Annotated in this window: 43 protein-coding genes, 1 tRNA gene and 1 pseudogene (2 of these 45 running past the window's edge); 26 read left to right on the top strand and 19 right to left on the bottom strand. The window is 62.2% G+C overall.

Features of this window, described 5'->3' with window-relative positions; genetic code table 11:
- From ASE71_RS31210 to ASE71_RS31235, 7 genes and pseudogenes are all read left to right on the top strand, one after another.
- Positions 1 to 1,395, top strand: partial view of an SNF2-related protein gene (locus tag ASE71_RS31210; RefSeq protein WP_244496985.1) — the 3' portion only. It extends 1,509 nt beyond the left edge of the window; only the last 1,395 of its 2,904 coding nucleotides appear in the window; the start codon falls outside the window, past its left edge; it ends in the stop codon at positions 1,393 to 1,395.
- An 11-nt stretch (positions 1,396 to 1,406) separates the two neighbouring features.
- Positions 1,407 to 3,308 carry a site-specific DNA-methyltransferase gene (locus ASE71_RS31215; RefSeq protein ID WP_060522313.1) on the top strand — a complete coding sequence of 634 codons (1,902 nt, stop codon included), beginning with the start codon at positions 1,407 to 1,409 and terminating at the stop codon, positions 3,306 to 3,308.
- A gap of 11 nt (positions 3,309 to 3,319) precedes the next feature.
- Positions 3,320 to 4,591 carry an HNH endonuclease family protein gene (locus tag ASE71_RS31220; protein ID WP_082566605.1) on the top strand — a complete coding sequence of 424 codons (1,272 nt, stop codon included), beginning with the start codon at positions 3,320 to 3,322 and terminating at the stop codon, positions 4,589 to 4,591.
- Positions 4,588 to 7,536, top strand: coding sequence for a type III restriction-modification system endonuclease (locus ASE71_RS31225; RefSeq protein ID WP_060522315.1), 2,949 nt, complete (start codon positions 4,588 to 4,590; stop codon positions 7,534 to 7,536). The genes ASE71_RS31220 and ASE71_RS31225 overlap by 4 nt, the downstream gene beginning before the upstream one ends.
- A 193-nt stretch (positions 7,537 to 7,729) precedes the next feature.
- Positions 7,730 to 8,285: pseudogene (locus ASE71_RS31230) on the top strand (transposase); the annotation flags it as partial.
- A 47-nt stretch (positions 8,286 to 8,332) separates the two neighbouring features.
- Positions 8,333 to 8,451: transfer RNA gene (locus tag ASE71_RS36105), tRNA-OTHER, on the top strand.
- A gap of 325 nt (positions 8,452 to 8,776) precedes the next feature.
- Positions 8,777 to 9,490, top strand: coding sequence for a DNA helicase (locus ASE71_RS31235; RefSeq protein WP_060522316.1), 714 nt, complete (start codon positions 8,777 to 8,779; stop codon positions 9,488 to 9,490).
- 346 nt (positions 9,491 to 9,836) lie between these two features.
- Here the strand turns inward: ASE71_RS31235 and pncB are convergent, their stop codons facing one another.
- The 3 genes from pncB to ASE71_RS31250 form a co-directional block, all read right to left on the bottom strand.
- Complete coding sequence (pncB, locus tag ASE71_RS31240; RefSeq protein WP_034797014.1) at positions 9,837 to 11,141, bottom strand: nicotinate phosphoribosyltransferase; 1,305 nt, start codon at positions 11,139 to 11,141, stop codon at positions 9,837 to 9,839.
- A 45-nt stretch (positions 11,142 to 11,186) separates the two neighbouring features.
- The gene (gene pncA, locus ASE71_RS31245; RefSeq protein WP_060522367.1) at positions 11,187 to 11,786 is read right to left on the bottom strand and encodes a bifunctional nicotinamidase/pyrazinamidase; all 600 of its coding nucleotides are present in this window, start codon (positions 11,784 to 11,786) and stop codon (positions 11,187 to 11,189) included.
- Positions 11,787 to 11,965: 179 nt separating this feature from the next.
- Positions 11,966 to 13,153, bottom strand: a complete 1,188-nt coding sequence (locus tag ASE71_RS31250; protein ID WP_034797015.1) for a polysaccharide biosynthesis/export family protein — start codon at positions 13,151 to 13,153, stop codon at positions 11,966 to 11,968.
- A 408-nt stretch (positions 13,154 to 13,561) separates the two neighbouring features.
- Between ASE71_RS31250 and ASE71_RS31255 the strand changes: the two genes are divergently transcribed.
- The 5 genes from ASE71_RS31255 (at position 13,562) to ASE71_RS31275 (ending at position 26,441) form a co-directional block, all read left to right on the top strand.
- Positions 13,562 to 21,073: a type I polyketide synthase gene (locus tag ASE71_RS31255; RefSeq protein ID WP_060522317.1), complete on the top strand. Its 7,512-nt coding sequence runs from the start codon at positions 13,562 to 13,564 to the stop codon at positions 21,071 to 21,073.
- Entirely contained in the window at positions 21,070 to 22,485 is a 1,416-nt protein-coding gene (locus ASE71_RS31260; RefSeq protein ID WP_060522318.1) for an aminotransferase class I/II-fold pyridoxal phosphate-dependent enzyme, read from the top strand. Before ASE71_RS31255 ends, ASE71_RS31260 begins: the two co-directional genes overlap by 4 nt.
- Before the next feature lie 84 nt (positions 22,486 to 22,569).
- Positions 22,570 to 23,409, top strand: a complete 840-nt coding sequence (locus ASE71_RS31265; RefSeq protein ID WP_060522319.1) for an SDR family oxidoreductase — start codon at positions 22,570 to 22,572, stop codon at positions 23,407 to 23,409.
- Between the two features lie 97 nt (positions 23,410 to 23,506).
- Positions 23,507 to 25,099: an LTA synthase family protein gene (locus tag ASE71_RS31270; protein WP_034797021.1), complete on the top strand. Its 1,593-nt coding sequence runs from the start codon at positions 23,507 to 23,509 to the stop codon at positions 25,097 to 25,099.
- A gap of 13 nt (positions 25,100 to 25,112) precedes the next feature.
- Positions 25,113 to 26,441: a capsule biosynthesis protein gene (locus ASE71_RS31275; RefSeq protein ID WP_060522320.1), complete on the top strand. Its 1,329-nt coding sequence runs from the start codon at positions 25,113 to 25,115 to the stop codon at positions 26,439 to 26,441.
- A 21-nt stretch (positions 26,442 to 26,462) separates the two neighbouring features.
- Here ASE71_RS31275 and ASE71_RS31280 read toward each other — a convergent pair whose 3' ends face one another.
- Complete coding sequence (locus tag ASE71_RS31280; RefSeq protein ID WP_060522321.1) at positions 26,463 to 27,650, bottom strand: MFS transporter; 1,188 nt, start codon at positions 27,648 to 27,650, stop codon at positions 26,463 to 26,465.
- Between ASE71_RS31280 and ASE71_RS31285 the strand changes: the two genes are divergently transcribed.
- Complete coding sequence (locus ASE71_RS31285) at positions 27,640 to 28,077, top strand: Lrp/AsnC family transcriptional regulator (protein ID WP_060522322.1); 438 nt, start codon at positions 27,640 to 27,642, stop codon at positions 28,075 to 28,077. The two genes, ASE71_RS31280 and ASE71_RS31285, sit on opposite strands and share 11 nt — an antisense overlap.
- Positions 28,078 to 28,113: 36 nt before the next feature.
- On the opposite strand, the gene ASE71_RS31290 is transcribed toward ASE71_RS31285, so the two are convergent.
- The 8 genes from ASE71_RS31290 to ASE71_RS31325 all read right to left on the bottom strand — a co-directional run bounded on the left by ASE71_RS31290 (position 28,114) and on the right by ASE71_RS31325 (position 37,341).
- The gene (locus tag ASE71_RS31290; RefSeq protein WP_060522323.1) at positions 28,114 to 29,124 is read right to left on the bottom strand and encodes a KpsF/GutQ family sugar-phosphate isomerase; all 1,011 of its coding nucleotides are present in this window, start codon (positions 29,122 to 29,124) and stop codon (positions 28,114 to 28,116) included.
- A gap of 144 nt (positions 29,125 to 29,268) precedes the next feature.
- Positions 29,269 to 29,721, bottom strand: coding sequence for an RrF2 family transcriptional regulator (locus ASE71_RS31295; RefSeq protein ID WP_034797035.1), 453 nt, complete (start codon positions 29,719 to 29,721; stop codon positions 29,269 to 29,271).
- A 233-nt stretch (positions 29,722 to 29,954) separates the two neighbouring features.
- Positions 29,955 to 30,167: a hypothetical protein gene (locus tag ASE71_RS31300; RefSeq protein WP_034797039.1), complete on the bottom strand. Its 213-nt coding sequence runs from the start codon at positions 30,165 to 30,167 to the stop codon at positions 29,955 to 29,957.
- Positions 30,168 to 30,680: 513 nt separating this feature from the next.
- Positions 30,681 to 33,221, bottom strand: coding sequence for a protein translocase subunit SecD (gene secD, locus ASE71_RS31305; protein ID WP_034797042.1), 2,541 nt, complete (start codon positions 33,219 to 33,221; stop codon positions 30,681 to 30,683).
- Between the two features lie 111 nt (positions 33,222 to 33,332).
- Positions 33,333 to 33,740 (bottom strand): hypothetical protein, encoded by a 408-nt coding sequence (locus ASE71_RS37235; protein WP_034797046.1) that lies wholly within the window; start codon positions 33,738 to 33,740, stop codon positions 33,333 to 33,335.
- 165 nt (positions 33,741 to 33,905) lie between these two features.
- On the bottom strand, positions 33,906 to 35,513 hold the full coding sequence (locus tag ASE71_RS31315; protein WP_034797049.1) for a 5-guanidino-2-oxopentanoate decarboxylase: 1,608 nt from the start codon (positions 35,511 to 35,513) through the stop codon (positions 33,906 to 33,908).
- Positions 35,510 to 36,700, bottom strand: coding sequence for a pyridoxal phosphate-dependent aminotransferase (locus tag ASE71_RS31320; protein WP_060522324.1), 1,191 nt, complete (start codon positions 36,698 to 36,700; stop codon positions 35,510 to 35,512). The genes ASE71_RS31315 and ASE71_RS31320 overlap by 4 nt, the downstream gene beginning before the upstream one ends.
- A 17-nt stretch (positions 36,701 to 36,717) precedes the next feature.
- Positions 36,718 to 37,341, bottom strand: coding sequence for a TetR/AcrR family transcriptional regulator (locus ASE71_RS31325; protein ID WP_060522325.1), 624 nt, complete (start codon positions 37,339 to 37,341; stop codon positions 36,718 to 36,720).
- 285 nt (positions 37,342 to 37,626) lie between these two features.
- Here ASE71_RS31325 and ASE71_RS31330 point away from each other — a divergent pair, with 285 nt between their 5' ends.
- From ASE71_RS31330 to ASE71_RS31365, 8 genes are all read left to right on the top strand, one after another.
- Positions 37,627 to 38,400, top strand: a complete 774-nt coding sequence (locus ASE71_RS31330) for an ABC transporter ATP-binding protein (RefSeq protein ID WP_034797059.1) — start codon at positions 37,627 to 37,629, stop codon at positions 38,398 to 38,400.
- Between the two features lie 36 nt (positions 38,401 to 38,436).
- Positions 38,437 to 39,219, top strand: coding sequence for a transporter substrate-binding domain-containing protein (locus ASE71_RS31335; RefSeq protein ID WP_034797062.1), 783 nt, complete (start codon positions 38,437 to 38,439; stop codon positions 39,217 to 39,219).
- A 104-nt stretch (positions 39,220 to 39,323) separates the two neighbouring features.
- Positions 39,324 to 40,049 carry an ABC transporter permease gene (locus ASE71_RS31340; RefSeq protein ID WP_060522368.1) on the top strand — a complete coding sequence of 242 codons (726 nt, stop codon included), beginning with the start codon at positions 39,324 to 39,326 and terminating at the stop codon, positions 40,047 to 40,049.
- Entirely contained in the window at positions 40,046 to 40,870 is an 825-nt protein-coding gene (locus tag ASE71_RS31345; protein WP_060522326.1) for an ABC transporter permease, read from the top strand. The genes ASE71_RS31340 and ASE71_RS31345 overlap by 4 nt, the downstream gene beginning before the upstream one ends.
- Before the next feature lies 1 nt (position 40,871).
- Positions 40,872 to 42,041: a M20 aminoacylase family protein gene (locus ASE71_RS31350; protein WP_034797071.1), complete on the top strand. Its 1,170-nt coding sequence runs from the start codon at positions 40,872 to 40,874 to the stop codon at positions 42,039 to 42,041.
- A gap of 271 nt (positions 42,042 to 42,312) precedes the next feature.
- Complete coding sequence (locus tag ASE71_RS31355) at positions 42,313 to 43,740, top strand: cytochrome ubiquinol oxidase subunit I (protein WP_060522327.1); 1,428 nt, start codon at positions 42,313 to 42,315, stop codon at positions 43,738 to 43,740.
- On the top strand, positions 43,730 to 44,734 hold the full coding sequence (gene cydB, locus ASE71_RS31360; protein WP_034797073.1) for a cytochrome d ubiquinol oxidase subunit II: 1,005 nt from the start codon (positions 43,730 to 43,732) through the stop codon (positions 44,732 to 44,734). The genes ASE71_RS31355 and cydB overlap by 11 nt, the downstream gene beginning before the upstream one ends.
- Positions 44,735 to 45,185: 451 nt before the next feature.
- Positions 45,186 to 45,494 carry a chorismate mutase family protein gene (locus ASE71_RS31365; protein WP_034797078.1) on the top strand — a complete coding sequence of 103 codons (309 nt, stop codon included), beginning with the start codon at positions 45,186 to 45,188 and terminating at the stop codon, positions 45,492 to 45,494.
- Between the two features lie 32 nt (positions 45,495 to 45,526).
- Here the strand turns inward: ASE71_RS31365 and ASE71_RS31370 are convergent, their stop codons facing one another.
- The gene (locus ASE71_RS31370) at positions 45,527 to 46,693 is read right to left on the bottom strand and encodes a pyridoxal phosphate-dependent aminotransferase (RefSeq protein WP_060522328.1); all 1,167 of its coding nucleotides are present in this window, start codon (positions 46,691 to 46,693) and stop codon (positions 45,527 to 45,529) included.
- 206 nt (positions 46,694 to 46,899) lie between these two features.
- A complete protein-coding gene (mscL, locus tag ASE71_RS31375) occupies positions 46,900 to 47,328 on the bottom strand; it encodes a large conductance mechanosensitive channel protein MscL (protein ID WP_034797082.1) in 429 nt (142 codons plus the stop codon).
- A gap of 261 nt (positions 47,329 to 47,589) precedes the next feature.
- Between mscL and ASE71_RS31380 the strand changes: the two genes are divergently transcribed.
- Positions 47,590 to 51,090 (top strand): PAS domain-containing hybrid sensor histidine kinase/response regulator, encoded by a 3,501-nt coding sequence (locus tag ASE71_RS31380; protein ID WP_060522329.1) that lies wholly within the window; start codon positions 47,590 to 47,592, stop codon positions 51,088 to 51,090.
- Positions 51,091 to 51,153: 63 nt separating this feature from the next.
- Here ASE71_RS31380 and ASE71_RS31385 read toward each other — a convergent pair whose 3' ends face one another.
- Together ASE71_RS31385 and ASE71_RS31390 are read right to left on the bottom strand one after the other, a co-directional pair.
- On the bottom strand, positions 51,154 to 51,804 hold the full coding sequence (locus ASE71_RS31385) for a response regulator (protein ID WP_034797087.1): 651 nt from the start codon (positions 51,802 to 51,804) through the stop codon (positions 51,154 to 51,156).
- Between the two features lie 81 nt (positions 51,805 to 51,885).
- The gene (locus tag ASE71_RS31390; RefSeq protein ID WP_034797089.1) at positions 51,886 to 52,305 is read right to left on the bottom strand and encodes a hypothetical protein; all 420 of its coding nucleotides are present in this window, start codon (positions 52,303 to 52,305) and stop codon (positions 51,886 to 51,888) included.
- 169 nt (positions 52,306 to 52,474) lie between these two features.
- Here ASE71_RS31390 and ASE71_RS31395 point away from each other — a divergent pair, with 169 nt between their 5' ends.
- Positions 52,475 to 52,822: a DUF952 domain-containing protein gene (locus ASE71_RS31395; RefSeq protein WP_034797103.1), complete on the top strand. Its 348-nt coding sequence runs from the start codon at positions 52,475 to 52,477 to the stop codon at positions 52,820 to 52,822.
- Positions 52,819 to 53,904: a quinone-dependent dihydroorotate dehydrogenase gene (locus tag ASE71_RS31400; RefSeq protein WP_060522330.1), complete on the top strand. Its 1,086-nt coding sequence runs from the start codon at positions 52,819 to 52,821 to the stop codon at positions 53,902 to 53,904. The genes ASE71_RS31395 and ASE71_RS31400 overlap by 4 nt, the downstream gene beginning before the upstream one ends.
- Here the strand turns inward: ASE71_RS31400 and ASE71_RS31405 are convergent.
- From ASE71_RS31405 to ASE71_RS31415, 3 genes are all read right to left on the bottom strand, one after another.
- Positions 53,880 to 55,235, bottom strand: a complete 1,356-nt coding sequence (locus ASE71_RS31405) for an MATE family efflux transporter (protein ID WP_060522331.1) — start codon at positions 55,233 to 55,235, stop codon at positions 53,880 to 53,882. The two genes, ASE71_RS31400 and ASE71_RS31405, sit on opposite strands and share 25 nt — an antisense overlap.
- 308 nt (positions 55,236 to 55,543) lie before the next feature.
- Complete coding sequence (locus ASE71_RS31410; RefSeq protein WP_034797109.1) at positions 55,544 to 56,047, bottom strand: CAP domain-containing protein; 504 nt, start codon at positions 56,045 to 56,047, stop codon at positions 55,544 to 55,546.
- A gap of 2 nt (positions 56,048 to 56,049) precedes the next feature.
- Complete coding sequence (locus ASE71_RS31415) at positions 56,050 to 56,316, bottom strand: DUF6460 domain-containing protein (protein WP_034797119.1); 267 nt, start codon at positions 56,314 to 56,316, stop codon at positions 56,050 to 56,052.
- A gap of 162 nt (positions 56,317 to 56,478) precedes the next feature.
- Here ASE71_RS31415 and ASE71_RS31420 point away from each other — a divergent pair, with 162 nt between their 5' ends.
- Both ASE71_RS31420 and ASE71_RS31425 read left to right on the top strand, forming a co-directional pair.
- Positions 56,479 to 57,432: a methyltransferase gene (locus ASE71_RS31420; protein WP_060522332.1), complete on the top strand. Its 954-nt coding sequence runs from the start codon at positions 56,479 to 56,481 to the stop codon at positions 57,430 to 57,432.
- Between the two features lie 106 nt (positions 57,433 to 57,538).
- Positions 57,539 to 57,671, top strand: partial view of a YitT family protein gene (locus tag ASE71_RS31425; protein ID WP_034797123.1) — the beginning only. Its footprint extends 503 nt past the window's final position; the window shows 133 of its 636 coding nt (coding positions 1-133); the start codon lies at positions 57,539 to 57,541; its stop codon lies off the right edge, out of view.

Raw genomic sequence — 57,671 nt, forward strand, 5'->3', positions numbered from 1 at the left:
GCCGATATGCGGGCGGCACTTGTCGATTATTTCCGCGAGAAGGCTTCGATCATGATCGCGACCGAGGCCGCCGCCGAGGGTATCAATCTCCAATTCTGCTCAATGGTGGTCAATTACGACCTGCCCTGGAATCCGCAACGTATCGAGCAGCGCATCGGGCGCTGCCATCGTTACGGCCAGCGCTATGATGTAGTCGTGGTCAACTTCCTCAACAAGAACAACGCCGCCGACCAGCGGGTGTACGAGTTGCTCGCCGAGAAGTTCAAACTCTTCTCCGGCGTGTTCGGAGCATCCGATGAAGTGCTTGGCGCGATTGAGTCGGGCGTCGAGTTCGAAAAACGCATCGTGTCCATCTATCAGAACTGCCGCTCGACCGACGAGATCGAGGAGCAGTTCGAGCGGCTGCGCGAGGAAATGGAAACCAACATCTCCGTCACGATGGAGGACACGCGCCGCAAGCTCCTTGAGAACTTCGACGCCGAGGTGCACGACCGCCTCAAGGTCAACATGTCCCAGAGCAAGGAATATCTCGACCGCTACGCGCGGATGCTTTGGGCGGTCACGAAGCACGAACTCGGCAAGCAGGCGAAGTTCGACGACGATTATTTCACGTTCATGCTCAATGGCGCGCCTCCCGGCATCAATGTCCCGCCCGGCAGCTACTACATGTCTCGTCACGGCATTGACGGGCACCGCTATCGCCTTGGGCATCCGCTGGCACAGCACCTCCTATCGATGGCCGGCTCGCGCAAGCTGAACGGCGCGTCGATCGTATTCGACTACACAGCATGGCCGCAGAAGGCAGTGGCTATCGAGCCGCTTGTCGGCAGGGCCGGAACGCTTGTCGCGCACAAGCTTTCGGTGCGCGGTTCCGATGATCAGGATCACATTATCCTCGCCGCCATGACGGATGACGGCGCGCGCCTCGATCCCAAAGCCGCAATGCGCCTTTTCGAGCTTCCTGCCAGTCTGGACGGGGTGACACAGCTGACGCTGCCCGACCCCCTCAAACAGACCGTGGAGAAGCAGCGCAAGTCCATCCTCGACGACATGGCCGTGCGGCAGTCCGCATGGTTCGATGAGGAAATGGAAAAGCTCGACAACTGGGCCGAGGACAAGCGCGCTGGCCTCAAGGCGGATTTGAAGGAGCTGGACGAGCAGATCAAGGCGCTCAAGAAAGAAATCCGCCAGACCGGCAACTTGCCGGACAAGCTCGCGCTACAGCGGCAGGCGCGGTCGGTGGAGACCAAGCGGGATGAAGCGTGGCGCGCCTATGACGCCGCCGCGAAAGAGATTGAGGTTCAGAAGGACGGCCTTCTGGATCAGGTGGAAGAGCGCCTCGGGCAAAGCGTGTCCGACGAAGAGCTGTTCGCAATCAGGTTTGAAATTCAGTGAAGGGGCAGGAAATGAACAAGCCGGAAGCCAAACCGGAGAAGTTTGATCTCGCGTCCATGGATGTGGCGCAGGAGAAGCGGGACGAATTGAAGCGCCGTCTTGGAGAAGCGTTCCCGGAGGTGTTCGCCGAAGGGGCGATCGACTTCGATCAGCTCAAACGCGTACTCGGCGAATGGGTCGATCCCGGCAAGGAACGATTCGGTCTGAATTGGCCCGGCAAGGCCGAATGCATGAAAATCATTCAGCAGCCGAGCGTGGCGACGCTCAAGCCGATGCGGGGGGAGTCGGTTGATTTCGACACGACCGAGAACCTGTTTATCGAAGGAGACAATCTGGAGGTTTTAAAACTTCTCCAGAAGGCATATTTTGGGAAAGTTAAGGTCGTCTATATCGATCCTCCTTACAATACTGGCAAAGAGTTCATTTATCCCGACAAGTATCAGGAGAGCCTGGATACGTACCTCTTGTATACGGGACAAATAGACGGTGAAGGAAAGCGGTTTGCAACAAATACAGATGCAGGCGGGCGTTTCCACACAAGATGGCTGAACATGATGTTCCCGCGTCTTTATCTCGCCCGTAACCTGCTCGCCGAAGATGGAGTGATGTTCATAAGCATCGACGATAATGAGCAGGCCAATCTCAAGGCCCTTTGCGACATCGTCTTCGGGGAGGAGTGCTTTATTGCCGACGCAGTCTGGCGTTCAAAAGATAACAGCAACAACGATGCGAAGAAATTTTCGCTGGATCATAATCACACGCTTATCTACGCAAAGAGTGCTGAGTGGCTTCCGGTTAGAATCTCGGATGAAAAAAAGCAGACGCACTTCAAGAATCCCGACAATGATCCAAATGGCCCGTACTTTGATGGAAATCCTCTCAACTCTCCCAATTTCAGAGAGAACCTTGTCTACACCCTCACCTCGCCACAGGGCATCAAAATAGAGCCGCCGAAGAATGGCTGGCGGTGGTCGCCGGAAGTTATGCAGGAAAAAATTGAATCCGGTGAGATACGCTTCACTCCAGACGGCACCGGCATAAGGAGGCGAACCTATCTCAAGGATATGGGTGGATTACCACCATCGACTTTGTGGATTGATCTAGAGCAGACCGGCCACAATCGACAGGCAAAATATGAACTGGTGAAACTCATTCCGGAGGATGTATTTGACACGCCGAAGCCTGTAAAACTCCTGAAGTATATATTGCGATTGGCGACCGCCGAATCCGGCGCAATTGTTCTTGATTTCTTCTCTGGCTCGGCGACGACGGCCCACGCCGTTATGGATTTGAATATCGATGAGGGTCGCGACTTAAAGTATATTATGGTTCAGTTACCTGAACCTTGTGAAAAAGGATCGGATGCCGATAAGGCCGGGTACAAAACAATTGCGGATATAGCACGAGAGCGGATTAGACGGGCGGGACGTTCAATAGCAACCCAACGAGATGCAGCATTGAATCTTGAAGGAAGCGCGCGTGTAGATACCGGCTTTCGCTCCTTTAAGCTGACTAGCTCCAATTTCAAGGTGTGGAATGGCGAATTGGAGGACGTAGAAAAGGTTGGCGATCAAATCGAGATGCATGTGGATCACGTATCCGCCGCTGCTACTGCGGAGGATGTTCTCTTCGAGTTGCTCCTGAAAGCAGGCTTTCCACTGACCACCAAGGTCAACGCAATCAACCTTTCTGGCAAGGATGTGTTCTCCATTGAGGACGGCGCGCTGCTCATCTGCCTCGAGAAAGAGATCACCCCTGAGTTGATCGATGCGCTGGCGGATGCCAATCCGTTGCAAGTCATCTGCCTCGACGAAGGGTTCAAGGGCAACGACCAGTTGAAGGCGAATGCGGTTCAGACGTTCCGGGCACGGGCCGAGGCCGAGGAGTCCGAAATCGTCTTCAAGACGGTTTGAGGGGGCTGATCATGAGAATGAGTAAGAAGCCCCTTCCGATTTCTACGATTTGCGCCTGGCAGAGGAAGGTCGATCCGACCCCTGATTATCAGCGTCCGCCCGCCTGGTCGCGGAAGCAGAAGCAGCTTTTGATCGATTCCATTCTTCGCGAATACGACATTCCGAAGATGTACTGGCGCGCCGTCAGTCGTGACGACGGTGTGAAATACGAGGTTATCGACGGGCAGCAGCGTCTGCGGACGATCTGGGAATTCCGGTCGGGCGAGTTTGCCCTACCCCGCGATACCGATCCGGTGAATGGCTTCTCCTGCGCCGGAAAGACTTACGACCAGCTCGACCTCGATGTCAGCACGATCTTCGATGCGTATCCGGTGGACGTGGTTATCGTCGAAGACGCCGTACAGAACGACGAGGAGGATGAAGTCCGCGACATGTTCCTGCGGCTTCAGAACGGGACGACGCTTAAAGCGCAGGAAAAACGCAATGCCATGCCGGGGCAGATGCGTGACTTTGTGAAGGAACTCGCCCGGCATAAGTTTTTCGAGAACTGCAAGTTTAGCAATAAGCGCTTCACGTTCGACCAGGTTGCGGCGCAGGCTGTTTGCCTTGAGATGGCCGGCGGCCCGACAAGCGTTCGGGATGCCGATCTCAACCGCATGTATAACGAGAATGTTGTCTTTGACGGCAGCGGCAAGGTGGCAAAAAAGGTTCGCCGCGTCCTCGACTACCTGCTGCGGGCGTTCCCCGAGAAAACCCCCGAGCTTGAGCGTTACAACGTCATCACCCTCTATTGCCTCGCCTCGACGCTGCTGGAGAAATACGTCCATGCGGGGACGGAAAGCGCGCTCGCGGCTTGGTTCGTCGGCTTTGAAACCGAGCGGCGGGCGCAGGAAGACCTCGATGAGGAGCATCGGGACGCGACACTGGTCGAATATCGCCGCCTCACGAGCTATTCGACGGACGGCGAAGATTCGATCAGGGGACGGCTTGAGTATCTGGAAAAACGCTTCTTCCTCGCTTGCCCCGACATTCCGACGATCGATGTGATCCGTGTATTCACGCCGGAGCAGAGGCTCGCGATCTACCGCAAGGATGACGGACGCTGCCAAATCCATACACATTGCGGCGGGGAGAAGCTCGGCTGGGCCGACTGGCATGCCGACCACAAGGTACCGCACTCCAAAGGTGGGCAGACCACCGTGTCGAACGGACAGGTCGCTTGCCCGACCTGCAATCTGATTAAAAACAACACGCATCCTGATCTTGCCGAGGTAACCGGATGAAGCTCAAGTTCGATCCCTCCCTTCAGTATCAGCAGGATGCGATCAATGCCGTAGTTGGGGTCTTCGACGGCCAGCCGTTCGCGCAGACCGGGGCGATGGCGTTTCAGAACATCCAGATTGGCGGGCTGTTCCAGACCGAGTTTGGCATGGGCAACCGGCTTAATCTGCCGGATGACCAGATTCTGAAGAACGTCCACCGGGTTCAGGAAGCCAACGAGATTGAGAAGGTTGTGGCGCTTGAGGGCCGCGAGTTCTCCGTCGAAATGGAGACCGGCACGGGCAAGACGTATGTCTATCTGCGCTCGATATTCGAGCTAAACAAGACCTATGGCTTCAAGAAATTCATCATCGTCGTGCCGAGCGTCGCCATCCGCGAGGGCGTGCTCAAGAGCATCGAAACGATGAAGGAGCACTTCCAGACACTCTACGATAAGGCGCCGTTCGATCACTTCGTTTATGACAGCAAGCGCCTGGGCAAGGTGCGGCAGTTCGCGACCAGCAACCAGATTCAGATCATGGTCATCAATATCCAGTCCTTCCAGAAGGACGTGGCCGACAAGGATTTGTCGGAGATGACCGAGGACGAGCTGAAGAAGCTCAACGTCATCAACCGCGAGAACGATCGCATGTCGGGGCGACGGCCCATCGAGTTCATCCAGGCCGCCAATCCCATCGTCATCATCGACGAGCCGCAGAGCGTCGATACGACCGAGAAATCGCGCCGAGCTATCGGCAATCTCAATCCCATGGTGACGCTGCGCTACAGCGCCACCCATAAGAACCCGTACAACCTCGTCTACAAGCTCGATCCGATCAGGGCTTACGATTTGCGGCTAGTGAAGCGGATCGAGGTCGCGTCCGTGAGCTCGGACGAGAATTTCAACGATGCCTATGTGAAGCTGATCGCGACCGACAACACCAACGGCATCCGCGCCCGCGTAGAGATTCACAAGGAGGGCAAGGCTGGGCCGAAGGCCACGAAGATGTGGGTCAAGCAGGGCGACGATTTGTTCGTGAAGTCGGACGAGCGCGAGGCGTACCGCAACGGCTACATCGTTCAGAACATCGACTGCACACCCGGCTCCGAATATGTCGAGTTCAATCAGGGGCGGTTTCTGGAGCTCGGGCAGGAGACCGGGGGGCTCGCCGAAGACATCATGAAGGCGCAGGTCTACGAGACCGTCGAGCAGCATCTCAAGAAGGAGCGCGCGCTTAAGGGCAAGGGCATCAAGGTGCTCTCGCTCTTCTTCATCGACCGCGTCGCCAATTACCGCGTCTACAACGAAGACGGCACGACCAGCCTTGGCAAGATCGGCCAGTGGTTCGAGCAGGCGTACAAGGAGCTGACCGCCAAGCCGATCTACAAGGACCTGATCCCGTTCGACATTGTCGACGTTCATAACGGCTACTTCTCGCAGGACAAGCAGGGTCATGCGAAGGACACGCGCGGCAACACCGCCGATGACGAGGGCACCTACAATCTCATCATGCGGGAGAAGGAGCGACTGCTCGACCCCAATGTCGCGCTGCGCTTCATCTTTTCGCACTCCGCCCTGCGCGAGGGGTGGGACAATCCCAACGTCTTCCAGATTTGCACCCTCAACGAAACGCAGTCAGCCGACAAGAAGCGGCAGGAAATAGGGCGCGGGCTGCGTCTGCCCGTCAACGAGTCGGGTGAGCGGGTGCATGATGAATCGGTCAATCGCCTGACCGTCATCGCCAACGAGTCCTATGAGGACTTCGCGCGGACGCTCCAGACCGAATTCGAGGAGGATTTCGGCATCCGCTTCGGCAAGGTTGAGAAGATCGCTTTTGCCAAGCTCATGCGGCGGGCGGAAAACGGCACGGAAAGCGAAATCGGTCAGGACGAGTCGGCGAAGATATGGGCCGAGCTGGTGGCAGGTGGCTATCTCAATGCCGCGGGCGACATTTTGGACAAGTTCGATCCCAAAAACCCGCATTTCGAGCTAAAAGTGTCGGAGGCATTCGCCGACCTCCGCGCCGAAATCGTCGATGAGGTCAACCGCAAGGTCTTCAAGAACCGCATCGTCAACGCCCGCGACCGTCGCGAGCTGAAATTCCGCAAGGAAGTCCATCTGAGCGAGGATTTCCAGAAACTTTGGGACAAGATCAAGCACCGCACCCGCTACCGCGTGACCTTTGCTACGTCCGACCTCATCGAGAGGGCGCTCGCCCGCATCAAGCAGATCGAGCCAATCAAGGCTCCGCGCGTTGCCACGACCGTCGTGGAACTGGACATTGCCGATGCGGGTGTGTCGGCGGACAGGCAGATCGCGACCCGAGTTCGCGAAGCCGAGCCGGTGAAAGTGCTGCCGGACATCCTCGCCTTCCTGCAAAAGGAGACGGAGCTGACCCGGCACACCCTTGCGGAGATATTGAAACGCTCGGGCAGGCTTGGCGAGTTCAAGGTGAACCCCCAGGCTTTTATGGCGGCGGTCGCCAAGGAAACCTCACACGCGCTTCACGACCTGATGCTTGAGGGCATCCAATACGAGAAGATCGCCGGGGCTCATTGGGAGCAAAGCCGCATCGAGCAGGACGCCGAGGAAGGGATCGTTCGTTACCTGAGCAATCTCTACGAGGTGCAGAACCGCGAGAAATCGCTGTTTGATGCGATTGAGTACGAATCCGAGGTCGAGAAGAAGTTCGCCCGCGACCTCGATAGCAACGAGAACGTCAAGCTGTTCATCAAGCTGCCGTCCTGGTTCAAGATCGATACTCCCATCGGGACCTACAATCCCGACTGGGCCTTCGTCACCGAGCGGGAGGAAAAGCTCTACTTCGTGCGCGAAACCAAGAGCACCGTGGATTCCGAAGAGCGCCGCACCAAGGAAAACCAGAAGATCACCTGCGGACGCAAGCACTTCGAATCCATCGGCGTCGATTACGCCGTCGTCACCTCGCTGGCGGAGGTGGCCTTTTGACCGACCCGTGCCCGTAGCAGTTGATCTCGCCTGTATCGGCGGGCGAGAGCGAGGACCTGCTGGCCGGAAAGAACAAGGAAGACGGCCTGCGGCGCATTCAGGCGCTGTTCGCCGACTGGAAACCTCGAAATACCTCCCCCTTTCCCGAGTTTTCTGATTCAATCCGGCTTGCGTGATTTGCAGGGAACGGATGATGCGGGGACAGCCTGGTTTTTGGGATTTGGACGAGCGGTACGAGCGGTTGAGTGCGGTAGGTGATCCGCTGGAGAAGCTCAACGCAATCATTCCCTGGCCTGTATTTGAGAAGCCGTTGGCGAAGGCATTGAAACGGTCCGACGGATCGAAGGGCGGGCGTCCGCCGTTCCCGGCGGTGCTGATGTTCAAGATCCTGGTGCTGCAGGCACTGTACAATCTCTCCGACGACCAGGCGGAGTTCGTCATCCAGGACCGGCTCTCGTTCATGCGGTTCCTGGGCCTTTCCCTGTCCGAGAAGGTACCGGACGCCAAGACGATTTGGCTGTTCCGCGATGCGGACCGGTGCCATCGACAATCTGTTCGCCCGTTTCGACAAGCATCTCTCACGGTCCGGCTATCTGGCCAAGGGCGGGCAGATCGTCGACGCGACGATCATCCAGCCCCCCCGGCAGCACAACAGTCAGGACGAAAAAGAGACGATCAAGGCTGGCGAAATCCCCGAGGACTGGAAGGACAAGCCCGCCAAGCTCGCGCAGAAGGATCGCGATGCGCGTTCGCGGATCACCGATTCAGCGGTAATTCGAGGTCTCCGATCGGGGAGGCAGCTCAGAACGGCACCAAAACCTCACAAAGAGCAGGTCGCTACAGCGTTACAAAATTCAACTCAACATATTGATTTTTAAGGATCTGTCGAGAGTTCAAATCTCTCTAGCAGCACCAGTTTTCTCTTAAAGAAATCAAATTGATACTCGCTCGTAGCACCGCGTGCTTTTGCGGTCTGCGAATGTTTTCGCCTGTCCTATCGCCCCAAACGAGCAGGATCTAGGGCGCCCGCGAAAGACGCGCGCCAGGCCGCAGAATTTCTCATCGGATGCAATTTTCGCCTGCTGCCATCTGCGTTATGCTGCGATTCGGGCGCGCCCACGCCTCCCCCCTCCGATCGGGAAAGTAGATTCCATACCGGGCACTCTCATCATCGAACCGACTGTTGGGGCAATGCGCACAAGGAGGGACTGCGACGATCGCTCGTACCAGGAGGTTGCCGATGAAACTGACTGCACCGATCTACCATTTGAAACGCAGGGCGAAACGCCTGTGCCGTGAAGAAGCCATCCCGCTCCATGAAGCGCTTGATCGCATTGCCGTTCAGGAGGGCTACTCCACTTGGAGCCTGCTTGCGGCACGACAAACGACTGCCGGCACCGCGGCGAGTATGCTTGCCCAGCTCGCTCCCGGAGATCTCGTGGTCCTCGGCGCACGCCCCGGCCAGGGCAAGACGCTGAAGAGCCTCGAGCTTGCCGTAGAGGCGATGAGGGCCGGCCATCGCGCCTACTTCTTCACACTGGAATATACCGTGACGGACGTCATCGAGCGTTTTGCGACCATCAGGGCCGACCATGGCCGGTTTGCCCCGCTGTTCGAGATCGATTGCTCCGACACGATCAGCGCCGACCATATCGTCGGTAAGCTGTCCAAGGCCGATCCCGGCACGCTGGTGGTCGTCGATTACCTCCAGCTTCTCGATCAGCGACGTGACAACCCCGCTCTTGGCGATCAGGTGCGCAAATTGAGGGCATTCGCGCGGCAACGCGGGCTGATCATCATCTTCATCTCGCAGATCGATCGATCCTTCGAAGCCGCCGTGAAACCACTTCCGGACCTGGACGATATCCGGATGCCGAACCCCGTCGATCTCCGGCTTTTCGACAAGGCCTACTTCTTGAACAAGGGCGAAGCGAGGCTACTGGCGATAAACTGAAACAAGAGCCTGCCTCGCTGACTCCCGGAACGTATTTCCCGATGCTGCGTTATCGTTTCAAAGGCAGCAACGCGGAGGCTTCTCAATGAAAGGTATCGTTCTCTGGCTTATGGGCGTGCCGCTCATCGTCATCATCCTTCTCTACATGTTCGTATTCTAGAGAAGCAAAATGCAACGGCAGGTTGGCAGATTAACGCAACCTTAAGATTCCACTGCCAGATTTGATATTGCGATGATGGACAATCGCAACATCTTTGATCCCCTTTTGAAACCGGCTCCTGCCGGTTTCTTTTTTTGCAAGATCGCTGAGCACGCGGCGTCGTTTGACTTAGGCGTTACTTGGCGGTCAGACCTTAACCGCCTGCTCAACGAAATCCTGCGAGCCAAAGAACTTGAGGTAGCGCTCGACCTCGGCCGGGTCACCGGTCGCCTTGCGCGGATTGTCGGAGAGTTTTACAGCCGGCCGGCCATCCGCCTCGCTGACCTTGCAGACGATCGAGATCGGACTGAGGCCGCTGATTTCCGTCGGCGCGCAACCGGCAAAATCATTGGTGAGGTTGGTGCCCCAGCCGAAGCTCATGCGCACGCGCCCCTCGAAGTGGCGGTACGTCTCGATGATCGTGTCGACGTCGAGACCATCGGAGAAGATCAGCAGCTTTTCCCGGGGATCCCGTCCCATCTTCTTCCACCAGGCGACGATTTTTTCGCCACCTTCGATCGGCGGCGCGCTGTCCGGCCGAAAGCCCGTCCAGTCCGCCACCCATTTCGGCGCGTCGCGCAGGAACGCCGCTGTGCCGAAGGCATCGGGCAGCACGATCAGGAGATTGCCGCCATAGAGTTGGTTCCAGTCCTGCAGCACCTTGTAGGGGGCGGCGGCCAGTTCCTTGTCGTTGCGGGCAAGGGCCGCGGCCACCATCGGCAATTCGTGTGCGTTGGTACCAAGCGCCTCCAGATCGTTGTCCATCGCGAGCAAGACATTGCTGGTCCCGGAGAACGAACTGCCAATCCCTTCCTTCAACGCCTCGACGCACCAGCGCTGCCAAAGGAAGCTGTGGCGGCGGCGCGTGCCGAAATCGGAGATCCTGAGGTTAGGGTACTGCCGCAGCCGCTCGACTTTGGACCACATCTTGGCCTTGGCGCGGGCATAGAGCACATCGAGGGTAAAGGGACCGAGGCCCTTCATCGCCGAGCGCGAGCGCAGCTCGTTGATGATCGCCAGCGCCGGGATCTCCCACATGGTGGTCTCTGCCCAGCGGCCGCGGAAGGTCAGCTCGAACTGGCCGTCGCTGCGTTTCAGCTCATAATCCGGCAGGCGGAACTTGGCTAGCCAGGCGAGAAACTCCGGCGAGAAGATCTGCTTGCGGCCATAGAAGGTATTACCCGCAAGCCAGATCATTTCCTTCTTGGAGAAACGCAGTTCGCGCGCGTGATCGAGTTGCTCGCGCAGTTCCTGCTCATCGATCTCGTCGGCGAGCCGCACCGTCTTCGTACGGTTGATCAGCGAAAAGGTCGCGTCGACATCCGGATAGAGCTGCCAGATCATCTGCAGCATCAGGAGTTTATAGAAATCCGTGTCCAGCAGGCTGCGTACGATCGGGTCGAGTTTCCAGGCATGATTGTAGACGCGCCTGGCGATATCGGTCTTCGTCATCGGTGAAATTGCTCCTTCCTCTTGGGCGAGGCTAGATCATCTCGGCTAGTTCAGCTCGACGCCGGCATCACGCATACGCGTCACCATGGCATTAAGCGAGCCGTTGAGGTCGATGCCCCGACAGGCATCGAGAACGACCGTGGTCGAGAATCCCTGCGCCACCGCGTCGAGCGCGGAGAAGGCGACGCAGAAATCGGTCGCGAGCCCGCAGAGCGTCACCTTTTTGATACCGCGGTCCCTGAGATAGCCGGAAAGGCCGGTCGGCGTCCGGCGGTCGTTTTCAAAGAAGGCGGAATAGCTGTCGATTTGCGCGCGGAAACCCTTGCGGATCAAAAGTTCGGCGCGGGTCCATTCGAGCGCCGGATGGAAATCGGCACCGGCGCTGCCCTGTACGCAATGATCCGGCCAGAGCGTCTGCGCGCCATAGGGCATGGCGATCATTTCGAAGGGATTTTTGCCGGGATGGCTGGAGGCAAAGCTGGAGTGGCCGGAGGGATGCCAATCCTGGGTCAGAACCACATGCTCGAAGCGGCCGATCAGCCCGTTAATCATCGGCACGATCTCGTCGCCGCCCGCAACACCAAGCGCTCCGCCCGGGCAGAAATCGTTCTGCACATCCACGACGATCAAGGCTTTATCCGCCATCATTCACCTCTGGACGATCAACTGCTTATCGATCACCAAAATCGATTTAAGTCCAAGATCAATCATAGAATTTGAGCGACGACAAGCCAGTTCCGCAGGCTTCCGAGATCGGAAGGGCAGATAAGCAAAAAGGGCGTCGGCCATGGCCGACGCCCTCGAACAAATGCGATCGAAAACGATCAGTTTCCGAGATTGTTGATGTTATCTGCGATCGAGAAGCCGGAATTGGCGATGCCGACCGGCTGGGCGACGAAGTTCAGGAACTTCGAGAAATCGACCGACGGGTGACGCGAGGCATAGATGACGTCGCGGTTCTTGACCGGGAAGGTCTGGCCGACAATCAGGCTGTCCGGCTTGCTCATGTCAAAGCGGTAGACGATCGGGTAGCGACCCACGCTGTCGGTCTTCATGCCCTTACGCAGCATTTCGTTGAAACGCTGCTGACCGAGCAGGCTCATGACCACATCAGGCTCTTCGTAACGGAAGATGAAATAGCCCTTCATGTCGAGCGTGTAGTCCGAGCCACCGCCCGCAAGGCCCATCGCCTCGAGCAGATTGAGATCGTTGGCGCCGAATTCGACGCGCTGGTTGGCCTTGACCGCACCGAGGATCGTGAAGCGGCGCGGATCGCGCGTCACGAAGATCTGGTCGCCCGGCTTGACGTGGATATTTTCCGACGGGTTCTCGATGATCGACTTCAGGAGAACCGTTCCGGTCTTCTTGCCGCGCACCAATGTGACGAAGGTTTCATAGGGCTGCGCGACCGGGCCACCGGCCTTGGCGATGACCTCATTGATCGTTTCGTCGACGAGACTCAGCGGCACCACCGACGATTTGCCGACGGCACCCGAAACCGTAACGTTGCGCGATGCGGTGCTCATGCTCGTTACGATGACGTCGGGCTCAACTGCCTTCTGCTTCAGCGCTTCCAGAATTTCCTGGCGCGCCTGCTCCAGTGTCAGGCCGGCAAACTTGACCGGGCCGACATAGGGGATGGCAGCCTTGCCATCCGGCTGAACGACGAGATCGATGCTCGTCTGCTTGGAGTCCTGCGTCGAGAACAAGCCGTCGCTGCCGGCTTCGAAGATCGAGACCTTAAGCTGGTCGCCAACGCCGATGACGACGCGGCCAACACCGCCGCCAATGCCGAAACGACGATTAAGCGTCGAGGAGACATAATCGGAAACGAGACGCGCGGAGCGTCCGTCCACATCGACGATGTCGAAAACCGTTGCATTCTGGCGGCCGATCTCGGCGCCTGACTGGCCGGCGTCCTTGACGATCGCTCCGGCCAACGGCCCCTCACCAGGCACAGCCTGGCATCCGACGAGGGCGGAACAAAGCAGAAGGGCACTGACTCGTTTCAACTACGACACTCCACATTCGGCACAGCCATGATTTTGCTCATGGTTCCGCGCCGCATCATCCCCCGGCAGGGAATTTCGCCGGTCTCTGAAAAGCACAATCGCCGTCCCACAACAAGTCACCTCAAGACCAAGACGGGCAATTTATTTGAGCCCGCGTCTTTCTGGTCATACCTTCGATACCTTGAGCGTGGTTTGTCGCCCAATCCGACTTGGACTGGCGTTGACAGCGTGTATATCTTCAGTCTTTGGGGTTGAAAGCTAGGGACTTTAAGTTAAAAGCTGACTAATGAGGCGGAACGAATATAGCTGGGGATAGCCCGCAAGCATGACGATTGGCGATTGCATTTCAACTTCCGCCGCGCAATCGCAGGTGCAACTTTAACGGCATTTTAGAGCGTTCGATCATACATGGCTGTTGAGATTATTGGGCGTGCATGCCTCGCCCCTGGAGCAGAATCGCCCTCGGCGTTGTTCAAACTTCTACGTCAGGGCAAGTGCACCGTCACCAGCATTCCATCGGATCGCTGGGACGTGGCGCGATTCTGGCATCCCGTCATGGGCACGCAGGGGAAGACCTATTCCTTCGCGGCCGGCGTGCTGGATCAACTCTATGATTTCGATCCGGCCGTCTTCGGCATGTCGCAGCGCGAGGCCATGTATATGGACCCGCAGCAGCGCGTGCTGCTCCAGCTCGCCTGGCGGGCGCTTGAAGACGCCAACATCTCGGCGACGTCGCTGCACGGCGAAAACGTCGGTGTCTATATCGGCGCATCGAGCCTCGACCACGCCAACCTGACGGTCGAGGATCCGGCTGCAGCTGGCCCTTACTTCATGACCGGCAACACCCTGTCGATCGTCTCCAACCGCATCTCGCACATCTTCGGCCTCAGCGGCCCGAGCATGACGGTCGACACCGCCTGCTCCTCCTCGCTGGTCGCCCTCGACCAGGCGATGCGGGCGCTCAACGCCGGGGAGATCGACACGGCGATCGTCGGCGGCGTCAACATCCTTGCCCACCCCCTGCCCTTCGTCGGCTTCGCCCAGGCACGCATGCTGTCGCCGGAAGGCCTCTGCCGCGCCTATGACAACGACGGCGCCGGCTACGTGCGCGCCGAAGGCGGCGTGGTCTTCGTGCTGCGCCGTTCCGACCGGGCGCGCCGCGAGAAAGACCGCAGCTATGCGCGCATCGTCGCGACCGGCGTGAATTCGGCCGGCCGCACCAACGGCATTTCGCTGCCGTCGCGCGAAGCCCAGGCCAACCTGCTGAGAGCGATCTACGAAGGAAACGGCATCGACGCCAATCAGGTGGCCTTCGTCGAAGGCCACGGTACCGGCACCAAGGTCGGCGACCCGGCGGAAGTCTGGTCGATCGGAACGGTCATCGGCGCCAAGCGCCGGGCGCCTGTGCCGATCGGCTCGATCAAGTCGAACATCGGCCATACGGAACCCGCCTCCGGCCTCTTCGGCATGCTGAAGGCCATGATGGCGCTTGAGAACAACTACCTGCCGGCTTCGCTGCATTTCGACACGCCAAACGAGCATATCGACTTCGATGGTCTGAACGTCCGCGTCACGGCAAACCCGATCGAGCTTCTGCGCGGCAAGCGCGCGCGCCTTGCCGGCATCAACTCGTTCGGCTTCGGCGGCGCCAATGCGCACGTCGTTATCAGCGACCCGGAACCGGCCGCCGATGAAAAGGCCGCAAACCCGTCGTCTTCGGGACATGTGTTCCTCGCAAGCGCTCATACGCAGTCGAGCCTGGAAGCCCTTCTCAAGGATTACAAGACCGCTTTCGCGCATGCTTCCAAAGGTGAAGCCCGTGCGATGATCGCCGCATCGGGTGCCAACCGCACCCATATGCGCCATCGGTTTGCCGCTCGCAGCGACCAGCCCGAAGATATCGTCCGAGCGATCGCCAGCCACCTGGAAAAGCCCGGCTCGGATATCGGTGAGGTCGGCGAGGCCGTCGTTCGCGACGCCAAGGTCGCGTTCGTGTTCTCCGGCAACGGCTCGCAATGGGCCGGCATGGGTGTGGAAGCCTTCCGCGAAAACCTGCATTTCCGCCAGTGTTTCACCTCGGTCAGCGCGCTGTTCAAGTTCCATTCGGATATCGCGCTCACCGATCTCCTGACCGATCCTGATCTCGACAAGAAGCTTGCCGACACGAAGATCGCCCAGCCGCTGCTGTTTGCGGTGCAGGCCGCCCTGTCGGATTCGCTGGTTGCCATGGGCATCAAGCCGGTCGCCGTCTTCGGTCACTCCGTCGGCGAAATCGCCGCGGCCTATGCCGCCGGCGCGCTGTCGCTCGTCGATGCCGTTTCGATCGTTGCGAAACGTTCGCTGCATCAGGACCTGCTTGCCGGCCACGGCACGATGGCGGCCGTCATGCTCGGTGAAGAGGCTGCTCGCGCCTTTGCCGAGGCTCGCGGTCTTGACGAACTCTGCGTTGCTGCGGTCAACGCCCATAATTCCGTGACGATCTCGGGCCCGGCCGACCAGATCTCGGCCTTCCGCGATGCCGCCCGCAAGGCGAAGATCCCGGTCCAGATCCTCGATATCAACTATCCGTTCCATCATCCGATCATCGATCGGGCGAAGGATGCCTTCCTCTCGGACATCCCCGATATCGCACCGCGCCGCACCGAACTCGCCTATCTTTCGACGGTCACTGGTGCCGCGCTCGAGGGCACGCAGCTCGATCCGGAATACTGGTGGAAGAACGTTCGCGAGCCGGTCCGCTTCCAGGCGGCTGCGGAAGCCGCGATCGAAATGGGCTGCCGCCTGTTCATCGAGATTTCGCCGCGCCCGATCCTGTCGTCCTACGTCAAGGAGACGATCAAGCAGGCAGCAGCCCCCGGCATGGTGGTGCCCACGCTGCTCAGAGACGTCGCCGAAAGCGGCCAGGATCCGATCTCGGCCGCGATGGCACGTGCCGTTGCGCACGGCGCCGTCGTGGATACGACCCGGGTATTCGGCAAGCGCAATGCATCGATCGCCCTGCCAAGCCTGCCCTTCGAGCCCGTCGAACTGCGCCCAGCGGCAACAACTGATGCCACCGACCTGTTCGGCCGGATTGCCAGACCATACCGCCTGACCGGCTGGCGCAGCGATCCGAACAGCGGCAGCTGGAAAAACCATATCGACGCCCATCTCTTCCCGGATCTTGCCGAACACGTGGTGGACGGCAAGGCGATCCTGCCGGGCAGCGGCTTCATCGAGATCGCCGTTGCTGCGGCACAGCAGTTCTATGGCAGCGAAGAAGTCGAGATCACCAATCTCGAAATCGTCCGGCCGCTGGAACTCAGCGACACAAAAATCATGGAGCTGTCGACCGTCCTTTCGCCAGAGACCGGCGACATCGAAATCCGCTCGCGTGAACGGCTGTCGGAAGACGACTGGGCCGTGCACGCGGTTGCCCGCTGCCGCAAGCCGCTGCCGGCCGGGGACCGCGCCTATCCATCGCTCGCAGGCCTCGCCAAGACGGCAACGGTGGCACCGGGTCGCGCCTATGAGACGGCGCGGCAATTCGGCCTCGACTACGGTCCTCGCTTCCAGCTGCTCGCAAAAGCGGTTGCCTATGGCGACCGCTTGGTCGATGTCGAGCTGAAGACGGCCGAAGCCACCGGACACCCGCTGGTCAGCTATGCCCTGAACCCGATCTCGGTCGATGCGACCTTCCACGGGCTGGTGGCGCTCTTCGACCGATTCACCGGCGACAAGAGCGGCGCACCCTATATTCCCGTCCGCTTCGGTTCGGTTCGTGTCGTCAATGGCGGCCTGCCGATCGCGCGCGCGATGATCGAAATTGAACGCGTCAGCACCAATTCGATCAAGGCGAAGTTCCACTTCTTCGGCCAGTCGGGCGAGCCGATCGCGCATTTCGAGGATTGCCGTTTCCGCCGCACCTATCTGCGCAAGCACAAGACGCTCGATGCGCTGTCCTTCCACTACGAGGCAGTACAATCGGAAGCCGCCCTGCCAGGCCTTCTGCGCAACAGCCTTGCGCCGGTATCGATCGCAATGCCGGCCGCCGGCGAGGCTGGTGTCGACAATGCGACGCTGCTCTTCAATGCCGCGATCTACCGCGCCTGCCAGGAGATCGCCCTCAAGCTCGGTAAGGGGCGTTCCACGATCCAGGGCGGCAATCTGCCTGGCGATTTCGCCTTCCAATGTTTTCTGACGAGCTGCCTCTACGTGCTCGAAGATGCCGGGCTCTGTGAGCACAAGGATGGTGTGTGGACCGTCGCGCAGGAATTCAACCTGCCGAGCGTGCCTGAAATTCTGAGCGAACTTTACGGCGAACGGCCTGACCGCGCCGTCGAGGCCGTGCTGATCAACAACGCCTATGCGGAAGCCCTTGCCCGCATCGACGCCCTGCATGCGGGCGACGAAGCGGCCTCGGGATCGAGCTTCATCAGCGACGCCACGATCGACCATCAGGCGGTTCATTCGGAGGCAAGCCGCCAGCGCATGGCCTTCGTGCTGGAGGCTCTCGAAACGGCGCTATCGGCACAGTCCGCCGGAGCGCGCCTGCGCATCGTCGAACTCGGCAGCGTATCCGCCGGTTTCACTAAGCGTCTGGCCACTCTTGCCGAAAAGCATGGTGCAAGCCTCACCGTGTTCGAAGCACGCGATAACGCCCAGCGCGGCCTTGAGCTAGCCTTCGAAAACGACGCCCATGTACACATCCTCAAGAAGGGCGAACTCGCGACGCTTGCGGCCTTCGATCTTGCTGTCAGCGCGTCCGATGGGTTCTACGGCCTGATCGAGGACGATGTGGCGGTTCGCACAGCGTTGCGCACGGCACTGCGCGCTACGGGTGGACTGATTGCCGCGGTCAGCGCGCCATCGCTGTTCAACGACTTCGCGCTTGGCCTGTCCGAGGGCTGGTTCGCGCGCAGCCAGACGGCGGAGTTTCCGATCGGCAACCTCGCGGCGGCGCCGCACTGGCAGAAATGCCTCGACGATCTCGACCTGCGAGACACCGACATTGCCGACCGCGAATGTGCAAGCGGCAACGTCATCCTGCTCGAAGCGCGTGGCGCAGCAACTGCTGCCGCAGACGCGGCGGTGCCGGCATCCGTCCCCCACCTGCTGCTGGAGATCGCGGGGCACGAACAGCGCGAGCCCTCTGATTCAGCCGTTCGCGTCAGCCTGACCGGCGATGCGGCTGCGGACAAGGCCGCGCTCCTGCCAGCCTTCGAGACGCTGGGGGGCCAACCGCTTCGGGCAGTCTTCCTTGCCTTGCCGGCGGCCGCGTCGCGCACCGACGATTCCGCCTCTCTACAAACACAGATCCTCGCGCTCGGCACATTTGCCGAAGCATTGCGCCAGCATATCGGCGGTACGGAGCCAGCGGACGACAAACGGCCCCGTCTCGTGCTTGTCGCGCCGGGTGGCGCACCGATCGCCAGCCGGACGGTCGGCGCGGCGGTCGCAAGCGACGGCGTCAATGCCGGCCTCTGGGCTTTCGCACGCGTGCTTCAGAACGAATACGAGTTCCTCGACGTCCACTCGCTCGACATCGACGGTTCACCGACGACGGATGCTCAGATGGCTGCGGCATTGCCGCTGCTTGGCGCGATGGGAGTAAACCGCGAATGGCTGCTCGAAGGCGAGGCTGGCGCTGCGCTTTCGGAGATCCGCGCCGTGCCTGGCCCGGTCGACAATGCGCACGCGGCAACGGCTGCCTTCAAGGCTGCAACCATCCGCCAGCGCGTCAGCTCTCAGGTCGGCAGCATCGTCTGGGAAGAAAGCGACATCCCCTCGGCAGGCCCGGGTGAAGTCGTCGTTGCGGTCGCAGCCACCGGCCTCAACTTCCGCGACGTAATGTGGGCGATGGGCCTTCTGCCGGAAGAGGCGCTCGAAGACGGCTTCGCAGGCGCGACGATCGGCATGGAGCTTTCGGGCCACGTGGTCGCGGTCGGCGACGGCGTCGATGACCTCGCCGTGGGCGATGCCGTCATGGCGATTGCATCCTCCGCCTTCTCGACCCACGCGGTCGTTTCGCGCGCCGGCGTCGCCAGGTTGCCGCAATCGGTCAGCCCCGTCGCCGCGGCGACGGTTCCGGTCGCGTTCCTGACTGCCTATTACGCGATGGTCGAGCTTGGACGGATCCAGCCTGACGAAACGATCCTCATCCATGGCGCCGCCGGCGGCGTCGGCCTTGCCGCGCTGCAGATCGCAAAGCTGAAGGGCGCCAAGATCATCGCCACGGCAGGATCGCGCGAGAAGCGTCGCTTCCTGTCGATGCTGGGTGCCGATCACGTCTTTGATTCCCGTTCGCTCGATTTCGTCAACGACGTTCGCGCGGTGACGGGCGGTGAAGGCGTCGATCTCGTGCTCAACTCGCTGTTCGCCGAGGCCATGGAGCAGAGCCTGGCGCTGGTGAAGCCCTTTGGCCGCTTCCTTGAGCTTGGCAAGCGCGACTATTACGCCGACAGCAAGATCGGCCTTCGGCCGTTCCGCCGCAATGTCAGCTATTTCGGCATCGACGCCGACCAGTTGCTGGTCAATCAGCCGAAGCTGACCAAGCGGATCTTCACCGAGATCGGAGCGCTGTTCGAAGACGGCAAGCTGACGCCGCTTCCCTATCGCGCCTTCGACTTCGACGAGATCGGCAACGCCTTCCGACTGATGCAGAATGCCGGGCATATCGGCAAGATCGTCGTGCTTCCTCCGGTCGCCGGCACGCACCGCGTTGCCAAGCGTCCGCATGGCGGCATGAAGGTCGATCCGAACGGCATGCATCTCGTCGTCGGCGGCATCGGCGGTTTCGGCCTGGCTGCCGCCAACTGGCTCGTCGAAAAGGGTGCGACGAAGGTCGCGCTCTGCTCACGCCGCGGCCTGGCGGACGCCGAAACGACGGCAATGATCGAAGCTTGGACGAAGGCTGGCGTATCCGCCACGGTTCATGCCTGCGACGTCACCGATCCGGCAGCGACGGAGCGCCTGCTCAAGACGTTGCGCGCCGTGGCACCGCTGCGCTCGATCGTCCATGCCGCAATGGTGCTCGACGACGCGCTGATCAGCAACCTCAACCGCGAGCGAAACCGGCCGGTCATCGACACCAAGGCCAAGGGTGCCGCGGTTCTCGATCAACTGACCAGCGGCGACAAGATCGACAACTTCATCCTGTTCTCGTCGGCGACGACACTCGTCGGCAACCCCGGACAGGCGAACTACGTCGCAGCCAACGGCTATCTCGAAGGTCTCGCCCGCGCCCGTCGCGCACGCGGCCTTGCGGGTCTCGCCGTCGGGTTCGGCGCCATCGCCGACAGGGGCTATCTGGTCCAGAACACGGATGTGAACGACATCCTCGCCAAGCGCATCGGCAAGACCGCGCTGAAGGCGCAGACGGCACTCGACATGGTCGAGAGCCACCTGGCCTTCGATCCAGGCACCGTCGATGCGGCAACCGTGATGATTTCAGAGATCGACTGGTCGGCGGCACGCAATCTGCCTGTCGCCAAGAACGCGCTCTTCGAAGTCATCCTGCGCAGCGCCGACCAGCATGCGACGGGCGGCGAAGGCACCAAGATGGATCTCGTCGCGATGATCGAGGGCAAGTCGCCGCAGGAAGCCGAAGACATTCTCTTCGACCTCGTCGCCGGCGAGATCGCCGCAATCCTGCGCGTATCGAAGGATACGGTCACGCGCAGCAAGGTTCTGAAGGAAATCGGCCTCGACAGCCTCATGGCCGTCGAACTCGGCATGAGCTTCCAGCAGAACACCGGCTTCGACATGCCGCTCAGCGGCGTCGCCGACAACACGACGGTTGGCGATGTCGCCCGCAAGCTCTATGAGAAGGTGAGCAAGCGCGACCAGAGCGACGATGCCGAGGCCGCCGACGACAAGATTGTCAGCGAACTTGCGCAGCGGCACGTCGGAACGGCGAAGGAAAAAGCACAAGGCCAATGAGCACGAACGGAAACGGTCCAGGCGCATCCAAGATGACCAGCAGCCTCAAAGAGAACCTGCTGGACCGGATGAGAAACACGCATCAATCCTCCGAGCGCAACCGCATGGCGCGCTCGGAGCGGGAGATGCCGCCGCCGGCACGCCGGCAGCAGGCCCGTTTCGAAGACCTGCCGGAATACAAGCAGGTGATGACCCAGAAGTTCGCAAGCGAGCAGCTCGGCATCGCCAATCCATTCTATCGTGCGCACCAGACGGCGGCGGGCGCGACCACCGTCATCGACGGCCGGAAGCTGATCAACTTCGCCTCCTATGACTATCTTGGCCTCAATCGCCATGCGGAGGTGCTTGCGCGGGCACGCGATACCATCGGCACCTTCGGCATTTCCGCCTCGGCGAGCCGCCTCGTCGCCGGCGAGCGCCCGGTGCATGTGGCGCTGGAAGAGAAGATCGCCGGCTTCTATGGCGTCGATGCCGCCGTCTGCTTCGTCAGCGGCTATCTCACCAATGTCGCCGCCATCAGCTGCCTGATGGGACCGAAGGACCTCGTCGTCCACGACGAATTCATCCACAACAGCGCCCTTGCCGGCGTCAAGCTCTCGGGCGCGACACGACGCCTGTTCAAGCACAATGACGTCGCCGACCTCGAACACGTGCTGCGCACCGTTGCCGGCGACTATCGCCGCATCATGGTCATCGTCGAGGGCATCTACTCGATGGACGGCGATGTCGCCGACCTGCCGGCACTTCTGAAGCTCCGGGCCGAATACGGCTTCTGGCTGATGGTCGACGAAGCGCATTCGCTCGGCGTTCTCGGCAAGACCGGCCGCGGGCTTGCAGAGCATTTCGGCGTCGATCCCCGCGAGATCGACATCTGGATGGGCACGCTCTCCAAGACCACGTCGAGCTGCGGCGGCTACATCGCCGGCAGTGAAGCGCTGGTCGAGGTGCTGAAGGCATCGGCCGGCGGCTTCGTCTACAGCGTCGGCCTTGCGCCGGTGCTGGCGGCCGCGGCAACCACAAGCCTGGAGGTGCTGGAACGGGAGCCGACGCGCACGGCGGCGCTGCGCCGCAACGGCGCGCTCTTCCTCAAGCTTGCCAAGGAAGCGGGGCTCGACACCGGCCTCAGCAGCGGATTTTCCGTGGTTCCGGTTCTGGTTGGCGATTCCCTGCGAGCGGTGCAGCTGTCGAACGACCTGCTTGCAGAAGGGGTCAATGCGCTGCCGATCATCCACCCGGCGGTCCCGGAAGGCCTGGCTCGGCTGCGCTTCTTCATCACCAGCGACCACACGGAAGAGCAGATCCGGCGCACGGTAACACTCACGGCCGAGCGTCTGGCCGACCTTACCGAACGCAACTTCGGCCTTGGCGGCATCGACATCGACCAGATGATGAAAGCGCTCTCGGCGCGCTGACCTGGTCGCATTTGCTGCCGAGTCACGCGGTTGCCGAAGCAGAGCCGCTTCGTACTCTCCCGAACTCTGGAGCGGAATACCAGCATGGCGCATGTGATCATTACCGGTGGCTCGAGCGGTATCGGATTTGCGGCCGCATCGATCTACGCGGCGCGCGGGGCGCGCCTCTCGCTGATTGCCCGCTCCCGTGGCCTCCTGGAAGACGCGCAGGCAAAACTTATCGCATCCAGTGGGGCCAACGCCGACAGCATCCGGATCGAGGCCGCCGACGTCGCGGTGGAAAGCGATGTCGAAGCGGCCATCCGTCGGTGCGAACAGGCCTTCGGCCCTTGCGACATCCTGGTGGCATCGGCCGGCATCGTCGAACCCGGCCGGTTCGAGGAGCTCGACAGCGCCTCGTTCCGGCAGCAGATGGACACTAATTTCTCCGGCACGGTGCATGCTGTCCGGGCGGTCTATGACAGCATGAAGCGGCGCCGTCGGGGCCGGATCATGATGATCTCGTCCGGCGCAGGGCTACTCGGCATCTATGGCTATTCGGCCTATTGCGCCTCCAAGTTCGCCGTGCACGGCTTCGCCCAGGCGCTGCGTTCAGAAGCCCGTCCGCACGGCGTCAGTGTTTCCGTCTGTTTTCCGCCGGATACGGAAACGCCGCAGTTTCAGCGCGAGCTGGCGGCTCGCCCGCCGGAAGCCGCCACGATCATGGGCACGGTCCGGCCCTGGCCGGCCGAAGCGGTGGCCAAGCGGATCGTCAAGGGAACCGACCGCGGCCGGTTCGAAGTCTATTTCGGCACGACATTGTTTCTACTTGGACGCTTCGCTCCCGCCGTTCGTCCCCTGCTCAACTGGTGGTTCGACCGGGCGATTGTGCGGTGCGGCAACACGGCGACGCATAATCGTGGAGTGTCCGAGCACCGGACCTGACGGTGCTTGTACCTAGCATCGATAAGATCTAAGTGTCGGGCGGACGCTGTGCCGCATAAAGCGGCATCGGCCGGCATGAAGACATGAAGGTTTCCGCTTGGCGTTGCTTCCCTTTCAGCTGCACGACTACCCGATAACACTGACGCTTAGTTGTTATCTGCTGTCCTGCGCGGTGATCTTCTTCACCGACCGTTTCGCCCTGCCGAAGCGGGAGCGGCGCGCCAATCCTTCGCCTTTCGGACGCACGCAGGACGTGATCGACGTGCTTGCCCGCCTGCCTGTCATCGCTCTGGTCTTTGCCGGTTTCTTCGCCGGATCCTGGCGTCCGCTCTATGCGGCGGCGGGCACGATGAGCTTCTTCATCATCTTCACCGGCATTTCCCGCGCCAAGTTCAAGTTCATCCGTGAACCGCTGATCTTTTCCGACATCGCGCTGGTCGTCGACGTGTTCAAGTACAAGACGATCTTCTATGCGAGCTCGCTGAACGTCGTCTTCTGGACCGTCGCCTTCCTCTACGTCTTTGGCGTTTCCGGCCTCTACATGTATTTCGAGCCGGCGATTCTGCCGGACCGGGGCAAGGCCTTCTGGATCCTCGTGATGCTCGGCATCGCCTATGGTCCCTGGCTCCTGCTCTTCTACGGCCCGGTGAACCGCCCGACGGCCGCGCTGGTACAGCGGCTGCTCAAGGTCCTCGACGTCAAGATGAACACGGTGCGCTTCGGTACCTTCGGCTCGGTCGTCTTCCGTTTCATCATTTGGCTCGGTGTGCGTCGCGAAAAGATCGTCGCGGATCTCTCCAAGATCGTCCGGGCCGCCGTGCAGGATCTGATCGGTGACGACGGCTCGCCGCTGATCGTCGTCTGGCAATCGGAATCCTTCATCGACATGCGGCACTTCGGCGTCGATACGCTAAAACTGCCGACGCTCGACCGGCTGCGGCGCGAGGCGGTTCAGTGGGGCCGGCTCAGCAGCGTGTTCGAAGGCGGCTATACGCTGCGCACCGAATTCGCCGTGATCAGCGGCCTGGTGCCCGACGATATTCATGTCGACGCCAGCTATCCCTATCTGCGCGCATCGCACTATGCCGACGTCGTCTGGCCCGGAAAGTTGAAGCGTGCCGGCTGGAATACCCACTTCATCCATCCTTATGACCGGACCTTCTTCCTCAGGCACAAGGCGATGCCGCAGCTCGGCTTCTCCAAGCTGACGATGCTCGACGGTTTCGACCATCGCCCAGAGCGAGACGGACCCTACGTCTCCGACGAGAAGCTCGCGGCGAAGGTGATCGACGCAAGCGAGAAGCTGCCCGAAGACGAAAGCGGCTTCATCTTCGTCGCATCCATGGCCAATCACGGTCCATGGGAGCCGGGCCGCGTCGGCGACCTCACCAATCCCGTCGACATCTATCTGGCCATCCTCGAGCAGTCCGATGCGGCGCTCAACACATTGAGCGAACACCTCGACAAGCTCGACCGTCCGGTCTGGCTCGTCTTCTACGGCGATCACGCACCGCTGCTCAAATCCTTCGCCGACCCCTTCCCGGATCCGCGCACCGACTATCTGATCGTGCCGCTCGCCAAGGCGAAGCGGTCGTCCCATAAGCCGGCCGAACCGAGCAGCGTCGAGGCCTGGAACCTGATCGAGGCGCTTCTCAACCACGCGAACCTGAGAAAGGATACGCTGCGCTAGCGGCGGTCTGCGGATGGAGAACGCTTCGACGACATCGGCCGGTGGGGCCGCACGGCCGAGACAGCGGGTCTTCCTGTTCCTGCAGGGCCCCTCCTCGCCGATCTTCCGCAAGATCGCCGACCGGCTCGAAGCCCTTGGCCACCGCTGTCTCAGGATCAACCTGAACGTCGGCGACCAGATCTTCTGGCGCCGCAAGGGCGGCTTCAACTATCGCGGCACGGCGGCCGCCTGGCCCGGCTATCTCGAGGCATTCATCGCGGCCCACGGCGTCACGGATATGCTGTTTCTCGGCGAAGAGCGGCCCTACCACAGGGCGGCCACCGCCGTCGCCCGGCACGCCGGCGTCAGTGTCGCGATTATCGAAATGGGCTATCTGCGGCCGGACTGGCTGACGCTCGAGCGCAACGGCATGTCGTCGAACTCCCATTTTCCGAACGACGCCGGTCAGATCCTTTCGGCGGCGTCAAACCTGCCGGAGCCGGACTGGCGCAAGCGCTACAGCCAGACGTTCCTCGCCGATGCGAGCTACGATCTGCTCTACAATCTGCCGAACGTCTTTTTCTGGTTCCTGTTTCCGCACTACCGCCGTCACGGGATTTTCCATCCGCTCGCCGAATACGCCGGCTGGGTGCGCCGGCTGCTATCCGAAAAACGGCGCAGCGCGGAAGCGGTGGCGACCGTTACGAAGCTCCTTTCGGACGATGCCCCCTACTTCGTCTATCCGCTTCAGCTCGAAACCGACTTTCAGCTCAGGGCGCATTCGCCCTTCCACAGCCAGAAGGATGCAATCGCTGACGTCCTGACCTCGTTCGGCGCCTTTGCCGCGCCGAATGCACGCCTGGTCTTCAAGGTGCATCCGCTCGACAACGACCTGATCCCGTGGCGCAGCTTCATCGAGCAGCGAGCAGCGGCGCTTGGCTTGAGCGGGCGCGTCTTCTACCTGGACGGCGGAAATCTCGATACGCTTGGCGAGGCCAGCGCCGGCATGGTCACGGTGAATTCGACGGCCGGATTGCACGCCCTGAAGCAAGGGCGGCCGGTCAAAGTGCTCGGCACTGCCGTCTTCGATATTGCCGGTCTGACCGATCAGCAGCCACTCGACGGTTTCTGGCAGGCGCCCCAGGCGCCGGAGCCTGAACTTAGTGTCGCAATGTTCCGCCTGCTTGCCGCGTCGATCCAGGTGCGCGGCAACCTTTATTCCCGCGCCGGAACCGATGCCGGCGCGGAAGCGATTGCCCGGCGGCTGAACGAAAGCAGCCTCAACGAACCTGGCGCCTTTATTGACCCCGCGCCGCGCCAAAAGCCTGCGAAACGCGCGCCTTCCGCTTCCCGCCAAGGGTAGCCGTTTTCATATCGCGGGGACCTAGCGCGGCGCGAGCGCTGCGGCGATGGCGGCGACCAGCATCAGGCCGGTCGCGGCCAAGGGCAGCGCGGAAAAACCGGCCCCGCCATAAACCACGCCGAAACCAAGCGTTCCCAAAAAGAGCGACAGATAGGTGACGCCGCTGTTCAGCCCCATGATCGCGCCACGCCTTGTGGGATCGAGCGCCGTCAGCCGCATGATCAGCACGTTGAGACCGAAATGGTTGGCAAGGCCCCAGAAAAAGACGACGACCAGCATGGCCGTGTAGGAGCTACTCACGGCGGCCATCGCCGCATAGACGCCGGCGACGACGAGAAAAATCAGAGGCAGCAACCTGCCAGCGCCGAAGCGGTCGATCAGCCGGTCGAGTAGTGCCGCCGCACCGAAGCCGAAGCCGTAGGAAACGGCCACGAGGCCATTGGCGCTGAGGGGCAACCCGAGCGCTGCGTGCAGGTGTTCGCCGATATAGGCATAAACGCCGTAGAAGGCGGCCATGAAGGCGGCACAGGCCGTCAACAGCGGTCCGGCGCCGCGCACGCCAAGCGCCGCGAGCGGCGACGTCGTCTTGCCGGCCAGTCCTTCCCGCACCGGCGCGAGCCTGACGGCAGCGCAAGCAACCAGTGTGGCTACGGCTACGACGAAGTAAACGGCGCGCCATCCTCCGAAGTCAGCAATCGCTGCCGATAGTGGCACGCCGGCCACCATGCTGAGCGTCCAGCCGGTCAGCACCAGGCCGATCGTCTCGCTCTCCCGTCCGGCCGGCGCGATGACCGAGGCCAGCGTGTAGATCGACGGAAGCGCAATGCCGGTGGCGACGCCGACAACGAGTTGGGCGGCGACCAGGAACGCCAGCATGGGCGCAAGCGCGCTACCGGTGAGCCCGGCGGCCAGAAGCAACAGCGCGGCAGCCAGAATGCGATGGGGGCCGTACCCGTCGATGAAGCGGCCAAGGAAGATGGCGCTGACGGCCGTGCCCAGTCCGAAGGCGGCCGAAGCGACCATTACCGATGGAACATCCGTGCCGAGGCTCCGCGCCACCTCCGGCGCGATTGGTCCGAGCGCCAGCGAGTTGGAGCCGATGACGCCGATGCAGACGGTCAGGACATAGGCGAAAGGCGGGATGCGCGCCCTGTCGATCGAGGTCCTGTCGATCGAATCTGGCGAAATTTGTTGATTGATGTTCGTCATTCCTTCAAGCTATGCCGAGCTTGGCGAACGCGTCGGACTTTCGCCGCCGGCGGCGCATGAACGGGTGAAGCGGCTCCGGCGTTCGGGCGCGATCCGCCGCGTGTCGGCGCTCATCGATCCGGACGCGGTCGGAAAGACGCTGCTTGCCTTCGTCCATGTCGACACGACCGGCTGGGGCAAGACGCAGGCGCTGCTTGCGATCGAGGAATGCCCTGAAGTGGAAGAGATCCACTCGGTCGCCGGCGACACCTGCATGCTGCTCAAGGTGCGCACAGAAAGCACGCATGCGCTCGAAGGGCTTCTGGCGCGGCTCTACGACACGCCCGGCGTCAAGGCGACGCGCAGCTATGTGGTGCTTTCCACCTATCTGGAACGGCCGGTGCAGCCGGGCACGACGAGCGACTGGCCCGCCGTGGTGAAGGGGTAGGCTGCTCTCGCCAGGCGGAGGGCCGCCTTGGCAGTCTCAGACGACGCCGGCGCGCAGCAGGTCGTGAATATGCAGGATGCTGACCGGCGCCCCGCCGTCGTCGACGACGAAGAGCACGGTCACCTTATGCTGCTGCATGAATTCCATGGCGCCGCTTGCAAGCACGTCGCCGCGGATCACGCGCGGATTGCGCGACATCACCGCCTCGACCGGTTGCAGCAGCAGGTCGCCGGACATGTGACGACGCAGGTCGCCGTCGGTGATCACGCCGGCCAGCTTGCCGCCATCGTCGACGATGCCGACGACACCGAAACCCTTGGACGACATCTCGATCAGCGCCTCGCTCATCGGGCGTCCGACGCTGAGAAGCGGCATCTGGGCGCCGTCATGCGCCAGCTCGCGAACAAGCCGCAACTGCGCGCCGAGCTTGCCGCCCGGATGAAAAGTCTTGAAATCCTCGGCCGAAAAGCCGCGCCGCTCCAAAAGCGCGATGGCGAGCGCGTCGCCGATGGCGAGTTGCAGCATGGCCGAGGTCGTCGGCGCGAGGCCGTGCGGACAGGCTTCCTGAACCTTCGGCAAGACGATCGGCACTTCGGAGTTGCGGGCAAGCACGCTGTCGCGGTTGGCGCAGATCGAGACGATCGGCACGTTGAAGCGCTTGGCATAGGTGAGCATGTTGGCAAGCTCGGCCGTCTCGCCCGACCAGGAGAGCAGGATCAGCACGTCCTGCGAGGTGACCATGCCGAGGTCGCCATGGCTCGCTTCGGTCGGGTGCACGAAGTAGGCGGATGTTCCGGTCGATGCCAGCGTGGCTGCAATCTTGCGGCCGATATGGCCGCTCTTGCCGACGCCGGAGACGACGACGCGCCCCTGGCTTTCGCCGATCAGTTCGACGGCTTCGACGACGCTGCGCGCAAAAACTTCGTCAGCGCCAAATTGGTCCGCCAGCGCCTTGATGCCGGCCATCGCGGTCGTCAGCGTCCGGCCGATCGACTCCAAAGCCGCAAGTGCAGTGCGATCATCCGCCGATGCATGTCTCAAACCCATGATGACCCCAATTCTGCGAAGACTTAAGCAACAGGCACGAATTTGCCCGCCAGACCATTGACGGCAGATAAGCGCTTTTTCTTGGCAAACCAAGTCTTGGAAGCAGAGTTCGGGGGAAAACTGGCGTGAACCGCGGCGTTTTCGTCAGCCGGCGCGCTTTTCTTCCATTTCCAGCGGCATCGACTTGTCGGCCGCGAATTCTTCGAGCGTCATCGAATCAAGAATGGCGGCAACGGCATCACGGACCGTCGTCATCGACACCCGCACCTGACAGGTCTCGGGATCGTTACAATCTTCGCAGACCTCGTAGGCCGTGCGGCTCGCACAGCGGATCGGCGCAAGCGGCCCGTCCAGCGTGCGGATCACGTGACCGATACGGATTTCCGAAGCGGGCCGCGAGAGCGAGTAGCCGCCGCCAGGCCCCTTTTTCGAGCGCAGCATGCCGGCGTTGCGCAGCTCAAGCAGGATCGTGTCCAGGAACTTCTTCGGGATATTGTTGCGCTGCGCGATCTCGGTAATGAAGGCAGTTTCCCCCGGCTCCAGCCGAGCAAGATCGACCAAGGCCTTCAGTCCGTACTTTCCCTTCTTCGTCAGCATTCCGGCACGCTTTCCCTGCGGCGGCACCCCAGAAAACGGGAATCATCCGCGCAAATGCAAATATATATTGGCATAGCACAAGAAACGTACTGCCAACATATAATTATAGTGGGGAATTGACCGATGTCGCGGGCAATTGCGTGCAGCCGATGCGGCAAGATTTGCGGATGTCTTCGCGGTGGATGCGGGAGAAAAGCCGAAACCGGCTTTTCTCATCCGCATCAACTGCGGCTTCAGGCAGCGGCGCTGTGGTTCTGCCGCTTGGCCTGGACGGCCTGGTGGGCCAACAGCTGCCGGATTGCGGCGCGCGCTTCATCGGCCGAGCCGAAGCGCTTCGCGTCCAGGTCCCAGACGTGATACTTCACCGCCAGGAACTTGAAGCGATCTTCATCCGGGACAACAACGCCGACGGCTTCGCCGCCAAATTCGATAACCTGCTTGCTCATACAAATAACGCTCCATCCACGCTGTCGGCGCGGAAACTTTCAATTTCGGCAAAAGATAAAGTTCGAGGGGTTCGAAGGTCACATTCGGCAAAGATTGCGAATGAGCCATTTTTTCTCTGTTGCGCGACAAAGGAGACGCGTGCCGAAGAAGGCGGCGGTCGAGACGGTTTCGGACATGTCACACTCCTTTGGCTGGCCCGGCATCAGCAATGCCGGAGCGTTCGATGAACAACCGTGAGGCGGACTCCCCGCGTTCACGTAATGGCAAACTAGAATAATCTACCAATTCCGTCAATTAAAAAGATGAAGACGCAGAAAAAATTTCTTCACCCTTTAAATTCAAGGGGCGATGTACGCAAAATCCATCCACCCGTTCCGGACCCGGAGACCTACGCTATTTAGGAAGCGAAGAATCAGTCTGCAAGGCACGGGTGGATAAAGACAGCACATTCGGACAAAAAAGGGGCGGCCCGTCGGGCCGCCCCTTCACGTTTTGTGTTCCAGTGCCGGATGTCAGGCAGCAGGCGTGCCCGCCTGCGGCGTGGTTGTGCCACCGCGGGATGCTTCGCGATCCTTCCACCAGCGATTGAGGAACAGCAGGATCGGGCCGCCGATATAGATCGACGAGGTCGTTGCCACGATCACGCCGAAGATCATCGGCCAGGCGAAGCTCTTGACGGCATCGCCGCCCCAGATCGCCATCGGCACCAGCGAGAAGGCCGTGGCCATCGAGGTGAAGATGCATCGTGCGATCACCTGGTTGATGCTCATGTCGATGAGATCCGAGAACGGCATCGACTTGTACTTCCTGAGGTTCTCGCGCATGCGGTCATAAACCACGACCTTGTCGTTGACCGAGTAGCCGATCATCGTCAGGAGCGCGGCGATGGCCGTCAGGTTGAAGTCGATGCCTGTCAGCGCAAAGAAGCCGATCGTCTTGGTGATGTCGAGCAAGAGGACCGCGATCGCGCCGACGGCGAAGTGCCATTCGAAGCGGAACCAGATGTAAAGCAGGATCGCCACCATCGCGAGACCGACAGCGAGGAAGCCCGAACGGGCAAGCTCGGTGCTGACGGTCGGGCCGACGACTTCGGTGCGCTCGAAGCTCGCATCCGGGATCGTCTGGACGACGGCATCCTTGATGCGGTTGAGCGCTGCCGTCTGTTCCTGCTCGCCGCCCGGCTGGCGCTGGACGCGGATCAGGACCGATTTGTCCTGGCCGAATTCCTGCAGCGCCACTTCGCCGATGTTGAGCGCTTCGAGATTGTGGCGAAGCGTCGGAAGGTCGAGCGTGTTCTTCGAGGTGGTTTCGACCTGGATACCGCCGACGAAGTCGATGCCGTAGTTGAGGCCGGGCGTGAAGAACAGCACCACCGAGCTGACCGACAGGAAGGCGGACATGCCGATGGCGACGAAGCGGCCCTTCATGAAGGAGAAGGACGGAAGCTTCGGAACCTTGCCGAACAGCGACGGGATCTCGAGCTTCTTCATCTTCCGGCGGACGACGACCTCACGCATCATCAGGCGAACGACGGTGATCGAGGTGAACATCGAGATGATGATGCCGAGCATCATGGTGACGGCAAATCCCTTGACCGGGCCGGAGCCGAAGGCGAACAAGAGCACGGTGCCCGAAAGCGTCGTGACGTTACTATCGATGATGGTCGCGTAGGCCTTGTTGAAGCCGATATCGAGCGCCTTCATCGCGCCGGCACCCGCTTCCGTTTCTTCACGGATACGCGCGTTGATCAGGATGTTGGCGTCCACCGCCATGCCGATGCCGAGAATGATACCGGCTATACCCGGCAAGGTCAGCGTCGAGCCGAGCATGGCGAGAAGCGCGATGGTCAGGATCGTGTGCAGCACCAGGCCGACATTGGCGATCATGCCCCAGGCGCCGTAGAGCACGACCATGAGGGTGACGACGAGCGCGAAGCCGGCAAGACCGGTGTAGATGCCCATGCGGATCGAGTCGGAACCGAGGTTCGGGCCGACGGAGCGTTCCTCGATAACGGTGAGCGGTGCCGGAAGCGCGCCGGAGCGCAGCAGCGCCGACAGAACGGTCGCTTCCTGTGCGGTGAAGTTGCCGCTGATCTGGCCGTTGCCGCCGATGATCGGCTCGCGGATAACAGGAGCCGTCAGGACCTTGCCGTCAAGAACGATCGCGAAGGGCCGGCCGACGGCAGCCTGGGTGATTTCCGCGAACTGGCGGGCACCGAGCGTGTCGAAGGTGAAGGACACGATCGGTTCGTTGGTGCGCTGGTCGAAGCCGGCCTTGGCATCGGCCAGGCGCTCGCCCGAAATCGCGACGCGGCTTTCGACCGCATATTTGTTGTTGTCGTGGGCGCCCGGCAGAATGTCGACGCCGCGCGGCGCCGGCTGGTTGGGATCCACGGTCTGGTCCACCATGTGGAAGCTCATCTGCGCGGTCGAGCCCAAGAGCTGGCGCAGTGCCGTCGGATCCTCGAGGCCCGGAAGCTGGACGAGAATGCGGTCGGAACCGACACGCTGGATCAGCGGCTCGGCAACGCCGACGGTGTCGACGCGCTGGCGGATGATCTCGAGGCTCTGTTCGACGGCCTTGGTGGTGCGGTCGGCAAGGCCGGCCTCTGTCATCGCGATGTTGATGCTGTCGCCGTTCTCGGTCACCTCGATATCGGAAGCCGCGCCGCCGAAACCAAGCGTGCCGACAGGGGCCGCCAGCTCTTTCAGCTTCGGCAGAACCTTTTCGCGGTCGGCCGGATCTTCGATCTTCACGGTAACGGTATCGCCGGCGATGCGGGCCGAGGAGGCCGAGATGCGCTCGGCGCGGAGCGCCCGGCGCGTATCGTCAAGCAGGGTTTCGAGCCGAGCTTTGCGAAGGCCGGCAGCATCGACTTCGAGCACGAGGTGCGAGCCGCCCTTGAGGTCGAGGCCGAGGGTTACCGGCTTGACCGGCAGCCAGCCTGCAAATTGTTCACGTTGTGCCGGCGTCAGCACGTTCGGAAGCGCCGCGATACATCCGAAGATGATCACGACGACATAGACGAGAATCGCCCATTTCGATGTACGCATGTTGTGGTTCCAGAAGAGCCTGCGCGGGCACGGGGCGCGTCGTCAGGGCTTGTTTCATAAAGGGCAGAGCTGCAGCCGAAGCCGCCAGCCAGCCAAAATCCGCGTTGTGGATCAGGCGCCGGGAGGCGCGCGAATATGGGGGCCAGGGTTCGAGGCCCCGCCAAGATACGCAGCGAACTCGCGGAAAATCCGCCCGTCCGACGAACGGGGAAGTTCGAGTTCGAGCGATGCCGGCAAGAGCGCCGGCAAGCCATCATCGGCCGCGGACTTGGCGTCCTTGCGCTCGGCCGTAAACCGAAGGTCTGAAAGCGGTGTCGCCCGCGAGAGTTGCCGGGCGGCGGGACGGTCAGTCGAACCGGTGTCGGTGACGTTGCCGGCCTGGGCACCGGAGGCCGAACGGGACGGGATGCTCTGTCCGACCGAGATGACCTGCATTGCGAAGGAGGCGCAGAACAGCCACAGCACAGCGAGAAGCCGGCCGGCCTGTATGTTCTTGCTGCCACCACCCATGCGGTCCATCGAGGACGCGGTCCCTTTCCCTGGCGATTGCACGCCAGCGAGACGAAAATTGAGCCCGAATGCCCGACCTTACCTAGAGAACGTGGCCGGAATCGAGCATGGGCGCCTTTAACACCATTCCGGGCCGGAAAAGTCAAATCCGGCCCGTTTCGTGGTTGTCGTTGCTCAGGCCGTGATGCCGCTCGTTCGCCGCTCGTGGATCTCGATAAGCGACGGTCCCTTGCGCTTCGCCGCCTCGGCGAGCGCCTGTGAGAGATCGGCGACGGAAGCAAGCCGCCGTCCCTCGACGCCATAGGCCTTCGCCGCCATCAGGAAGTCCGGCGCCGAAGGCTTGACGCCCTCCGGCGTAACGCCGGCATCGACCATGTAGCTTTCGATTTCCTGGTAGCCGTCATTGTTCCAGACGAGGAAGATGACCTGCGCCTGCGCATCGACGGCAGACCCGATTTCAGCGAGCGAAAACTGGAAGCCACCGTCGCCGACGAGACAGACGACCGGCCGAGACGGATCGGCGACGGCTGCACCGACGGCTGCTGGCGGCGCATAGCCCAGAGAACCGTAACCGGTCGCCGAATTGAACCAGCTACGCTGCCGCGGTGCATCACAGTAGAGGTTGCCGGCATAGACGGCCTGGGTCGAGTCGCCGACGACGGTGCAATCCGGCAGAGACTTGTAGATGGTGTCGATGATGCCGATCTCGGCCCGCATCTTCGGCGTCAGTTCCTTCAGCGCCGCCCTCCGCGCCGTTTCGGCCCGTCCCGCTCCATCCTTCGCAGCATGACCGGGGAGAAAGGCGAGGATGCCCGCCGTCGCCGCCTTGGCGCCGGAGAGGATGGAGAGCGCCGCATGCGGCCCGCGCGCGAGCTGCGCCGCATCGATGTCGGTGCGGATCAGGTTGCGCAGGGCCGGAAAGCCGCCATCGGCATACATGTCGTAGTCGGTCTGGCCCATTTCGGTGCCGAGCGCCAGCACCAGGTCGGCCTCCTTCAGCAGCGACCGCACCGCCTTCAGGCTGGGGCTCGCAGGAACCCTCAAGGGACTGCCCGAGAACATGCCGCGAGCATTGACAGTGGTGACGACGGGCGCACCGATCTTTTCGGCAAGCTCCGCAACTTCCGCCTCCGCCGTCAGCGCGCCGCCGCCGCAGATGATGACCGGACGCGAGGCGTCGGCGCAGAGGATCGCCGCGCGCTGCAGCGTCTCGCTGTCGGAGCGCGGCCGGGTGGCCGTTGCCGGCCGCAGCGCCTGCGGCGTGATCTTCGCCGACATCACGTCGGTCGGGATCTCGATATGCACCGGTCCCGGCCGACCGGAGACGAGCACCGAGAAGGCGCGGTCGACGACGAAAGGCAGGTCTTCCGGATTGAGGAGCGTGTGCGAATAGAGCGCCAGCGTCTTCATCATGCCGTGCTGGTCGGGCAGCTCGTGCAGCAGGCCGCGCCCATGGCCGAGCGAATCGCGGCGATTGACGCCTGAAATCACCAGCATCGGGATCGAATCCTGGCGCGCCTGCGCCATCGCCGTGATGGTGTTCGTGAGGCCGGGCCCGGTGATGACGAGGGCAACGCCCGGCTTGCCGCTGACGCGGGCATAGCCGTCGGCCATGAAGCCGGCGCCCTGTTCATGCCGTGGCGTCACGTGGCGGATCTTGGATGCCGCGAGGCCCCGGTAGAGCTCGACCGTGTGCACGCCGGGAATACCGAAAACCACCTCGACGCCATTGGCCTCGAGCAGGTCGACCAGGACTTCTCCAACCGTTCTTTCCATGGTCATGCGCGGCGCTCCTTGCGCAGACTGGCCCGCTCGGCAAGTGCGGAGATGCGGCGGCAGGCCTCGTCGATGGCACCATCGGGCACGGTCAGGCTGACGCGCAGATAGTTCTGTGCTTCATCGCCAAAGGACGATCCGGGCATGACGGCAACCCCCTCTTCTTCAAGCAGCGCCCAGGCAAATGCATCGCCGTCGAGACCGGTTCCGGAAACATCAATCAAGATGAACATGCCGGCTTCCGGCGCGAACACCTCGATGCCGGGCGCCCCGGCAAGGCCGGCGACGATCTGCGCGGCGCGCGACTTGTAGGACAAGCGCATCCGGCGCGCCGTATCGATGTCATGCGTCAGGGCATAGGCGGTCATGTCGGCGATGAAGGGCTGCGTGCCGAAAAGCATCGTTTCGGAGACCGGCAGCAGCCGCTCGGTGAACTCGACCGGGCCGACCGCCCAGCCGCTGCGGAAGCCGGGTGCGGCGTGCGATTTGGAGATCGACGAGACGACGATCGTGCGTTCGGCGAGATCCGAATTGTCGAAGGGCGAGGCAAAGACGGCGTCGAACACCAGCTCCTCATAGACCTCGTCGCAGACGATCCAGAGATCGTGACGGCGCGCGACCTCGCCGATCGCGGCAATTTCTTCCGCCGTCAGCACGGCGCCGGTCGGATTGTGTGGCGTATTCAGCAGCAGCACGCGGCTCTCCGGCGTGATCGCCGTTTCGAGATCTTCGGCCTGCATGTGGAAGCCGAATTCCGGCTTCAGCGGCACCAGCACCGGATGCGCACCGGTCGAGCGGATCACACCTTCATAGGTCGCATAGAGCGGATCGCCGACGAGAACGGCATCGCCGGCCTCCGCCAACCCGAGAATCACGGCGAAGAGCGCCGTCTGCGTGCCGGGGAAGCAGAGCACGTTCTCGTTCGTCACATCGGCACGGCGACGACGGTATTTCTCCGCGACGGCCGCCACGACCGTCGGTTCACCGCGGCCGTTGGAATAGCGGTAACGCCCCGCATTCATCGCGCGCTGGCATTCATCGAGCAGGGCGCGCTCCGGCGGAAGATCCGGTTCGCCGATCGTCAGTTCGATGATGTCGGCACCACTCGCCTTCAATTGGCGGGCACGGATATGCAGCGACCATTTGCCCGAACCAAGATCGGCAAGACGTTCGGTGATGGACGCGTAGCGCATGGTGCTTTCTCCCGTTTTCATTGTTTTGCAGTTCCGATCTTCGTGCCGAGCAGCGCTTCGACCGAAGACATGGCGATGGCGACGAGCTCGCCTTCGCGAAAGAGATCGCCGGCAAGGCAGCCCTCGACCCAGAGGCCGTCGACCAACCCGTTGATGGCGATGGCGAAGGCCCGGCAGGTTTCGGCGTCGGCCGGCTTGCCTTTGGTCGCGAGGAAGTCTGCGAGCAGTTCCTGCAGCGAATTGCGAAAGGCGAGATAACCTTCGCGGTGGATCGCCGACAGCACCGGATCGACCCGGACCTGGCTGATGAAGGCGGCCCAGAGCGAGATGCTGCGGCTGTCTGCCACCGGCTCGGTGAGGTTGATGGCGATGAAATCCCGGAGCCGGGTTTCCGGATCGCCCTCGACCTTGCTCGCCTTTTCGGTGAGCGAGGCGATGACGGCGCGATAGGCCTCGGCAACCATCTGGTCCTTCGATTCGAAGTAGTGGCGCACCAGCCCGGCGGTCACCCCGGCGCGGATCGCGATCTGCCGTACGGTTGCGCCCTTCAGCCCGAATTCCGAGATGCAGTCGAGCGTCGCTTCGATCAATTCCTGGCGGCGCTCGCCTTCCGGCGCGCGGTGAAAACTGCGTCTGTTCATGCGGCACTCTGCTCTTGAACCGGCCCAAAATGCTGTTCAGGCGCGGTCGGCAAAGGCTTCGGCCAGAACGGCGGCATGGGCGGCTCCTTCGGGAAATCGAACGATCGGCGGGCGTCAAAAAATCGACGACGTCTATTATTATACGCTTGAACAATAGCGGCACAAGTGCAACCATGCCGGCCAACAAAAACCCGTGACAGGCCAAAGATGCCGCACGGAAGACGACAGGGGAACTGTTTCGATGCTGACAGAAAAAGCTCGCAGAGCCATGGGAGCGGCGCGCCGATGACGGATGCGGCCCAGGCAATCGCGGTCACTGACCTGCACAAGCGTTTCGGGCCATTGGAAGTGCTGAAGGGAGTTTCGCTCACAGCGAAGCAGGGCGACGTGATCGCCATCATCGGCGGCAGCGGTTCCGGCAAATCCACTTTCCTTCGCTGCATCAACCTCCTCGAACTCCCCTCCGCCGGTAGCGTCAGCGTGCATGGCGAAAAGATCCGGATGAAATCCGACGGTCGCGGCGGCCTGGTGCCGGAGGACCGCAAACAGGTCCAGCGCATCCGCAGCCAGCTCGGCATGGTGTTCCAGAGCTTCAACCTCTGGCAGCACATGACCATCCTTGAAAACGTCATCGAAGCGCCGATCCATGTGCTCGGCAAGCCGAAGGCGGAAGCGGTCGCCACCGCCGAAACCCTGCTGAAACGCGTCGGTCTCTACGAGAAACGCGACGCCTACCCGGCCTTCCTTTCCGGCGGCCAGCAGCAACGCGCCGCGATCGCCCGAGCGCTTGCCATCCAGCCGCTCGTCATGCTCTTCGACGAGCCGACCTCGGCACTCGATCCCGAACTCGTCGGCGAAGTTCTCACTGTCATCGGGGACCTCGCGCGCGAAAAGCGCACGATGATCCTCGTCACCCACGAGATGAAGTTTGCGCGCGACGTCGCCAACCACATCGTCTTCCTCCACAACGGCGTGATCGAAGAACAGGGCCCGCCTGAGGCCATCTTCGGCGCACCGAAATCGGAAAGGCTCAAGAAGTTCATCAGTTCCATTCACTGAATTCCTGAATGCTAAACAACCAAAAAGGGGAACAGCATGAAGAAGGCATTGAAAGTCCTGGCCGTTGCGGCGGCGATCGCCGTGAGCGGCGGCGTCGCGGCGTCGGCGGAAGCGCTGAAGGTCGGCGTCGCAGCGGAGCCCTATCCGCCGTTCACAGCGCCTGACGCCAGCGGCAAATGGGAAGGCTGGGAAGTCGAGTTCATGAACGCAATGTGCGCCGAGGCCAAGCTCGAATGCGTGCTGACGCCGGTTGCCTGGGACGGCATCATTCCGGCACTGACGTCGAAGAAGATCGACATGATCATCAGTTCGATGTCGATCACCGATGAGCGCCTGAAGACCATCGATTTCTCCGACAAGTACTACAACACCCCGACCGGCATCATCGGCACCAAGGGCGTCGAGATGAACTCCTCGCCGGAAGGGCTGAAGGGCAAGACGCTCGGCGTCCAGGTCTCGACGGTCCACCAGGCCTATGCCGCCAAGCACTTCGCGCCGGCGGGCGTCGAGGTCAAGGAATACCAGACGCAGGACGAGGCCAACAACGACCTCGCTGCCGGCCGCCTCGATGCGGTGCAGGCGGATGCCATCGCGCTCAAGGCGTTTCTGGCGACCGACCAGGGCAAGGAATGCTGTGAATACAAGGGCGACGTTGCCGAAGACGTCGCCGTGATCGGCCCGGGTGTCGGCGTCGGCCTGCGCAAGGGCGAAACCGAGCTCAAGGACAAGATCAACGCCGCCATCAAGGCGATCCGCGACAACGGCACCTACGATACGTTCTCGAAGAAGTACTTCGACTTCGACATCTACGGCGGATAAGGCGCGATCGGCCGGCGATCGAACCGTCGCAGCGCTTGTCGCGTCTGACAAAGACCGCAGCGCTGCAGCGATCGCCGGCCGGCGCCATCGGAGCTCGACGACGCATGGCTGCGGATTCCCTCATCAATTGGGGCCTGCTCTCGCTTTCAGCACCCGGCTGGGGCGGCGTATTGCTGCAAGGCTTTTTCAATTCCATCCAGATCGCCGTCGGCGGCTTCACGCTCGGCCTGGCGCTCGGCATCGGCGGTGCATTCGGCAAGCTCTATGGCGGCCCAGTTCTGCGCGATCTGCTCGAATGCTACACCACGGTCGTGCGTGCAGTGCCCGAGTTGGTGCTGATCCTCCTGCTCTATTATGCCGGCACCGACCTGCTCAATCAGGTTCTGGAGTTGTTTTCGGTTGGCCCGGTCGACATCAGCGGCCTGATGGCCGGCATCTTCGTCATCGGCGTCGTCCAGGGTGCCTATTCGACCGAAGTGTTGCGCGGCGCGATCAAGGCGGTGCCCGCCGGGCAGATCGAGGCGGCGCGCGCCTATGGCATGTCGCCGGCCATGGTTCTGCGCCGCATCACCCTGCCGGCGATGTTGCCCTATGCCATTCCCGGCCTCTCCAATCTCTGGCTGATCGCCACCAAGGACACGGCCCTTCTCGCCGTCGTCGGCTTCAGCGAGTTGACGCTGGTCACCCGCCAGGCGGCCGGCACGACCAAGGCCTATCTCCTGTTCTTCCTGGCGGCTGGCGCGCTCTACCTGGCGCTGACGCTCATCTCCAACGTCTTCATCGGCATGCTCGAACGCCATGCCCGACGCGGTTTTGCGGAGAGCCGATGACCGACGAAACCACCCACGCCGTTGCGTTTACGCCCGAAGACCTGCCGACGGCGAAGAGCTTCTTCCTGCCGCACCGCATCCTCATGATGCTGGTCTTTGCCGCCTTCGTCGTCGCCGTCGCCGTCTTCATGCGCTGGGACTGGCTGCCGCGCTACCTGCCACGGCTTGGCTGGGGCATCCTCGTCAGCCTGATAATGCTCTTCAGCACCGCCATCCTCGGCTTCCTGCTGGCGGTGCCGATCGGCCTCGTGCAGGTCACCGGCCCCTGGTTCCTGAAACTGCCGGCCAAGGTGTTTTGTACCGTGATCCGCGGCACGCCGCTGCTGTTGCAGCTCTGGCTGCTCTATTACGGTCTCGGCTCGCTGTTCCCGCAATTTCCGGCGATCCGCCAGTCCTTCCTCTGGCCTTACCTGCGCGAAGCGTGGCCCTATGGCGTGGCGGCGTTGACCATTTCGTTTGCGGCCTATGAGGGCGAAGTCATGCGCGGCGCTTTTGCCGGCGTTCCGAACGGCGAGCTTGAGGCGGCGAAGGCCTATGGCATGGGCCGCTGGACGATGTTCCGCCGCATCTGGCTGCCGCGCGCCATCCATCGGGCTCTGCCAACGCTCAACGGCGAAACGGTGCTGCAGCTGAAATCGACGCCACTTGTCGCGACCGTGACCGTCGTCGACGTCTATGCGGTCATCTCCAAGGTGCGGCAGGAAACCTTCCTCACCTACGAGCCGCTGCTTTTGCTCGCGCTCATCTACATGTGCCTCACCGGAATTCTGGTGGTGGCCTTCCGCACCTTCGAAAATCGCATACCAACCCGCGGTGCCTGACATGAAGCTTTCCCCCTCGATCACCAACGCCATGCCGGAACTCGTCGCCATTCGCCACGACCTGCATGCGCATCCGGAACTCGGACTGGAGGAGACGCGTACTTCCGCCTTCATTGCGAAACACCTGGAGAGTCTCGGCTACGAGGTGACGACGGGGCTTGCGAAAACCGGTGTCGTCGGCACGCTCAGGAACGGCAACGGCAAGCGCTCGATCGGCATCCGCGCCGACATCGATGCGCTGCCGATCCTGGAAGAAACCGGGCTGGACTATGCCAGCAAGACCTCGGGCCTCATGCATGCCTGCGGCCACGATGGCCACACGACGATGCTGCTGGGTGCTGCCCGCGCGCTTGCCGAGCGGCGCAATTTCGACGGCACGATCCACCTGATCTTCCAGCCGGCCGAGGAGAATTTCGGCGGCGCCAAGATCATGATGGACGAGGGCCTGTTCGATCAGTTTCCCTGCGACGCCGTCTTCGCGCTTCACAACGAGCCGGGTCTGCCTTTCGGCCAGTTCGCCCTTAGAGAAGGCCCGATCATGGCCGCCGTCGACGAGGCGCGCATCACCGTGCATGGACGCGGCGGGCATGGCGCGGAGCCGCAGGAAACAGCAGATCCCATCGTCTGCGGCGCCTCGATCGTCATGGCGCTGCAATCGATCGTCTCGCGCAACATCCATCCGATGGATCCGACTGTGGTCACCGTCGGCGCCTTCCATGCGGGCTCGGCCAGCAACATCATTCCCGAACGCGCCGAGATCGTCGTCGGTATCCGCTCATTCGAGCCCGATGTGCGCGACGAACTCGAACGCCGCATCCGCATGATCGCCGAGGCGCAGGCGACGAGCTTCGGCATGCGCGCGACCGTCGACTACCAGCGCAGCTACGATGCGACGATCAACCACAAGGCCGAGACGGACTTCGTCCGCGATCTCGCGGTCCGCTTCGCCGGCGCCGACAAGGTGGTCGATCTCGCCCGCCCCTTCATGGGCAGCGAGGATTTCGCCTATATGCTGAAGGAGCGGCCGGGGACCTACTTCTTCCTCGGCTCGAAGGTCAGCGACGACGACAGGCCGCTGCATCACCCCGGCTACAACTTCAACGACGACCTGCTGCCGATCGGCGCGGCTTTCTGGACGGAGTTGGCCGAGGCCTATCTCGCGCGCCGCTGATATCCCGCTCACCTTTCGCCAATATGCCGCAGCGCAACATTGCCGCAGTGTGACAACGTGGCGGACGCGCTGTCATTGACGTTTGGCAAATTTGGCGCAGATTCAAGTACATGCTGAAAAGCCGGTGCAACCCCAGGATTTGCCTCGGCCAGAGGCCAAGACAGGTTCCCTGATCGACGATCGGTCACCGGACAAATGATGCAGCAGCCAGAGCATTGCGGCCTACGCTTCCGTGAGGCGTCGCATCCGCGTGTCTGAAAGGATTGCGCCCGTGTTTGAGAGTTTCGATGCGACCCTGCTCGCTCGCTTCCAGTTCGCCTTCACCGTTTCCTTCCACATCATCTTCCCCGCCTTTTCCATCGGGCTTGCGAGTTACCTCGCGGTGCTCGAAGGGTTGTGGCTGTGGAAGAAGGACGGGGTCTATCTCGAACTCTTCAATTTCTGGAAGACGATCTTTGCCGTCGCCTTCGGCATGGGCGTCGTTTCCGGCATCGTCATGTCCTATCAGTTCGGCACCAACTGGAGCGTCTTTTCCGACAAGGCCGGGCCGATCATCGGGCCGCTGATGGGCTACGAGGTGCTGACCGCCTTCTTCCTCGAAGCGGGCTTCCTCGGTGTCATGCTGTTCGGCCTCAACCGCGTCGGGCCGAAGCTGCATTTCTTGGCAACCGTCATGGTCGCCGTCGGCACTCTGATCTCGGCCACCTGGATCCTTTCGGCGAACTCGTGGATGCAGACGCCGGCCGGTTTCGCAATGAACGAGGCGGGCCAGTTCGTCCCGGTCGACTGGTGGGCGATCGTCTTCAACCCCTCCTTCCCCTATCGCCTCACCCACATGGTGCTGGCGGCCTATCTCACGACCGCCTTCGTCGTCGGCGCCTGCGGCGCCTGGCACCTCATCCGCAAGACGGCGCCGCGGCGGGCGCGAAAGATGTTTTCGATGGCAATGTGGATGGCGGCGATCGTCGCGCCGATCCAGATCTTCGCCGGCGACATGCATGGTCTCAACACGCTGGAGCACCAGCCGGCCAAGGTGATGGCGATGGAGGGGCACTACCAGAGCCATCCGGACGGCGCGCCGCTCATCCTCTTCGGCATTCCGAACTCGCCTGAAAAGCGCGTCGAATACGCGATCGAGATCCCGAAGCTTTCGAGCCTGATCCTGAAGCATGATCTGAACGCGCCGCTCGCCGGTCTCGATACGATCCCGGAAGAACTTCACCCGCCTGTTGGTATCGTGTTCTGGTCATTCCGGGTGATGGTCGGCCTCGGCTTCGCCATGCTCGGCATCGGGCTCTGGTCGCTCTGGTGTCGCTATCGCGGCACGCTCGACAGCAATGTCTGGCTGCACCGTGCCGCGATCGCCATGGGGCCCGCCGGCTTCGTCGCCGTGCTCGCGGGCTGGGTCACGACCGAAGTCGGCCGTCAGCCCTATACCGTCTACGGCCATCTGCTGACGGCAAACTCAGTGGCGCCGATCGCGGCACCCGCAGTCGCCGCCTCGCTGATCGCCTTCATCATCGTCTATTTCTTCGTCTTCGGTGCCGGCACCTTCTACATCCTCCGGCTGATGGCGCGATTGCCGCGCGATCCGATGCCGGAGCTCGGCGAAGGACCGTTGCGCAGTTCCGGCATCATGCCGGGCCCCGCCATCCATAGCAGCCATGCGAACACCAAGGGAGGCCATCATGGAGTTTGATCTGCCGTTCATCTGGGCCGGCATCATCGCCTTTGCGGTGCTCGCCTATGTCATTCTCGACGGCTTCGACCTCGGTGTCGGCATCCTCTTCCCGTTCTTCCCCGAGAAGCACGACCGTGACGTGATGATGAATTCCGTCGCCCCGGTCTGGGACGGCAACGAGACCTGGCTGGTTCTTGGCGGCGGCGGCCTGATGGCGGTGTTTCCGCTGGCCTACGCGACCATCCTGCCCGCACTTTACGCGCCCATCATCGCCATGGTGATCGGCCTCATCTTCCGCGGCGTCGCCTTCGAATATCGCTGGCGCACGCGGCGGGCCGAATATCTCTGGAACTGGGCCTTCTCCGGCGGCTCGATGCTGGCCGCCTTCGCGCAAGGGATCACGCTCGGCGCGCTCGTCCAGGGCATTCCGGTCGAGAACCGTGCCTATGTCGGCGGCTGGTGGGATTGGTTGACGCCGTTCTCGATCATGACCGGCATCGCCGTCGTCGTCGGCTATGCGCTGCTCGGCGCCACCTGGCTTGTGATGAAGACCCATGGCGACCTTGCCGACCGGGCCCGCGACCTCGCGCTCAAATGCTCCTTCGCCACCGTCGCCGCCATGGGCATCGTCAGCCTGTGGACGCCGTTCCTGGAGCCGCAGTATCTGGACCGCTGGTTCGGCTATCCGACGGCGATCTTCAGCGTCGTCGTGCCGGCGCTCGTTCTCGGCTGCCTTTATGCGCTGATCACGGGTATCCGCAAGCGCCACGACAGCCGGCCGTTCATCGCCGCACTGGGCCTCTTCGTGCTCGGCTATGCCGGCATCGGCATCAGTTTCTACCCCTATATGGTGCCGCCTTCGCTGACGATCTGGGACGCGGCCGCGCCTGAGGAAAGCCTCTCCTTCCTGCTTGCCGGCGCTTTGGTGCTGGTGCCGATCATTCTCGCCTACACCGCCTATTCCTACTGGGTGTTCCGCGGCAAGGTCGATCCGGAGGAGGGCTACCATTGACCAGCGAAACAGGAACCGGCCGCAAGCTTCTCTGGTTCGTCGGCCTCTGGTGCGCGGGGGTGGCGGCCGTCACCCTCGTCGGCCTTGCGATCAAGCTGATGATCGGAACGTAGTCGATCCATTGGAGCGGGATGGGGGCGGAAAACCGCAGACACTTTTCCTCATCCCGTTCTAAAAAGCCTCGCTCAAGCTTGGCCGGCTAACTTCCCTTAACACGTCAGCAGGCGATCGCCGCAGACGGAGACAGGACCGCACCCTCCTCCCCTGCAAAGCGATCGCCTGCTGAGGTGACCACCTCAAGGGTCGCCGGCTGCGACCCTGTTGCCCCTTCCAAGATAGCTCGCCGTTTGTTAGCAGTGCGCCGCAGAAGCGCCCCGCTTGCTGAGAGCCGAGGGACGCTCGAACATCCTGGGCCCGCGCTTGGCCGCATCCAGGCAATTGGACGAGACAGATGCAGAAAACCCCCGCGCAATGCGAAACCATGGCCGACGTGCGTGCCGAGATCGACCGTCTCGACCAGGCGCTGATGGCGCTGTTTGCCGAGCGCTGGGGCTATATTGACCGCGCGGCCGAGATCAAGGCGCCGCTGAAACTGAAGGCCGACATTCCGGCGCGGGTGATGGAAGTGCGCGAGAATGCCCGCAAGAACGCTGCGCGCGTCAACCTCGATCCTGATTTTTACGAAGACATCTGGGCGCGGCTGATCGGCCACGCGATCGCTCATGAGCAGAAGCTGCTTGGCGAAACCGGCGACGAATAACGTCGCCGCCTCGCTCTTTCAATCTACGGCCGTCAGCGCCCGAGAATGTAACCCTGGAGACGGTCCGCCGCTTCCTTCACGTGGCCCGGATCACGCAGGAAGCAGGCGCGCATGAACAGCGAGCCGCCGTCGCCGAACGCCGTTCCCGGCGCCAGGCCAACGCCGGTCTTGTCGACGATGTCGATCGCTGCCGCGCGCGAATCGGTGACGCCGTCGATCTTCAGGAACGCATAGAGCGCGCCGTCGGGTTTGAGCGTTTCCACCCGGTTGGTGGCGATCAGCGCGTCGCAGAAGACGTCCCGGTTCTTCGCCGCCTTGGCGACATTGGCATCGACGAAGGCGTCGCCCTCGTCAAGCGCCACGACGGCACCGCGCTGCATGAACTGGGCGACACCCGAGGTCGAATACTGCACCAGGTTTTCGAGCACCTGGCCGATCGCGGGTGGAGCCACGATCCAGCCGACACGCCACCCGGTCATCGACCAGTTCTTCGAGAAGGAATTGACGAAAAGGATGCGGTCGCCTTCCTCCATCACGTCGAGGAAGGACGGCGCGCGGGCGCCGCCATAATAATAGAGCGCGTAGATCTCATCGGCTATGATCCAGAGCCCGTGCCTGCGCGCCAGCGTCAGGATCGCGGCCAGTTCGTCGCGGGTCGCGGTCCAGCCGGTCGGGTTCGACGGCGTGTTGATGAACAGCGCCTTGGTCTTCGGACCGATCGCCGCCTGCAGCCGATCGAGATCGAGTTGCCATTTGCCGTGTTCGAAACGAAGCTCCACCGAGACCGGGCGAACGCCGGAGAGATCGGCGGCGGCGGCAAAGTTCGGCCACGCCGGCGTCAGAAGCACCATCTCGTCGCCGGGCGAGGCGATCGCCTCGATCGAGAGCTTGATCGCCTGCATGCCGGAGCCGACGACGTAGAAATTCTCGGGCGAAAGCGACTTCTGAAAGCGCCTTTGATAGTAGCGCGACAGCGCCTCGCGCAGCGGCGGGATACCGCGCTGCCAGGTGTAGAAGGTCTCGCCGCCGGCAAGCGCATCGCGCGCAACGTCGCTGATGAAGGCAGGCGTCGGCAGGTCGCCTTCTCCGACCCACAGCGGGATCAGGCCATCGCGCCCGCGTGCATAGTTCACCACCTCGACGATGCCGCTTTCAGGTGCCGAAAGCGCACGGGGACTGATGGTGCTGAGGATGGTCATCGGCGGGCTCCGGATGCACGACGTTAAAGGCCGCGGCCTTTAGATCATCGTGAAAGATTCCAATGGACTAGAGCGCGTATCGACCGCTCCAGTTCGCCCGTTGCTTCTAGCCGCTTTCGCCAAGGCGATCACGCGACTTTATCTGACCGGTTTATCGATTTTTGTGATGTTTCGCGGCCCCGGCGAAGCCAGGGCCGCGAGGAAAGTCACGCGCGCTGCTTCAGCAGGTCGCGGATTTCACCGAGAAGCAGAATGTCTTCCGGCGGGGGCGCGGCCGGTGCTTCGTCCTTCTTCTTCTCCATCGAAGCGCGCATGCGATTCACCGCCTTGATCATCAGGAAGATGATCCAGGCAAGGATCAGGAAGTTGATGAGCACGGTGATGAAGTTGCCATAGGCAAAGACGGCACCCTGTTGACGGGCGGCGGCGAGAGACGTCGCCGTCACGTTCGCCGAGAGCGGCAGGAAATAATTGGAGAAATCGAAACCGCCGCCGGTCAGCGCACCGACGATTGGCATCACCAGGTCCTCGACGACCGACGTTACGATCTTGTTGAAGGCGGCGCCGATGATGACACCGACCGCGAGATCCATCACGTTCCCGCGGGCAATAAACTCCTTGAACTCATTCAGCATAAATCTCTCCGTATTATCCCCGTTTGAAAACGGCTGGCGGCGCTGTCCCGCGCTGCAAGCGTTTACGGAAACTAAACCAAAGCGGGCAGCGAGAAAACCTTTCTTTGCCTTTGGTCAATTGGCAGCGGATGGAGCAGGAACGGGAAGGCAGCCTGTGCTGTACACCGATTTCTCGTGTCGAGCCTTGAACTTAAGACTCATGCGGCAGGCAATTCTCAACCCGGCGGACTTGTCCTATGCTCCGCCCTGGAGGAATGAGGCATGCTTTCGGGTTCGGTCATCTTTGCCTCGGCCTTCGCCTATCTGCTGCTGCTGTTTGCAGTGGCTAGCTATGGCGACCGGCGGGCCAGGAGGAACAGCGCTGTGAAGGGCAGACCGCTCGTCTATGCGCTGAGCCTTGCCATCTATTGCACGTCCTGGACCTATTTCGGCGGCATCGGCCTTGCTGCCGAACGCGGACTCGAGTTCACCGGCATCTATATCGGCCCGATCCTGATGTTCACGCTCGGCATGCCGCTGATCCGCAAGATCATCCGCCTTGCCAAAACCGAGAAGCTGACCTCCGTCGCCGACTTCATCGCCGCCCGCTACGGCAAGAACCCGGCGGTGGCAGCCATCGTCGCGCTGATCTCGCTCGTCGGCGCCATTCCCTATATCGCGCTGCAGCTGAAGGCGATTTCGAGCTCGGTCGCAGCGATGATCAACACCAGCGACTACGGCATCGGCGCCGGGCAGAGCTACGTCGATCTTCCCCTGCTCGTCACATTGTTTCTCGCCTGCTTCGCCATCGTCTTCGGCACGCGCCATACGGACGCAACGGAGCACCAGGACGGCCTGATCCTTGCGATCGCGATGGAATCGCTGGTCAAGTTGGTGGCGCTCGTCACCGCCGGCTTCTACATCGTCTTCGTCATCTTCAACGGACCGGCTCACCTGTGGTCGCTGGCTGCAGAGAGCCCCGCCGTGCAGTCGGCGCTCTCCTACGAGACCCCTATCGCCCGTTGGGTGCTGTTGATCGTCACGTCGGCTTTCGCGATCATCATGCTGCCCAGGCAGTTCCACGTGACGGTCGTCGAAAACCGCACCGAAGGCGAGCTTCGCACCGCCGGCATCCTCTTTCCGCTCTACCTGATCGGCATCAATCTCTTCGTGCTGCCGATCGCGATAGCCGGCATCCTCACCTTTTCCGGTTCCGGCGACGCGGATCTCTACCTGCTGACCTTGCCGCTCGCCAACGGCCTGCCGGTGCTGACGCTGATCACCTTCATCGGCGGTTTTTCGGCAGCGACCGCGATGGTGATCGTCGCATCCGTGGCGCTGTCGATCATGATCTCCAACGATATCGTCATGCCGGTGTTCCTGCGCCGCAACCTCAGCCAGCGCGGCGGCTTGCAGGAAAACCTCGCGGGAACGCTGCTCAACATTCGCCGTTCGGCGATCTTCGTGGTGTTGTTGCTCGGCTATGGCTACTACCGCTCCGCCGATATCAGCGCCGGCCTCGCCTCGCTCGGCCTTCTGTCTTTCGTCGCCATCTCGCAGATGGCGCCGGCGCTGCTCGGCGGCCTCATCTGGCGACAGGCCAATGCCCGCGGCGCGATCACCGGCATGGTATCGGGCTTCCTCGTCTGGGCCTATCTGCTCTTCCTGCCGAGCCTTGGCGGACCCGACAATTCCCATGTGGCGACGACGATCTTAAGCTTCCTGTTGCCGTTCACCGACCTCTTCTCCGGCCCCAACGCCGATCCGCTGGTCAACGCGACGGCGCTCAGCCTGCTCGTCAACTGCGCCACCTATGTTCTCGGATCGCTGACCCGCACACCGAAGCCGATCGAACGCTTCCAGGCCGGCGTGTTCATCACCCGGCGGTCGCGAACCGAAGGCGCCTTTCGCGGCCGCAAGACCAAGGTCACGGTGCGCGACCTCAAGGCGACGATCGCCCGTTACATGGGTGCTGAGCGCATGCAGCGCTCGTTCCATACGTACGAGCGCCAGACCGGCCGCTGGCTGGACGACAATGCGCCAGCCGACATGGCCGTGGTGCATTTCTCCGAGCAACTGCTCGGCAGCGCCATCGGCTCGTCCTCCGCCCGGCTGGTGCTTTCCCTGGCGCTGCAGCGCGGCGACGACACATCGTCCGAGACGGCCTGGCTGCTCGACCAGGCGAGTGAGGCGCTGCAATACAATCAGGATATGCTGCAGACTGCGCTCTCGCAGATGGACCAGGGCATCGCCGTCTTCGACAACGCCAACAACCTGATCATCTGGAACCGGCGCTTCCGCCAGCTTCTCGACCTGCCGGAGGCAGCCGGCCAGGTCGGCTTCCCGCTTGCCGATATCGTCTCGATCCTCACCAAGCGCGGCGATATTCGCAAGGATCAGGAAAAGGGGCTGATCGCCAACTTCCTGACGCTCGACAAACCCTTCCTGCTCGAACTGGGCAACGGCGAGCGCATCATCGAAGTGCGCACCAACGCCATGCCCGACAAAGGCATCGTCACCACCTATACCGACATCACCCAGCGCGTCGCCGCCGACATGGCGCTGAAGCAGGCGAACGAGACACTGGAACTGCGCGTGGCCGAGCGCACCGGCGAATTGACCCGGGTGAACCGGGAGCTCGCCGAGGCGCGCGCGGCCGCGGAAGAGGCCAATATCGGCAAGACGCGGTTCTTCGCCGCCGCCGGCCACGATATCCTGCAGCCGCTGAACGCCGCCCGCCTCTATTCCTCGTCGCTCGTCGAGCGGCTCGGCGAGTCCGACAACAGCACGCTGGTCGAAAACATCGATTCCTCGCTGGAATCGGTCGAGGCCATCCTTGGCGCCGTGCTCGACATATCGCGCCTCGACACCGGCGCCATGAAGGCGCGGATACAGTCCGTTCCGCTCAACGAGCTGCTCAGAAGGATCGAGACCGATTTCGCCCCGATGGCGCGGGCCAAGGATCTCGAACTCATTATCATGCCGACATCGCTCGTCGTGCGCAGCGATCCGAACCTGCTGCGCCGCGTCGTCCAGAACCTCGTCTCCAACGCGATCAAATACACCCTGGCCGGCAAGGTGCTCGTCGGGGTGCGCAGGCATGGCGCCATGGCGACGATCGAGGTGCTCGATTCCGGCATCGGCATTCCCCAGTCGAAGTTCCGCACCGTCTTCAAGGAATTCGCCCGGCTCGACGAAGGCGCCCGCACGGCGTCCGGTCTTGGGCTCGGCCTTTCGATCGTCGACCGCATCTCGCGCGTGCTCAACCATCCCGTCAGCCTGCAATCGACTCCCGGCAAGGGCACGGGCTTCAAGGTGACCCTGCCGCTTGATGCCAGCGCCGGCGATCGGGTCGCTGTCCGTCCGGTGCCGCAGAGCAAGGCAAGCGAGGCGCTGAACGGCCTGCGGGTGCTCTGCATCGACAACGAACCGCGGATCCTCGAGGGTATGCGGGTGCTGCTGTCAGGTTGGGGCTGTATCGTCAGTACGGCGGAATCGCTTTCTGCCTGTTCCGAATTCGGCGTGGAGCCCGGCGAGAAGCCACACGCCGTCATCGCCGATTATCACCTCGACGACGGGACCGGCATCGAGGCGGTCGCCCGCATTCGGGCATCGACCGGCGAAGCGACGCCGGCGCTGCTCGTGACGGCTGACCGCTCGCCGGAAGTGCGCGCCGCGGCCGAACGCGACGGCATCGCGATCCAGAACAAGCCGGTGCGCCCGGCGGCGATGCGCGCCTGGCTGACGCAACTTTCGACAGCGGCACGAACGGCTGCGGAATGAACGGCTCCCACGTTGTGGGGCCGCCTGGGACGAGAGAAAATCACAAAGCCAAGGCTGGCCGCATCAGGCGGCGGCGACGGTGCCGATCTTCGAAAGCTGGATGACCGCCTGGGTGCGGCTGTCGACATTGAGCTTTAGCAGGATCGCCGAGACATGCGCCTTGATCGTCGCCTCGGAGACGCCGAGTTCGTAGGCGATCTGCTTGTTGAGCAGGCCCTCGCCGAGCATGCTGAGGACGCGGGACTGTTGCGGCGTCAAGGTCTGCAGGCGCTGGAGCAGATCGGCGACCTCGGGTTCGTATTCCTGGGCCTGGTCGTAGCCCGCGGGAACGAAGACCTCGCCGGCCATCACCTTCTCGATCCCCTCGCGGATTTCCTCGATGCCGGCCGATTTCGAAAGAAAGCCGGACGCGCCGAGATCGAGCGCGCGATGGATCGTCGCCGGATCGTCATGGGCGGAAACCACCATGACCGGCAGGCTCGGAAATTCGGCGCGAAGTGCGATCAGACCGGAAAGCCCGCTGACGCCGGGCATGGTCAGGTCGAGCAGCATGAGATCGGCGTCAGGGTTGTCGGCCGCCGCCTTGCGCGCGGCTGCGAAATCGCCGGCCTCGACGATGGCGGGCGCGCCGTCCACGCCGCTCAGTGCCTGGCGCATTGCGCCCCGAAACAGCGGATGGTCGTCCGCGATGATGATGGTCATGTCCGGTGTCATGCTGCTCCCTCCCAAGAGCCCGGGCTGAAATCTGCACGCCCCCACGCGCCGATCCGCATCCCGCATGGCCGATCCGGAAACTCAGGTCTTCTGCGGCTCCTGAGCGGGGTCGCTGCCTTCGAGATCCTTCACGATATCCATGAACCTACGCATCATTCTTTCCATGATGCCCATTGCCCGGTCAATCTCTTCCTCAGCCGGAAGGTCCTGTTTTGCGACACTTTCACCGGCTTTGGCCGCCTTTTCCAAAGCATCGACCCGCTTCGTCAGGAGGTCCAACTCCTGTTCAAAAGCGGCCCGCTCGTCGGCGGCCATGCGGCACACCAACTGGCCGTCCTTCTCCTGGCAGAGCGATACCTCGCCGGTCTGGGTATCGAGCCGGGCGATACCGGTGTCGGACTTCTGCATGCTGTAGCGTCCGGGGGACGGATCCTGCGCGCTGGCGCCGCCGGCCAGAGCTAATCCGGTACCGAACAGAAGTATGGCAGCAGCGTTTTTCATGACATCTTCTCCGTTACGATCCTTGTCGGAACATCACATGTGCGCGAACGAGAAGAGCGAAATCGGTCTTCACCGCCGATTATGCGCGAATCGTCGTCCTTCTGCGATGGACAATCGCCGATATTTACGGCAAGGCCACGACAGAAGATTACGGGGACAGACGGGCACCATGAGTTCCATCATCTACAAAATCGTTCCGGCATTGCTGTGGCAGGAAGCCAAGCGCAGCGGGCGCTTCGACGGCGCGCCGGTCGATCTCGCCGACGGTTACGTCCATTTTTCGACCGGCGAACAGGTGGTCGAGACGGCAGCGCGCTACTTCGAGGGACAGGAAGGCCTGCTTCTGGTCGCCGTCGACGGCGACGCACTTGGCGAAGAGCTGGTCTATGAACCCTCGCGCGGCGGCGCCCTCTTCCCACATCTCTATGCCCCCCTCTTCCTGTCGGCCGTTCTCTGGGAAAAGCCCCTGCCGCTCGGCGCCGACGGCGCGCATATCTTCCCGGAACTTGATGCATGAACCCGCTGACCAGCCTTGCCCGCCGCGGCCTTTTCCTCTTCGATCCGGAGGCCGCGCACGGCCTTTCGATCAAGGCGTTGAAGACCGGGCTCGTGCCGAACTGTCCCGCCAGGGCCGACAAGCGGCTTGCGCAGACAGTCGCTGGCATCGTTTTTCCGAACCCGATCGGCATGGCGGCCGGCTACGACAAGAATGCAGAGGTGCCGGAAGCACTTCTGAAGATCGGCTTCGGTTTCACCGAGATCGGCACCGTCACGCCGAAGCCGCAGGCAGGCAACGACAAGCCGCGCATTTTCCGCCTGGTCGAGGACGAAGCGGTGATCAATCGCCTCGGCTTCAACAATGAAGGTCATGGCGCAGCGCTGGCGCGGCTGAAGGCCTGTTCGCGCGATGCGCTGATCGGCGTCAATATCGGCGCCAACAAGGACAGCGCCGACCGCATCGCCGACTATGTCAGCGGCATCCATACGTTCTACTCGGTCGCCCGCTATTTCACCGCCAACATCTCCTCGCCGAACACGCCGGGTCTGCGCGACCTGCAGGCGCGCGAAAGCCTCGCCGCCCTGTTGTCGGCGGTGCTTGCCGCGCGCGACGAAGAGGCGCTGCGCAGCAATCGCCGCGTTCCCGTCTTCCTGAAGATCGCGCCCGATCTCACCGAAGAAGGCATGGACGATATCGCTGCCGAAGTGCTGGCACACAATCTCGACGGCCTGATCGTCTCCAACACGACGCTCTCGCGCGACGGCCTCAAGGATCAGGCCCAAGCGAAGGAGTCCGGTGGCCTCTCGGGCAAGCCACTGTTTGAAAAGTCGACGGCGGTGCTTGCCCGCATGCGCAAGCGTGTCGGCCCGAAGCTGCCGATCATCGGCGTTGGCGGCGTCAGCTCGGCCGAAACCGCGGCCGAAAAGATCCGCGCCGGCGCCGATCTGGTTCAGCTCTATTCCTGCATGGTCTATGAGGGCCCTGCCCTGCCGGGCCGCATCGTACGTGGCCTCTCGGATCTCTGTGAGCGCGAGCGTCTCACCTCGATCCGCGATATCCGCGACAGCCGTCTCGACTACTGGGCCGGCAGGAACGTCTGACGCGCCTTCATCGGGATCCGCGACAAGAGGAACAGCCCGCGCATCAACAGGAACAGGTTGAGCCCCGCCCACAGGCCATGATTGCCGAAGGCGGGGACCAGCACGGCGAGCGCTGCGGCATAACCGACAAAGGCCGCCAGCATCATGTTGCGCATCTCGCGCGACCAGGTGGCGCCGATGAAGACGCCGTCCATCAGGAAGGCGAGCGCGCCGGTCATCGCCGTCACTGCCGCCCAGGGCAGATATTCGTAAGCCGCCGCGCGAACATCCGGGGCCGTCGTCAGAAGATCGATGAGCCTGCCGCCGAACAGCAGGAAGGCAACGGTCGTCACCAGTGCAAGCCCCAGCGACCAGGCCGCCGTCAGCCGCAGCGCACGGTCGAAGGCCGGGCGGTAACCGGCGCCGATCGAGCGGCCGATGAGCTGTTCCGCCGCATTGGCAAGGCCGTCGAGATAGTAGCCGGCAACGAGGAAGATCGTCATCAGCACCGCATTGGCGGCAAGCGTCACAGGCCCGAAGGCGGTGCCGATGCGGGTCATCAGCGTGAAGGCGGCCAGAAGCAGGAACGAGCGGATCATGATGTCGCGGTTGAGGCCGAAGAGCGGCTTCAGCCGTTCGCGATCGAAGATCTCGGCCCAGCTTGGCGCATCCTTGCGGTCGAAGCGTCCATAGACGATGGCAAATCCGACGAGCGCGCCGATCACCTCTCCGGTAACGGTTGCGAGCGCCACTCCCATCACACCCCAGCCGAACACCAGGCCGAGCAGGATCGACAGCACGATATTGATGCCGTTGATCAGCGTCTGCAGCATCAGCCCGATGGTGCCTTCGCCGCGGCCGAGCACGAAGCCAAGGATGGCGTAATTGGCAAGCGCCGCCGGTGCCGAAAGGATGCGACAGAGAAAATAGGTGCTGGTGACATCAGCCACTTCAGGCTCCGGTCCCATCAGCCAGAGGCCGCCGGACAAAAGCACCGGCGAAACGAGCAGGCTGATCGTGCCGCAAACGAGCGCGATGATCAGCGAGCGCCAGAACACCGCCTGCTGCTCGCGCCGGTCGCCGCGGCCATAGGCCTGGGCAACCAGGCCCGTGGTCGCTGCCCGCAGGAAGTTGAAGCTGGTGAAGATCAGGTCGAACAGGATGGCGCCGACGGCAAGGCCCGCCAGCAAGGTTGCCTGCCCCATGCGGCCGACAACGGCGGTATCGACGAGGCCTAGCAAGGGCGTCGTCAGAAAGCCGAGCGTCATCGGCAGCGCAATCGCCAGGATCAGCCGATGGGTGACATGGAACGGGCCGGCAGCGTCGCTCGGCGAGGCGGAAGAGGCGGTCATCGGGCGGTCCGGGCGTGTTGGATGAGAGGTGACCGTTTTAGGGAATGAGCATGGGGGGATGCAAGCGCGTCGTGCAGCTCGGCGAAAACGTCCCAATGCGGCAAGAGCCCCTCACCCTAGCTCTCTCCCCGCAACCGGGGAGAGAGGACGTGGCGAACGCAACGTCGCCCCCGACATCGATCGAAGGAAAGTCCGGATATCAGTCACAGTGAATTGGAAGGGCGCGGCAAGCCTCCGTCTCCCCGCCTGCGGGGAGAAGGTCCGGGCAGGGGGATGAGGGGCGCAGTTCCATACGAATGCGGACGCTATCAGCCCGAAAGTACCATCGCCCAGAACGGACGGTTGCCGGAGGCTGCGTTCTGCGCGACGGCAACGCCCAGGCCACGGTAATTGCCGAGCATGTTTTCGAGATGCTTGGGCGACCTGTACCAGGCGTCATAGGCGCGTTCGGCATCGTCCTGGCCCACGGCGATGTTTTCGGCGGCCGGAAGCGTCACGCCCTGGCCCTTCATGCGGTCGTAGAAACTGTCGTTCCAGCCGATCAGGTGCTGCATCTTGCCGGCCTTGGCCATGCGCGCCGCCTGGTTCATCGCAGCGACGGACGCCGCATGGTCGGCGACGAGCTCGGTCAGGCCCTTGCCCTTGCGCAGCTTGTTGACATAACCGAGGCTCGCTGCGGTCTGGTCGCTGCCGGTGCCGCTTTCGGGCATCAGCACCTTGGAAGTTGTGCAGCCGGCAAGTGCGCCGAGCGAGAGGATGGCGGTCGCACGCAGCAGGCCGCGGCGTTCGATCAGAAGAAGGCGGTCCTGCATCGTCAACGCCGAAAGTTCAGGACGCGCAGGATGACGAAGGCCGGCACGACGATCACGGCGCCGAGCAGCAGATAGTCGCCCACCCGACCAAGCGCTGCAAAGCCGGTGTACCAGAGGTCGAGCAGGAAGTTGCGGACGGCGAAGTAGATATCGGTCGGATACCAGCCGAACATCCTCATCACGAAGCCGACGAGGATCGACACCACGATGAGCTTGACCAGCACACGCAGCGGCGAGTCACCCAAGAATCTGTTCATTCCGTCCGACATCAGCGAACTTCTCCTGTTTGTCTTCACATAAGCCGCGATCGGCAGCGTCGCAAGTCACCGGCCCCGGCGGGCACGGCCCGCGCTTCCGATCGCGCCAGATTCCGCTTGTATTTTGCGGCATCCGGCGTCAGAAGCGCTAATCGCAACCAACATCTCACATTGATGACGCTCAACCAGCTCTCCTCCGGCGACCTGATCGCCGACCGCCGCGCCGACTACGCAAAAATGCTTGCCGAGGGCGGTGAGCCCGCAAGTGCGGCCGAACTCATGGCGCAAGCGCTGGAACAGGCACCCAACTGGGCAGCCGGCTGGTTTCGGCTCGCGGACTATGAAGAAAAATCTGGCCGGAAAGAGGCGGCGATCGAAGCGCTGAGGAAAACGCTGGCGCTCAGCCCCCAGGATATCTTCGGCGCCGGCCTGAAACTGGCTCTGCTTGGCGCTGCGGCCATGCCCGAACAGCCCCCGAGCCTCTATGTCGAGCGCCTCTTCGACGACTATGCCGATCGCTTCGACAAGGCCCTGGTGGAGAAACTCGGTTATACCGTGCCGCAGAAGCTCGCGGCGCTCATTCAAAGCCATATCGGGCAAAGCCACACGGGAGGCCTCATCTTCGAGCATGTGACGGATCTCGGGTGCGGCACCGGCCTCTTCGGCGAGCGCGTCCGGGATCAGGCACAGTTCCTCGAAGGTTTCGACATCTCCATCAACATGCTCGCCAAGGCCGAGGCGAAATCCACCTACGATCGGCTGGCCCGCGCCGATCTCTCTCTTTCGCCGGAGGTTTCCGGCATCTTCGGCAACTTCGCCACCGCCCGAGCCGATCTCGTCAGCGCCGCCGACGTGCTCATGTATCTCGGTAATCTCGACAGTGTCTTCGACATCACCACGCGCCTGCTCACCCCTCAGGGCCATTTTGCGTTCTCGGTAGAAGACGCCGGCGATGGGGAGGAGTTCCTGCTGCGGCCGTCGCTGCGCTACGCTCACAGCGAGACCTATGTCCGCGGCCTCTGCGCAACGCATGGACTGGAGCTTGTGGCCATGGAGCACACGGTCATCCGCATGGATGCGGGAGAGCCAGTCTTCGGCATCCTGTTCCTGGCGCGCAAGCCTGCATAAAACGCAAGGCAGAGTCGCAAAAATAGGTCAGCATAACTGACATATTTTTCTTGATTGTTGTTGTGCATTGCAGCATTGCTCAAGCCATCGCAATCGAGGATTTGCCATGGCCCAGATCAGCAGCGTTTTCGGTCTCTGGAACACCAGTCCCACCCGGCACTCCGCCGTCGAGGACCTGCAGGGCATCTTTACCGGCAGCCTGATTGCGGCGCTCGGCCTCTATTTCCTCGCAAGCGCCG

The sequence above is a fragment of the Ensifer sp. Root954 genome (assembly GCF_001429005.1).
Classification (GTDB): domain Bacteria; phylum Pseudomonadota; class Alphaproteobacteria; order Rhizobiales; family Rhizobiaceae; genus Ensifer; species Ensifer adhaerens.

What these genes read in the sequence shown, in the direction of transcription:
- ASE71_RS31290 (WP_060522323.1), bottom strand. Translation starts at nt 29,124, where the DNA reads ATGGGTTTGAGACATGCATCGGCGGATGATCGCACTGCACTTGCGGCT.
- pncA (WP_060522367.1), bottom strand. Translation starts at nt 11,786, where the DNA reads ATGGCGGATAAAGCCTTGATCGTCGTGGATGTGCAGAACGATTTCTGC.
- ASE71_RS31280 (WP_060522321.1), bottom strand. Translation starts at nt 27,650, where the DNA reads ATGACGAACATCAATCAACAAATTTCGCCAGATTCGATCGACAGGACC.
- ASE71_RS37235 (WP_034797046.1), bottom strand. Translation starts at nt 33,740, where the DNA reads ATGGACCGCATGGGTGGTGGCAGCAAGAACATACAGGCCGGCCGGCTT.
- ASE71_RS31235 (WP_060522316.1), top strand. Translation starts at nt 8,777, where the DNA reads ATGAAACTGACTGCACCGATCTACCATTTGAAACGCAGGGCGAAACGC.
- pncB (WP_034797014.1), bottom strand. Translation starts at nt 11,141, where the DNA reads ATGACGAAGACCGATATCGCCAGGCGCGTCTACAATCATGCCTGGAAA.
- ASE71_RS31255 (WP_060522317.1), top strand. Translation starts at nt 13,562, where the DNA reads ATGGCTGTTGAGATTATTGGGCGTGCATGCCTCGCCCCTGGAGCAGAA.
- ASE71_RS31295 (WP_034797035.1), bottom strand. Translation starts at nt 29,721, where the DNA reads ATGCTGACGAAGAAGGGAAAGTACGGACTGAAGGCCTTGGTCGATCTT.
- ASE71_RS31415 (WP_034797119.1), bottom strand. Translation starts at nt 56,316, where the DNA reads ATGTCGGACGGAATGAACAGATTCTTGGGTGACTCGCCGCTGCGTGTG.
- ASE71_RS31315 (WP_034797049.1), bottom strand. Translation starts at nt 35,513, where the DNA reads ATGACCATGGAAAGAACGGTTGGAGAAGTCCTGGTCGACCTGCTCGAG.
- ASE71_RS31275 (WP_060522320.1), top strand. Translation starts at nt 25,113, where the DNA reads ATGGAGAACGCTTCGACGACATCGGCCGGTGGGGCCGCACGGCCGAGA.
- ASE71_RS31265 (WP_060522319.1), top strand. Translation starts at nt 22,570, where the DNA reads ATGGCGCATGTGATCATTACCGGTGGCTCGAGCGGTATCGGATTTGCG.
- secD (WP_034797042.1), bottom strand. Translation starts at nt 33,221, where the DNA reads ATGCGTACATCGAAATGGGCGATTCTCGTCTATGTCGTCGTGATCATC.
- ASE71_RS31390 (WP_034797089.1), bottom strand. Translation starts at nt 52,305, where the DNA reads ATGAAAAACGCTGCTGCCATACTTCTGTTCGGTACCGGATTAGCTCTG.
- ASE71_RS31370 (WP_060522328.1), bottom strand. Translation starts at nt 46,693, where the DNA reads ATGACCATCCTCAGCACCATCAGTCCCCGTGCGCTTTCGGCACCTGAA.
- ASE71_RS31215 (WP_060522313.1), top strand. Translation starts at nt 1,407, where the DNA reads ATGAACAAGCCGGAAGCCAAACCGGAGAAGTTTGATCTCGCGTCCATG.
- ASE71_RS31350 (WP_034797071.1), top strand. Translation starts at nt 40,872, where the DNA reads ATGAAGCTTTCCCCCTCGATCACCAACGCCATGCCGGAACTCGTCGCC.
- ASE71_RS31225 (WP_060522315.1), top strand. Translation starts at nt 4,588, where the DNA reads ATGAAGCTCAAGTTCGATCCCTCCCTTCAGTATCAGCAGGATGCGATC.
- ASE71_RS31320 (WP_060522324.1), bottom strand. Translation starts at nt 36,700, where the DNA reads ATGCGCTACGCGTCCATCACCGAACGTCTTGCCGATCTTGGTTCGGGC.
- ASE71_RS31345 (WP_060522326.1), top strand. Translation starts at nt 40,046, where the DNA reads ATGACCGACGAAACCACCCACGCCGTTGCGTTTACGCCCGAAGACCTG.
- ASE71_RS31365 (WP_034797078.1), top strand. Translation starts at nt 45,186, where the DNA reads ATGCAGAAAACCCCCGCGCAATGCGAAACCATGGCCGACGTGCGTGCC.
- ASE71_RS31300 (WP_034797039.1), bottom strand. Translation starts at nt 30,167, where the DNA reads ATGAGCAAGCAGGTTATCGAATTTGGCGGCGAAGCCGTCGGCGTTGTT.
- ASE71_RS31260 (WP_060522318.1), top strand. Translation starts at nt 21,070, where the DNA reads ATGAGCACGAACGGAAACGGTCCAGGCGCATCCAAGATGACCAGCAGC.
- ASE71_RS31340 (WP_060522368.1), top strand. Translation starts at nt 39,324, where the DNA reads ATGGCTGCGGATTCCCTCATCAATTGGGGCCTGCTCTCGCTTTCAGCA.
- ASE71_RS31385 (WP_034797087.1), bottom strand. Translation starts at nt 51,804, where the DNA reads ATGACACCGGACATGACCATCATCATCGCGGACGACCATCCGCTGTTT.
- ASE71_RS31395 (WP_034797103.1), top strand. Translation starts at nt 52,475, where the DNA reads ATGAGTTCCATCATCTACAAAATCGTTCCGGCATTGCTGTGGCAGGAA.
- ASE71_RS31400 (WP_060522330.1), top strand. Translation starts at nt 52,819, where the DNA reads ATGAACCCGCTGACCAGCCTTGCCCGCCGCGGCCTTTTCCTCTTCGAT.
- ASE71_RS31325 (WP_060522325.1), bottom strand. Translation starts at nt 37,341, where the DNA reads ATGAACAGACGCAGTTTTCACCGCGCGCCGGAAGGCGAGCGCCGCCAG.
- ASE71_RS31380 (WP_060522329.1), top strand. Translation starts at nt 47,590, where the DNA reads ATGCTTTCGGGTTCGGTCATCTTTGCCTCGGCCTTCGCCTATCTGCTG.
- ASE71_RS31285 (WP_060522322.1), top strand. Translation starts at nt 27,640, where the DNA reads ATGTTCGTCATTCCTTCAAGCTATGCCGAGCTTGGCGAACGCGTCGGA.
- cydB (WP_034797073.1), top strand. Translation starts at nt 43,730, where the DNA reads ATGGAGTTTGATCTGCCGTTCATCTGGGCCGGCATCATCGCCTTTGCG.
- mscL (WP_034797082.1), bottom strand. Translation starts at nt 47,328, where the DNA reads ATGCTGAATGAGTTCAAGGAGTTTATTGCCCGCGGGAACGTGATGGAT.
- ASE71_RS31420 (WP_060522332.1), top strand. Translation starts at nt 56,479, where the DNA reads ATGACGCTCAACCAGCTCTCCTCCGGCGACCTGATCGCCGACCGCCGC.
- ASE71_RS31220 (WP_082566605.1), top strand. Translation starts at nt 3,320, where the DNA reads ATGAGAATGAGTAAGAAGCCCCTTCCGATTTCTACGATTTGCGCCTGG.
- ASE71_RS31410 (WP_034797109.1), bottom strand. Translation starts at nt 56,047, where the DNA reads ATGCAGGACCGCCTTCTTCTGATCGAACGCCGCGGCCTGCTGCGTGCG.
- ASE71_RS31330 (WP_034797059.1), top strand. Translation starts at nt 37,627, where the DNA reads ATGACGGATGCGGCCCAGGCAATCGCGGTCACTGACCTGCACAAGCGT.
- ASE71_RS31405 (WP_060522331.1), bottom strand. Translation starts at nt 55,235, where the DNA reads ATGACCGCCTCTTCCGCCTCGCCGAGCGACGCTGCCGGCCCGTTCCAT.
- ASE71_RS31335 (WP_034797062.1), top strand. Translation starts at nt 38,437, where the DNA reads ATGAAGAAGGCATTGAAAGTCCTGGCCGTTGCGGCGGCGATCGCCGTG.